Consider the following 57671-nt stretch of genomic DNA (forward strand, 5'->3'; position numbering starts at 1 on the left):
TCAGTGAAGCACAATCTGGGGTAGTGATTACAGTTTCAGAAGCTGACCTGGCAAAAGCGAAAGCACATTTCACTGAAGCCGGTGTACCGGTTTATGAACTTGGTAAAGTAGGAGGTACTACTCTTGATATCTCCGGAGTAGGTTCTCTATCCGTTTCCGTAATGAGCGAGATGTATGAGGGCGTTATTCCTTCGGCGATGGAGGTTTAAGAACAAACCCCTCTAAATGTCATCCCGGACTTGATCCGGGATCTGTAGTGAATGATTCGTTGATGAAAAGTAAGCTTTAGATCAAAGCCTACCCTTATAGATGCTGAATCAAGTTCAGCATGACAGTAATATTGTCCGGGATGACAGGAATAAGAGGAAGTGATCTAATAATACGCCTGCTTTTGTACCACAGAGGATGCCATCATTTTAGGGATATGAAAGCCTTTTGTTCTGAATTCAGAGGGGCCCAAACCGGTAAAGCTGGTGAAATCCTTGATCATATGGCTCTGATCGAAAAAGCCCAGCTCATAGCTTAATTCAGTAAGAGATTTTTTTGTAAACAGAATCTGGTTCATCAGATAGTTATACCGGATAATTTTTGAATACTGCTTCGGAGTAAGTCCAGTTTGATGCTTAAAATTCTTCTCCAGGGTCGATTTATGCACTCCGCTTTCCTCACAAAACTCTTCCACTCTCACATTCCCCTTACTCCGAATGGATTGATCAATAAAGTGATGGGTGAGCTTATCATCTTTAACACTACTGGATTGAGCTTTAAGCAGGTTTGTGATTTTCCCGATTAGCTCAATTTTAGAAGTTCCTTTCTGGATTTCATTCATGCATAAATCCGTCAAATCGGGCATTAAAACTTCCAGGGGATAGGCACTTTCATTTAGTTCATCCAGGCTATAACCGGTTAATTCGGTAATTGCACCGGGCTTGAATCGAACACAAACTCCAGAAGTGCCGGGTTTCTGATACACTTTTACCGCTTTTCGAAATGGGGTTACCAGCCTGCAATCTTCCACAAGATATTCCGAATTAACCTGTTCATCCTTTCTTAGATAGGTGCCATCAATCATAATCATGGCTTCGATATTTCCGTCTGGAATGATGATATCAAAATCATCTCGAATATCTTCCTCAGTGAGATAATTCGTCCAGAAGCACTCTACAAGATGCTGGATTTCTTTGGCAGGTTTGTACTCTTTGTAATCCATAAGAATTAATGTCCTAGAAAATAAAGATAATCGTCTTTTTTACAATTCATTCAGTGCTCCTCCTCGTGATCTTTTCATCATGAAACGATTAATCTTGATTTATCTGATGCTTGGTGCGGGCGCTTCGACGCTTGCCCAAGATACCGTAAAGGTTGCACCCGGTAGTGCTATTATTGATGGTTCATTTATAGAACCTTATACCAATAAATGGGAAGTATATGTTCAAACTCCTGATGGCCAGGAAAACCACATTCGCTATTGGACCGATTATGTACAAATTATAGATCAGGACGGAACGCCATTAATGCATCGAGTGCAGGATATTTATGGGTCAGATCGGAGTTTGCAAAGTACCTGGATAAATGTGGTAGAGCACAAAAGCCTAATTCCTAAAAGATTTACTGTTCAAGGCCCCACAGGAGCAATTGTATTCATCGATTTTAATAAGGAGAGAGTTATCTCAGGGTCTAATCAGAATGAAGCAGGGACTTTTTCTTCGGATACATTAGCGGCAGGCCAGTTGTACTATGACTGGAACCTGTATGGTATGCTGTTAGTGGGATTGCCTTTTGATGAAGGTACTACTTACGAATTACCTTATTGGAGCACACAAAACAATGCATCTACTTCTGTGTTTGCAACTATTGGTAAGCAAGAGGAAACGGAGACCTTATCAGGTGAAAAGATCAGTACAAATCCGGTGTCAACGAGTGACGGTTTCACCTTCTATTTGTCCAAGAAAGCCCCCTATGTAATCAAGTTGGTATGGGATTTACCGAATGGAAATAAAATGATCTGGAGAAAAATCTAAATAATAATGGGGTCATCTTTCTCTAAATAGCCCTAATAAGCCTGGCTCATTTAACAATGGGTTGGGCTTTTAATTTTTAAGCAATGTATATGAAAAAACTAGGATTACTTTTTTTTGCAATCGCTCTCTTTGGAACCACCACAATAGCTCAGCAATCTCTTTCTGAGTTATCTTCTGAGGAATACTTTGATTTCTGGGTAGGAGAATGGGACGTAAGTTGGGATGAAGGAGAAGGTAAAACTGGTAGGGGTACTAACACTATCGAGAAAATTCTGGATGGTAAGGTGATTCAGGAAAATTTCAGGATTTTGGAAGGTCAAAGTTCAGGATTCAAGGGCATAAGTCATTCCGTATATCAACCTCAGTTTGAACGGTGGAAACAATCTTGGGCTGATAATAATGGAGGCTATTATGATTTTGTAGGCAAGTTTGATGGAGACAAGAGAATATTCCAAACCATCGTTTTTGAACTCGAGGATGGAAGGAAGCTTAGCTATCGAATGATTTTTTACAATATAGAAGAAAACTCCCTGACCTGGGATTGGGAAGTTTCTTATGATGGAGGTGAAAACTGGAATCTCATGTGGAGAATAAACTACGAGCGAAAAAAATGAAATTGAATCCTGCACGAATCACCTTTCTACTTTTGATCCCCTTTTTAGCCGGAGCTCCTAATATTCAAGCCCAATCAGTATCAGGAGAAGAACTATTACATAAGAGTAAAAACTATCACGATCCTGACGGAAACTGGGGAAATCAGGTGTTAAAGCTCCATATCCAGGAGCCGCGACCTCAAACTCCTTTTCGATTTTCAGAACTCACTCTCGATTTACAAACAGGAGCGTTCAATCTTGGAAGAGAATATGAAGTTGGTTCGGTGGTGCGGATAATTACAGAATCCGGTGAAGCAAAGGTTTTGGTAAATGGAAGTGAAGACTTCTCGGAAGAAATCAAAGAAGAGCTGCGGTTAGATGCATCCAGGAACTCAGGATATCGCTCATTCTACAGGTTGATGCAGGGAATACCCATGTCACTTGATGACTCAACAATCAAAGAGTTTGGTGAGGTTCAGGAAGAGGTTTTTGCCGATGAAGCTGTTTTTGCAATTTCTATTGAATTAAACGAGCCTATGATTTCAGGTGAGTGGCTTTTTTATATAAGCAAAGAGGATTATTCGGTGGTAGCACTTCGTTTTCTACATCGTGACACAGAAAGGGAAGATGAGATGATTGTATATGATGGAATCTATGAATTTGAAAACATCAGAATACCCAGGTTCAGACACTGGTATGAAGCGGATTCCTGGAAGTATTCTGGGAGCGATATTATCGTGAAAGAAATAGATTAAGATTAACCTAGTCCGAAAATATTGTCTCGCTATTTATCACAAGATCAACTTTATGTGTCTCTGCATTTATTTTTTCATCAATAATGATAGGACAAGTATACGAAAAGATATTTCGACCCGAATGATATATGGTAGGTTTCTAGTTGGTATTCCGCTCCAAACTTTGTGAAGCTGAGATATTAACTCTGAACTGCTCATTAAGTGTTTGAACTTCAAACTCATCTGGTTTAAAACCCAAATATGATAAGTCGATTGGGATAGATATATCCAAGCTAAGTTCATCCCTCAAATTCTTAATTAAAGCAATCGAGTGAGGTCTGAAGAATCGAGACTCTCCTTGGAGAATTCCGTTTATACGTACTCCATATGTTCCCTCTTCATCCAGATAAGGGAAATTATTTAAGTAGTTCCCTTCTTTATCTGAAAAACCTCCAAAGTAAGCCACAAACACAGTATCTATACGACCCTTGCCTATTAAGGAGATTCCAGTCGAAATCTCTATTGGTTCAATTGGTATAAAAATAAATACTTTTCCACAATTAGTATCTATTGATAAGCCATTGGGTACACCAGCAGCTGTATTGTATTCACTATCAGAAAATTGATAATCAACCCTGGTGATGTCAAAGATAAAGTCAAAGCTTCGTTTACCATTAGCTGGATTACAATCTTGTGAAAAACTCTTAGTAGATATAAATGAACATATTATAAGTAATAAGGTTGAAGCTTTCATTATTCAGCTTTCCAGCCTTTAATCCCATCTTTGATAGCATCAGCCACTTTATCTACAGAAATACGTTCCTGGCTCATATCATCCCGATGACGGATAGTAACGGTATTATCCTCTAACCCGTCAAAATCGACTGTAATACAGAATGGAGTACCTGCTTCATCTAGTCGGCGATATCGTTTGCCGATAGAGCCTGCCTCATCATATTGTACAGAGAAGTCTTCTCTTAAATCAGCATCTATTTTGTGTGCAAGCTCCTGCAATTCTGGCTTCTTAATTAGTGGGAATACACCAACCTGAACAGGTGCTAATTCCGGATGCATTTTAAGTACGGTTCTTTTATCTCCATCTACTTCTTCTTCACGGTACGCATCGCAAAGAACCATCAACGTACACCGATCTAATCCGATAGAAGTCTCAATTACATAAGGTACATATCGTTTGTTCTGCTTCTGATCAAAGTAATCCAGCTTTTTCCCTGAGTACTCCTGATGCTGGGTCAAATCAAAATCAGAGCGATTGTGAATACCTTCTACTTCCTGCCAGCCAATGGGGAATTGATATTGAACATCAACAGCGGCAAGGGCATAGTGAGCCAATTTATCTGCTGGATGATCAGCAAAACGTAAATTTTCTTCGCGAATACCAATGCTCTTATGCCAGCCGATTCTCTTTTCTTTCCAGGCGTCATAGGCGTCGCCATCAGTACCAGGTTCTACAAAGTATTGCATCTCCATTTGCTCAAACTCACGCATACGAAATACAAACTGCCGGGCAACTACTTCATTTCGGAAAGCTTTACCTGTTTGAGCAATGCCGAAAGGAACCTGAACTCTGGTAGAATCCAGCACATTCTTATAATTCACAAAAATACCCTGGGCCGTCTCAGGGCGAAGGTAAACGGCATCATCTTCACTGGCAGTTGCTCCGAAAGCCGTTTTAAACATTAGGTTGAACTGACGTACTTCGGTCCAGTCGAAAGCTCCAGAATCCGGTGCCTTAATCTCATTTTCGATGATGATATCGTACAGATCTTCGGTAAGGCTTTTTCTGGTTCCGGAAGTATCTAATAATTCCTGAAGTTCAGCAGCTTTTTCGGTTTTTCCATCTTTCTCAAGCTTGAGAATATACTGCTCGATAATCATATCAGCTCGATATCGCTTCTTAGACTGCTTGTCGTCAATCATAGGATCGTTGAATCCAGCAACGTGTCCACTGGCTTCCCATACTTTAGGATGCATAAAGATTGCAGCATCCACACCAACAATATTATCATGGCGTTGGGTCATTTCTTTCCACCATGCATTGCGAATGTTTCTTTTGAGTTCTACCCCTAATGGACCGTAATCATATACAGCGCTAAGCCCACCATAGATTTCAGAGGATTGGAATATGAAACCTCTGGCTTTGGCCAGGGAAACGATTTTATCAAGACTGTCTAAATTCGACATGTAATATTCTGCTTCGTTGCGTGAGTTTTTCAGGGCGGAAAAGATAAGGATTTACTATCTCCTTTTTACTACCAAAGCAAGAAAGTTATTAAGTGTAAATATTAACCCGCATCAATTAAGAATTAAGAATTAAGAATGGTAATTTCCAGATTCAAAAATCACTCATTTTTAATTCTTAATTGTTCATGAACGTTGGAATACTGGGCGCAACGGGCGCTGTAGGTCAAAAATTTATTCGCTTATTACAGGGACATCCCTGGTTTACGATAACCGCTCTTGGAGCATCAGAACGTTCAGCAGGTAAGAAGTATAAAGAAGCGGCAAACTGGATTGAAGATGTACCTCTTTCTGAGTACATAGCATCGAAAACAGTTTCTACTTGTGATCCTTCCTTTTTTGATGGGGTAGACTTTGTCTTTTCTGGCTTAGACTCAAGTGTAGCTTTCGAGGTAGAAGGGGCATTTGCAAGAGCGGGTATTCCGGTAATCTCTAATGCGAAGAATTACAGGATGGATCCGAATGTGCCATTATTGGTACCAGAGGTAAATCCTGATCATATCGAGCTCATCAAAACCCAATCATTTACCGAGGATGGATCTGGATGGATTGTTACGAATCCAAATTGTGTAGCTGTTCCATTATCAATTGCGTTAAAGCCTATTTATGATGCTTTTGGCATCGATTCGATGATTGTGACTACGATGCAAGCCATTTCCGGTGCAGGCTATCCGGGTGTAGCAAGCCTGGATATTCTCGGAAATGTGGTGCCTTTCATTCCGGGAGAAGAGCCAAAAATAGCTCCGGAAACTCAGAAATTATTGGCTGAATATGGAGGTGGATCTTTAGTAGAGCCATCCTTTACTGTACAGGCAACCTGTACACGAGTACCTACTCTTAACGGACATATGGCAGCTGTTACACTGAAACTTTCCAATCCTCCAGCTTCTATTGATGAGGTTAGAGAAGCGGTATTGAATTTTAAAAATCCTATTTCAGGACTCGGACTTCCTTCAGCTCCCGAAGAAGTGATTAAACTCCATGATGAAGTGAAATACCCTCAACCTCGTTTGCATGCTGATCAGGAAGGTGGAATGCAATTACATATGGGGCGTTTAAGAGAAGCAGAAGTTTTTGACATCAGTTTTGTATGTATGGCACATAACACCATTCGTGGCGCGGCAGGGGGAGCAATTCTCAATGCTGAACTGCTGGTTAAGAAAGGGTTTTTGAAGTAAGAATAAAGAACATTGAATAAGGAACACCGAATTTCGAAGTTCTACATTCATCTGGTAAGTCATTGATCAATCATCAATTTTTCAATGTTCAATGTTCAATGTTCATAATTCCTTCAGCTTCCTCTCCGAAAGTGCTATCCTCAATTTCTGAGCAAAATCATGTGCGTAATTCCTATCGCTGCGAGAAATCTTGAGTGTAATTCTGCCCTGAGAGCTTCCCGGAAGAGGGTCAAGGAAAACCATTTTGGTAGTTTCGATAGATAGTCGACCTGAGAACAAGCCTTTCTTGAAATCGATATTCTTTAGGTATTCCACATTGATGGAAAACTTATTTAGTGTGCTAAGCATGTTACCGGCCGGGTCATACACCTTGAATTCAAATAAAAGCTCTTCTCCCTCGATACTTAAAACTCCTTTCACACGCTTATAGGGAGTCTGATGATCATTTTGCTGGAGTAAGCTGTATTCGTAAGCTACGCTCATTCATCATCTCCTGATAATTCCCTGAGCTTTCTCTCTGATAATTCAAGGTTGGCATTAGAAGAAAGAGAGGCTGCTATTTCTCTATGCTTTCTCTTAATCTTGAGGACTCGCTCGGTGAGGTGATTGCCAGGAAAATCCTGGAAGGTAACGGCGCGCTTAGCATGAATTATCAGCTTATTTGAGAATACTCCTTTTTTGAATTCAAGCATCGCTATTTCAGAAAGATCAATTTCCAATTCTCTCACATCCGATTTAAAAGTCTCTAAAATGGCGTCTGTTTTTTGAAATTCTAAATAGAATTTTCCCTTCTCCATGCGCAGAATTCCATCCAATTTCATAAATCCGCCGTTTAAATCATCCATGTAAAAAGGTAAGCTACGCATGCTAAGTCTATTAAATATTAGATTTGGTTTTTCAGTTTTGAATCAGAAAAAAAGTACAAAAAATCTGTAAGGACTTCCTGTTTAATCGGTCTGACTTATCAAGCATAGAGACGACAATCATTGCCTTTGAGAGTAAAATCTCAATGTCCTTCCAGGGGTAAGAGGTGGATAACCTTTTACCCTATTTTTTTGGTTAACAGTTTATTAAGACTTTAATACAAGGTTGATTAAGTGCGCTAGTGCAATTATTCTAGTTGCATGAAAGTATTGTTTGCCTCTCTGCTTTTATTATTTGCTCATCAGTTATATGCACAAAATTTTGAGGATGATTTCTCTGATGGAGATTTTACCTCAAATCCAGTCTGGTCGGGCGCAGATAGCAACTTTGTAATTTTTGAGCTGGATGGGAATAATGCGCTTCGATTAAATGACAATGAAGCATCTACTTCTTACCTCTCTACGGCCTCATCAAATGTAATAGGAGAATGGGAGTTCTTTGTTCGTATTGATGGGGGTGCTCCTTCGAATAGTAACAGAGCTGAAGTTTACTTGATGAGCGACATTGCCGATTTAGATGGAGCAGTAAATGGATATGCTTTAAGAATTGGTCAAACCGGTGATGATGTATTTACACTTGTGCGGTTTGATGCAGGATCTCAAAGCACCATTCTTCAAGATACTACCATATTCCAGGCCGGGGGTGAATATCGGGTAAAGGTATCCAGAGATGGAAGTGGAAGTTGGTCGATCGAAGTTGGGGAAGGGTATAATGGGGATTTGAAGAATTCGGGGAATACAGCGTTGGATAACACGCATACAAGTTCTTCCTTTTTTGGAGTATGGGTGAGCTATACGAGTACCCGTACCGACGATTTCTATTTCGATTTTAAAATTGATCCTCCTCCGGTAATTATCGATCCATTGATGATTAGCAGCTTTGAAGTACAGAACCAATTTGAGATTGATATCGCTTTTACCAGAGAGGTTGATGTTAATACAGTTCAGGTATCAGACTTTATATTAAATGGATCTACGTTTCCGAACACAGTCTCAGATCTTTCAAATGATACTATTCGAGTAGCGTTCAATTTACCAATACCCGGAGGCGAAAATGAGCTGTTTATTTCCGGGATTGAAAGTTTTAATAACGATACGGTGTTAACCGATACCACTCTCAACTTCTTTATTTTTGATGAATTTCTTACTGGAGATGTAATAATTAATGAGTTTTTAAAAGATCCACCTTCAGGATCCGGATTGTCGGAATACATAGAATTAAGAAATACATCCTCAAAATATTTAAACCTCAATGGTTGGCAGATTGGAGATAATTCTTCACTTGCTGAGATAAGTAGTGAAGACCTGATTCTACTCCCGGATAGTTTTCTAGTAATTACTTCTGATCCCGACGCCCTCACCGCTGAATTCGGGGAAGGAGTGTATGTAGATGTTTCTCTTCCTGCACTAAATAATACAACTGACCAGATCAGGGTATTTGATCCTGAGGGTAATAGTGTCGATTCTCTGGAATATACTCTGGATTGGGGCGGGGTAGATGTTGCCCTAGAGCGCCGGAGCCCAGATTTAGCTTCAACATTTCAGGCGAATTGGGGAGATTCTCCTAGTGCTATTGGAACTCCCGGCAGGCAAAATGATATTGAATTGGATACGGAACCTCCCGGGTTAGAATCCTGGGAGTTTCTAAATGACAGTACACTTCTGCTGGTTTTTACTGAAGAAATAAAAAGCGAACCTGCTGAAAATCCCGACAATTATTATGTTGCAATTCCTGTTGCAGCAGCATCTGAGCTACAAAATGGTGAGAACGATTTCTTAAGAGCTACCTTCTTTTCTCCTGATACTGTGCTGATTGATTTTTTTGACCCTCCTTACTCAGGAGGGCTTCCCAATAGTTTTGTAATCGAAAATCAGGAGGATGTTTTTGGAAACATTAGTTCAGTTCTTGTCTTTGAATACCAGCTTTTACCTACAGCAGAAGCACTTCCCGGAGATATCGCAATTAATGAGTTTATGTATGATCCCGCAGATGGGTATACAGAATTCATCGAAATAAATAGCCACACTGATAAGATCATCAACCTTAAGGGATGGACCTTAAGTGATAATTCCGGAAACCATCGAGTGATTACAGAAGAAGATTTTTTCATTACCAGTTACGGTACTTCTTTTTCTTTGGGACTTGTCTGGAACCAGCATACTATTCTTGTTCCTGGCGAAGAATTCACCGAATCAGCTCAGGAAACGATCATTATGGGAAGTAATTTTCCGATTTTGAACAACACCTCCGATGCCATAGTTATCAAAAATGCAGAGGGCATTACCATAGATTCATTAACCTATTTTTCAAGCTGGGGAGGAGATGAAGTTTCATTAGAGCGCAGATCAGTAGATTTTCCCGCGACTTTTAGAGAGAATTGGGGAGACAGTCCTTCCGAGAATCTGGCTACACCAGCACGAGAAAATGCAATCGGAGTAGATACATTGGGCCCTCAGTTAATAGCCGCTTCAACGCTCTCATCAACAGAGATACAACTTGTGTTTAATGAAGCTCCTGTTGAACCAACAGTATCGGATACATCCAATTTCAAAGTGAGCGGGCTCAATGAATTTGACCGATTAGAGGTTGCTGAGGATACAGTTACCCTTATTTTTTTACTTCCATTTGAAGATGGACAAACGATTTCAATCCGTGTACTTAATCAGAGTGATGTATTCGGTAATAATACACTTAGTCAAAATATAGAAGTAACCTATGTAGAAATTCAGTCTGCTCAGCCAGCTCAGGTAGTAATTAATGAAATCTTATATCGAAGAGCAGATGCTTTCTCTCCCGAGTTTGTAGAGTTATACAATAACAGTGATAATAATTTTGATCTTTCGGGATGGAAACTAATAGATGCCGGGAATAATGATGCAGAACTTCCTGATGGGACACTCATATTTGCAGGTGAATATCTTGTGTTAACAGATCAGGAGGACTTCGCGGCATCGGTTGTTAATGGCATCTATTTAAATGATTTTCCCTCCCTTAATGATAGCGGAGATGAAGTGATTATTAAGGATGCTGAAGGCGCAACCATGGATAGCTTATTTTATGAATCCGATTGGGGAGGAGATTCTCCAGGGGTATCCTTAGAAAGAAGGGATCCGGAAGCTGCTTCTAATGACCCATCCAATTGGGGCACCAGTACCGCCGAGGGAGGTTTTAGTGCAGGCACCGAAAGCGCGTTATTTGAAATAGATGTTACAGCTCCGGAGATTATTTTTGCTGTCCAGATTGATACCTTGGTGCGAGTTGTTTTTTCTGAGTTCGTAAGAATTGACGGCGAAACATCTTTTTTTGTGAATAGCCAGGAAACACTACCAGTTGATATAGGTGAGATACCGGAAAATGAGCTCTACCTGACCTGGTATCCTGCGTTTTTTGTAGACAATAACAAGAGAGCGTCTACAGGCCGTACAAATGTTAATGTAGAGATTCGAAACATAAGAGATGTAAAAGGGAATTTAGCCCAAACCATTACTTCTGTTCTTGCTTCGCCTATCTCACAAGGGTCAATTGTAATCAATGAAATAATGTTTGATCCACTAGCAGACTCTGATGATAATCTCCCGGATCAAACCGAGTATGTAGAGCTTTATAATCCTACCAACGAAGCCATTTCATTAGAAGGAATTACCATTCATGATGCTCCGGACGAAGATGATGGAATTAGGATCATTGAGCCTGTTTCATCAGAGTTCAAATGGATTCCTTCAGGAGGATATTTTCTCATTTACTCAGAAGACGCAGCAGAAACATTCACGGATAGCCGTATTGCGCAGTATTTCAGTTTGGAAGGCGAGTCAGATCAATTTACAATGAGAGTTGACCGTTCGAGTTTAAGTCTGGCTTCATCTGGAGATGCTATTTTCATAGCCGATAGCAGTGGTGCAACTATAGATTCAGTATTCTATGACGAAAGCTGGCATAACCCTAATGTATTTGATACCGACGGTATAGCCCTGGAACGGATCAATCCTCAGGGATCAAGTAATGATGAAAGTAATTGGAGTTCCAGTACCGATATAAGCGGTGGAACGCCTACCATGCAGAATACTATTTTCCAAGAGCCCGGAAGTCTACCACCTTCGTCCGGAATTTCATTTTCGCCCAACCCTTTCTCTCCGGACGATGATGGCTTTGAAGACAACTTATTTATCAATTATACACTGGATGCTCCTGATTATTTACTTAGAGTTCGAATATTCGATAGATATGGTCGTGAGGTAAGAGAACTGGCGGACGGAGTTCAGGCAGGATTTGAAGGTTCCCTTATTTGGGATGGTCTCACTGATGACCGACGCAAGAACAGGGTAGGAATCTATATAGTGCTTTTTGAAGCGTATAACAGCGCCAGCGGAAGGGATAGAACGTTTAAAGAGACCGTGGTTTTAGCCAGGATGTTTTAGTGCTCGCTATGCTCGCCAATTATCAATTGTTCAATGTTCAATTAAGAATTATCAATTAGGAATAAAGTGCTTGCCATTTCGAGTCGAGCGAGAAATCTAGGAATTAGGCTTTGTTTACGATTTTAGATTTCTCACATTCGTTCGAAATGACAAGATTACCTAATTGAACATTGAACATTGAACATTGAACATTGAACATTGAACATTGAACATTGAACATTGAACATTGAACAATTGATAATTGCCTAATTCTTAATTGAATAATTGATTCCCAGCCCAAAAAACCAATTCCTCTCTGGTGCAGGTTGGAAATAACGGCCTCCAAAGGGATTACTGTCAAAGCCGAGACTGTATTCCTCATCCAAAAGATTATCAACCCCAAAATGAGCATTTAGCATAATATTATCGGCTAGCTTTCCGGACCAATCCAGTTTTGTTTGTAGCACATTAAAAGATTCTGAATAGATGGTATTATCGTCTCTCAATGGTTGTTCATCCACAAAGCGATGTGTAACAGCGATTGAAAAGCCCTGGTCAAACTCAAAACTAATTCGATTAAAAAGTTCATGAGCAGGAACTCCGGTAAGTTCATTTCCAGAGAAATCACCATCTGAAGTATTGTATTCATCAAAAGTGAAATCGCTGAAGGTATAAGCTATAGAGAGTTCAGCCTGATTTAAGATAGAGACAGGGTTTTTGAGCAAGAGGTAATTGGCATTAAGCTCTAGCCCTTTTTGGTCAGTAGTACCGACATTAAGAAACACAGATGTTTCGGGACGATCGGGGCTTGGCTGGTTGGTGATGGCGTCCTGGAGTTTGTAATAAAAAACTACTGCATCAAAACCTAGTCGGCCTTTTAGCGCATTTCCCCTCGCTCCTACTTCATAATTGATGCCTCGTTCCGCTTCCAGGTCAAGGTTGATGCTTGCTTCGTTAGTCCGTACTTCATCAAAGGTAGGAGGAGAAAAACCGGTGCTAATACTACCGTGAATGGTTATTGAAGGAGAAACTTTTTTCGCAATAGCAATTCGAGGTACCAGTTCAGGATCAAAGGTTTTGCTAAAAAGACCGGTAGTGCTATCCGGAGTATTATCAACCAAACGATTTATCGAATACCTAAGCATGTTGATGCTGAATCCCGCTGTTACATACCAACTATTGTCTAAATCCAATTGAACATTTCCGAAGACTAATCCGGACTGTACTTTTAGCACATCGTCGAAGTTTAATGCACCGGGAGAGCCGGCTTCATTTTCAAAATTTCGGGCAGCATAGCTGGAAGCTTGTAATTCGGTACCCAGAGAAAATTTGGTATCCAGACCTGATAGGGAAGTATCGTACTCATATACAGAGCGAAGCCCGCCGCTTTTCCTACTATCCAATTTATAGTCAAGATTGAAAGGATTTTCGAAATCACTAAAAGTCCCGAATGCAGCTACTTCATTATATAGCTTCTCAGTTATTTGGTAAGTATGGGTAGCTCCGAAAAGTAAAGATTCATGTTTGATGCTGGCATTTTTTTCAACACTACCAAAAAGACCCCCACGTGCCTGGGTTGGATCTTCATCGAATTGTTCCTGGGTAAGTCCGCCAGGGATGCCATAATTTAAATCTGAATAAAACATGGAGATTTGAATCTCTCTGCCTTCCATGTATTCTGTTTTACCGGAAACCTCAAGAATCTCACGGTCAAAGAAAGATTGATCCCTGTACCCATCACTGGTATGATCAGAGAATTTGAAGGAGAGGTGACCATTATCTACGACGTCATCGTATGCAAGATCGTATCTGAAAGCTCCAAATGAGCCGACCGAAGCTTGTGCTGAAACCCGATCATTCAAAAATGGAGCGGTGCTATTAATTAATAAAGTTCCTCCATTCCCGGCACCATACATACTTCCAGATGGTCCTTTAATAATCTCCATTTCCTGCATATTTGAAGGGGAAAGCAAATTTATAAAGGTAGTGCCGGTTGGTTCGGTAAAAGGAATTCCATTCCAGTACACCTTTACATTTCGCACTCCAAAAGGAGATCGCAAAGAACTTCCTCTTATAGATATTCGATAACTTCCGTTCGCTCTTTCCCCCATTCGTACTCCTGCAATAGTATTCAACCCGAATACCAACGAAGAATTATCAAAACCGGAAATGAGTTCAGGCTTCAGGTAGCTGATACTACCCGGGGTTTCGAGAAGACTACGATTACTCTGATAAGCAACTACCGTGATTTGGTCGAGTTCTACAGATAATGTGTCTGTAGTTGCCTGTGCAAATGCAAAATGAGGGAAGAATATTATCCCAATGAAGAACAATAATTTTTTAAGCATGGAACAAACTACGAAGGCTTGAATTAAGTTTTGAGAAATGGATACATTCCTTTACAAGAAATCATTCAAAAAAATTAGTGAATTTACAGTCAACGGCACCTATTGGCATCTTTGATTCGGGGATTGGAGGACTAACTGTAGCTAAAGCAGTAATGGAAGCTTTACCCAACGAAGACATCATCTATTTTGGCGATACCGCACGAGTACCCTATGGAATAAAGTCAGAAGAAACAGTTCGACAGTATGCGCTTCAAATCACAGATTTTTTACTTCATAAAGGAGTAAAAATGATTTTGATTGCCTGTAATACGGTTTCAGCATCTGCTAAAAAGGAGATTTTAGAATTGGCAGGTTCTATTCCTGTTTTGGATGTAATCACTTCTGGTGCAGATGCTGCCGTTGAACAGGGAGGAGCTCAAAAAGTGGGTGTGATAGGTACATTGGCAACGGTTAACTCCGGCGCCTATATAGATGCTATCTCCGCTAAAAACGCATCAACTGAAGTGATTCAGCAAGCTTGTCCTTTGTTAGTTCCGCTAGCAGAAGAGGGCTGGACTGACAATAAAATTGCTGTTCAAACTCTTAACGAATATCTGAAAGTGTTCGACGGAAAGGGTATTGATGCATTAATTCTTGGGTGTACTCATTACCCTCTTTTTAAACGTGCAATACCTGAAGTGCTTGAAGATGAATCGATTTCAATCATTGATTCTGCAGATTCGATAGCAAAATCTGTGGAGTACTATTTGAAAAAGAATGACCTTTTAAACGAGTCAGGAGGGAAATTCGAGTGCTTTGTAAGTGACCGTCCTCAGCGATTTAGGGAACTGGCGGAGCGCTTTTTGGGGAGATACGTTTCGGAAACCACCATCGTTTCTCTCTAGATTTACTACTTTTGATTTCGATGTTAAAATCAGCACAGCTATCTTAATTCAAACCAAATCGACAAAACTCGTCTCTATGAAACGAATAAACAATACAGTGTGTGTAGTTGCACTGGCTCTTTTTATCACTGCCCAGGGATTTGCCCAAAGTGTAGGCATAGATCTTTATACAGAAATGGGACAGCGAGGATTTATCAACTACGAAGGGCAATTTGGAGTTAGATGGCTGCCCGGAGATATGGGATATATGGAAACTGAAAACACCGGCGATGGAATGGTTTTCTATAAAATAGACCCTAAGAACCAGGAAAAAACCCCCATCTTTGATGAGCGAACGGAGCAGGCTATTATTGAGCAGTTCAATGAAGCAACAGGTGGCAATACATCGGGTCTTCCATTTCAATCTTTTAGCTTCGTAATGGATAATGAAGCCATTTTCTTTACAAATGATGGCACTGATTTCCTTTTCCACCTGGATGACAAGAATCTTAAAAAGCTATTCAAGCCGGAGATAGAGCGTTTTAAATACGATGATGAGTTGATGAGAAGAATGGAAACCAGCCAGCTCTGGAATGGAACCTATTCTCACGATTACACCAAGTTCGCTTATGTGAAGGGTTATGATATTTATGTCGTAGATACCGAAACGAAAGAAGAGAAAAGACTTACGTACGGAAGCGAAGAGCAGATGAACGGCAAGCCTAGCTGGGTTTATCCCGAAGAATTTGGAGAAAGAGATGCTTATTGGTTCTCCCCAGATGATTCAAAAATTGCCTATCTGCAATACAACGAAACAGATGTTTTTCTTTACCCAATTATTCACGAATTAGATTTTGAAGCCGGCCTAGAGCAAATGCGCTACCCAAAAGCTGGAGAGGAAAACCCAACGGTTAAATTGTTCATCGTTGATATTGAAAACGGAGATATCGAAGAAATTCCTACCAATAGCGGCCCCGATACCTATATTGTACGTCCAATCTGGAGAAATGACGGTTCGGAACTTACGTTCAGAAGACTTAACAGAAAGCAAGATCATCTGGAATTACTGGCATATAGCCTGGATTCAAAAGACGTTCGAACCATCCTTGAAGAAACAGAAGAAACCTACATCAATCTGCACGATAATTTTATCCAGCTTGATGACAACAAAACCTTTTTATGGACTTCTGAACAAAGTGGCTATAATCATATTTATCACTATGACTTCAGTGGAGAACTGAAAACTCAACTTACTAAAGGTGACTGGCCGGTAGGTAGTATTGCAAATGTAGATCAGAAAAATAAGAAGGTGTACTTTTCGGCGTACCATAACATGGGATTGGATCGCTACTTCCATGTAGTCAATTTCAATGGAAAGGGGCTGAAGAACCTGAATGATACTCCTGGTCGCCATACTATTTCTATGAACGAAGCTGGCACCTATTACACCAATAGCTTCTCATCTTTCGACCAGGCTCCTACAGTTACCCTTCACGAAGCGAATGGAAAGGAAGTTCGCACCTTGATGGAATCAGATATTTCAAAGGTAGACGATAACAATCTTTCCAAGCCTGAACTTCTGACTATAAAATCTGCTGATGGAAACTATGACCTACCAGTACTTGTGTACAAGCCGGTAGATTTCGATCCGAATAAAAAATACCCGGTTGTACTTCCATTATATGGTGGACCTACCTATCAGGATGTTACCAATACTTATAAAAATGCTGATGGTTATCAGAGACTGGCGCAGCTCGGTTTTATTGTTGTAAGGGCAAATTACAGAGGCTCCGGAAATCGAGGCAAAGAGTTTGGCACGCTACATTATGGAGGTTTAGGTAGTATCGAGATTGATGACTATGCACACATAGTTCAAGAAATCACAAAAAGAGATTATGCTGATGGGAACAGGGTAGGAGTATATGGGCACTCTTATGGAGGTTATGCTACTTCATTACTCATGCTTCGCTTCCCTGAAATATTCCATGTAGGGATAGCTGGGGCACCTGTTACCGATTGGAGAAGTTATGATACCATTTATACTGAGCGCTATATGAATACCCCTCAAGCTAATCCAGAAGGCTATGATTACGGCTCGGCAATGAAATACGCCGACAACCTCAAAGGGAAGCTTTTATTAGTTCATGGTAACATCGACAATAATGTACACCCTGGGAACACGGTACAGCTTCAAAATGCGCTGATACTAGCGAATAAGAAATTTGATCTTATGATGTATCCCGGAAACAGACATGGCATCAGGGGAGCACATGGACAGCATTATGTGAAATTGAGACTCAATTATTTGATTGAAAACCTTCAGCCAGATATCACAGGTTCTGACGAAGTGAATGCGAACTTAAGTTGGTCTAACTAATCAACAATAAAAAAGCCCCTGAATTTGGGGCTTTTTTATTTTATCAAAGTCATCTTACGGGTTAAAACCCGATCACCTAACTGGAGTTGGTAATAATACACTCCACTTGAAAAGCCTGCTGCATTCCAGCTAATAGAATGGGTGCCTGCCGATTTAACTTCATTAACCAGCGTAGCCACCATTTGTCCCATTAAAGAATAGACGGATAACACAGCTTTTCCTGGTTTATCCAATTCAAAGCTAATGCTTGTTGTGGGGTTAAAAGGATTGGGGAAATTTTGAGCTAAACTGAATTCGGCGATTCTAGAAGGATCTTCAGTATTCACAAGGGCAACAATGGGGATAGGATCTGTTTCTGCAAAAACAGTATCCGTTTCAGCATCTTCAAGTCTTAAAACAAAGGAATCTCCCGGGGCTTCAGGAACCCAAAAACGATTATAAAAACCATCAGCGGCAGCGATGTCTTCTCCTACCAGTTCGAATTCCACTTCTGTTCCTAACCGGGCATACAGGTTAAGAGTTTCAACGGAAACACTAATCCAATAAATCGAAACTCTTTTCCCGGGATTAAACTCACCGCTTACCCAAATTTCATCAATGACAAGGCTTCGGTTTGGGCTGATTTTTAAGGAAGGCGATTGAACCCAAACCTCTTCATCATCTAAGTCTTGTAATCGAAAAACGATGGATTCTCCTCTAAGATCAGGTACAATAAAAGCGGAGTATACAGAGTCATCAGCTGTTAAATTACTTTCTAATACAGTGAACTCTTCCTCAGAAAGCAATCGGTAGGATAGCGAGAAATTATCAATGTTAAACAACTTCCAGGACAAGGAAACGGTATCGCCAGGTTCAAAATAGGGGCTAAAATTAGGGCTTCTAAAAAACCCGGTCTTAGTATCCTCAAGCGAAAAAGCCTCAGTAAGATGCTCCAGTCCGGCCAGCAAATACACGAAAGGAGAGTTCCAGTAAGTTGTCATCTCATTGGTAGAGTAACTGCAATAATGATCTAAATAAGAAAGAGCAGGATTTGTATAAGTGTAAGCAGAAGTTCCGCAATCCTGACTTTGGTTATTAGGGTTTGCACCTCCAGCTACCCATCCAGGTACAGGATCAACCACATTGTCGGCCTCAGATTGGCGATGATGAATATTCATTGGAGGATTTTCCCCGAACCCTGTTACAAAGCTTTGATCCAGAGGATTTCTTCCCATGATATAATCGAGCACATGTATAGTAGCATCATAATATTCTTCCTCTCCGGTTACTCTGTAAGCGAGCATTGTTACCAGGCCGATATTTCCTGCAAATCCATTACTTCCCCAGAAAAAATGACCAGATGCTGTTCCAAATGGAGAACGGTACGCGGAGGTATTACCCGAGTTAATATATGAGTCAGCGATGCTGGCTACTTTCTGTTTCATTGAAGTAGTATCGCTCAGTCCTACAGCAGTTAATTCCGTTCGATTAGCTACCAAAGAGAATAAGCCCATACCACGAACGCTATTCCAACCTACAACACCAGAGCTACTCCAGCCATTATCCATATAATAGCTATCATCTTTGGTTGTGATATATAATTCAGAGGCAGCCCAAAACTTCTCATCACCAAAACTCCCATCACCATAGGTGCCCGTACTGATCGCCGGGTTTGTCAAAGCCCCCTGATTATAGGATACGTTTGGATTATCCAATGCCCAATCCCAGGCATCTTCAGCAGCAGCCAGTGCAGAATCAGCAAAATCTGGCAAGAAAGGTTCATAAACTCGTGCTGCATGAGCCATAACAGCTGCAAAGTCGTAGGTAGCAGCCGTTCCTTTCATAACCACATATCGGTCGGCGGTTGGTACATTAGGCATAACTGTACCTTGAAAGGTTGGTGAAGTAAGTTTATGATAAACACCACCGTCTTCAGGGTCTTGCATAGTAAAAAGCCACCGTAACGCCCAAAGGTTTTCATCCAGGATATCGGGAATGTCATTTGTGCTTTCCGGAATATTTAATGATCGATCGTCGAAGAATTCAGGGAATTCCTCATAGGCAAACAGCATCTGGCTGATACTGGATGAAATAGGAACCACATACTTATTGAAGTCTCCGGCATCGTACCAACCTTTTGAGGACGAAATAATCGAGTTTGCCGGCCTTCCGGTGGAAGCTGCAGAATTATGAACAAGAACTTCGTCATCAGGGTGTCCTAAAGCCCGGGCCCATTCACCGGCATAAGCTTCTTCCAGTTCCATAGATGCCCGATTAAAATACATTGCTTTAATAATCCCATCGGTTAGCTCAGAAAAAACATTATTGCCAATAGTGAACGGATAGGATTCTTCTCCATCCACAATACCAAGTATATAGGTGCCCGGAACAAAGTATTCGCTAAAATCAGCGACTTTTACTGATTCATCACCGGGGCTGTAATAGTCATCATCCGAAAGTTCCCCCTCGTAAACAACCGCTCCAGATTCGGCATCCTTTAAATAGAAAGAGGATAAGTCTGTTTGTGGGGTAATCCCAAGTTTAGGAGCCTGAGGATAATAACCAAGCTGGTTTACTTTGGGTTTGGAGTTCTTTGTTTGAGCGAGAACTGCTGCGGTTGAGATTAAAGAGAAAAAAAGAATGAAAAGAGTTCTGGAAAACGTGGTAGTCATAGAGATTGATCAATTAATTTTAGTAAATATGAAACTAAAAAATGAAAGTTAAAAAAGATATGAATTCTCACGAGCCAACATCAGTGGGAGGAGGTCGGAGCCTGAACCAGAATTGGAGAATTCATAGTGTCAAAGAAGTCTTTAAGAATCAATTCTTTATTAAAGTTTTCCCAGATCAATACTTCTCTTGTATTGTCTGGTTGCTCAACCCATGTTTCATCAATCATTGTTGGGGCAGGGATCAGTTTTTGCTCTCCCCAGGCCTCATTTTTCAGAATAGCAACAGCCACCATATCGAATAATGCTCTGCCAGGTGGATCTCCGTACAGGTCAATATTCTCAAACAGGCTAATGGAATAGTCTCCGAAGTTAGTAAAAGTGTTTCCATGTCTGCCTTCTACAGGAGCAACAGTAGGCCCAAGTCCGGGCATTTTCTCAGCAATAATCTCTGGAGTAACTTTTACGGCGTCAGAGCCGCTTGGCTCGCCATATCTAACCATCACCATTTCAAAAGGTACATCCTGTTCCAGAACGTAATTCATAGAAGGAATATCATTTTCCAGGTTGTATTCTCCGGGATCAGGATAATTGGCTCCTAACCATACTATTCGAATATTCTTTTTTATGTCCGGAGCTTTCTCAAGAGCAAGTGCAATATTAGTAAGCTTGCCAACAGGAAGTAAAACGAGTGGTTCATCGGTAGCAGCTCTGGCTTCCTTTATAATAAACTCAACCGCTTCAGCTCCATCGTATTCTTCAGAGGATATGTAATCCTTGATGTCATTAAAATCTCCATTTGCTCCAGCAAGTAAAGGAATGTCTCCATCCAAGCTACTGAGTTTGAGAATTCGCTCTGCTTCTGCGTAATGCCCATCAATTTCTCCACCGTTATAGGTAGCATTTACGGTTACACCGCGAACATTAAAAACATCCCCGTTGAATAACAGGTAAGCGAGAGCATGTTGATCATCAAGCTCATTGTTAGCATCGGTATCGAAGATGACTGATATTTTTTTTGATGCCTCTTTATTAGTGTCAGGTGGTGTTTTTTGAGTACAACTCAAGGTTAATACCACAAAAAAAGTGATACAGATAGTTTTGGAGAATTGGTTTATGGAGTACATGAGTTCCAATGAGGTTAGATTAATCGTGAGTAAACAATGAGTGCCAATCCGGCTATAAAAAAGAAAAACATCATGCCTATAAGGCGGTTAACTCCCTGAGGGGCATCTTTAAATTCTTTCCAAACAAATACTCCCCATGCAGCAGCTACCATAGTAGCTCCTTGTCCCAGACCATAGGAAATTGCAAATCCAGCTTTATCGGCAGCAATGAGACTAAGCGACATTCCAATACACCATATCACCCCACCAAGTATTCCTATGAGATGAAGCTTCGTATCTCCCTTTTTGAAATAATCAGCATAAGATACTTTTTCACCTTTTACTGGCTTGAACATGAAAATAGAGTTCCAAAGGAAGTTGGAAACAAAAATTCCAATAGAGAAGATGAATACCGCTGAGTACGGAGTTAATAAACCTGCTTCGGGAGAAACGAAATCAGTAGACATCGATGCCGCTACGAATCGGTAAAAGAAGCCCATCAAAATCCCACCAACTATCGACAATATGATGCCTTTAGCTGGTGTTGAAGATCCCTGAGAGACCTTTTTTTTATAGGCTAATGCGTCTATACCAATTGCTGCTGCTACGAGGCCTACCCCTGAGAAAAGCAGTAAGGGATCACCTACTGGATCAGCGATATAATTAACCACCACTCCCAAAATAAGGGCAATTCCAATGCCGACCGGGAAGGCAACGGCCATACCCGCGATATCAATAGCCGCAACAATCAGTAGGTTCGCAATATTGAAAACGACTCCTCCGATAAATGCAGAAACAAGAGCATCAGGAGATCCTTGAGAAAGATCTGCGACAAAACTCCTTCCGGCATCCCCCATACTTCCCAGGGTGAATCCAAAGATCAGAGTTAATAGCACGATGCCGATAGCGTAGTCCCAGTAAAAAAGTTGGAAGGCCCAGGATTTAGAAGAAAGCTTTTGAGTATTGGCCCAGGATCCCCAGCAAAGCATGGTAATCACACATAAAAAAACAGAAAGGGCATAACTATCAGGAATAAACATAATCGATTTATTTGGTGGTTAGGAGGTCTGTCAATTCTTTTCTAAAAGGCACTGAAGCTTGTGCCCCTTTTCTTGTTACTGAAATTGCTGCTGCACGATTAGCGAATGCTACTGCCTCTTTAAGCTCCATGTTTTCGGATAAGGCTACTGCAAGAGCACCATTGAAAGTATCCCCGGCAGCAGTGGTATCAACGGCCGTAACTTTTTGTGTGGGAATGATCTGATCCATAGTACTGGTGAGTACATATGCTCCCTGGCTGCCCAGTGTGATAATCACATATTCTATTCCTTTATCTCTTAGTGCAGTAGCTGCTTTTCGAGCACTTTCAAGATCAGTAACGGTTATTCCAGTAAGAATTTCGGCTTCTGTTTCATTAGGAGTGATAATGGATATTCGTTGCAGGTCTTTATCATCAAGAGCCTGGGCAGGAGCAGGATTGAGAATGACTTTACAGTTTTCCTGCTCAGCAATTTCCAGGCAATAGGAAACGATGGGAAGCGGAATTTCGAGTTGAATGAGCATGAATTGTGCAGCCTGTATTGCAGGAGTAGCCTTGTCTATATCCGCAGTAGTTATTGAGGAGTTTGCACCTGAAGCCACTGCTATAGAGTTTTCTCCTTGGGCATCTACCAGGATAAGCGCTACCCCGGAAGGCGTTCCTGCTTGAATACTTACGTATTGGCTATCAATACCAGCTTCATTGAAATTGCTTAGAGATTCTTTCCCAAAAATGTCGCTGCCAATACTGGATACGAAACTAACATTACCTCCTAAACGAGCAGCAGCTACGGCCTGGTTTGCTCCTTTCCCTCCGGGGTTCATCTTAAATGTACCCCCAAGAATAGTTTCTCCAGGACGTGGAATACGATCTGAATAGATCACCATATCCGTATTACTACTTCCGACAACAACAATTTTATTAGGACTCATTTTCAGGCAGTAAAAATTAGAACAAACGTGTGAGCAATAAATTAAAAGGAGTTTTTAAGATAAATACAAATTAAAATTTTAGGTTTTGATTGATGAATATGTTGTTAACTTCTGCCATGAAATCAGACGGGATTACAATTAAGGAAATAGCCGCATTGCTCAATATTTCCAGCAGTACAGTATCAAGAGTGTTAGGAGGGAAGGCTAAAGAATTCAGGATAAGTAGCGAAACAGAAAAGCTGATCAAGAAAACGGCAGAGGCTCATAACTATCGTCCAAACCAGGTAGCCAGAAATTTGAGGCTCCAAAAATCGAATACGATCGGATTGGTGATCCCGGATATTTCCAATCCTTTTTTTTGCAACCTTGCGCTCAAGATCGAAACAGAGTTAAGGAGTAGGGGCAAACTTATTCTGCTTTGCGATACACATGATGACTCAGAAATTGAAAAGGATAGCCTGCAGCTTTTGGTTGACAGGCAGGTCGATGGCTTGTTGGTTGCTCCCGTAGGGTTAAAAGGCGAGCATTTTGAGAATCTCTCTAAACCACTGGTTATGATTGATCGATATTTCGAAACCTTGTCAATCCCTTATGTGTCGACGAATAACTATTCCAGTTCCTATGATGCGGTGAAACTTCTTCAGGGGAGAGGGCACAAAAAAATAAGTTGTATTCAAGGACTTGAGAACACCATATCAAACCGGCAGCGTGTGGAAGGATATTTGAAAGCTATGGCTGAGCATGATGCTACAAGATTCGAAGTTGAAGTAATAGGATCTGACTTTACCATTCAAAATGGATATGAATCTGCATTAGAAGTACTTGGCAGAAAAAAACGCCCTACGGCAATATTCTCACTGAGCAATCAGATTACTTTAGGGGTATTAAAGGCGACTAAGGAGTTAAAGTTAGAAGTACCAACAGATGTCTCAATCATATCCTTTGATGATCAACCCTACTTCGAGCTTACCCAACCTTCTATTAGCTCTATCCGTCAACCTGTTGAAGAAATAGGTAAAGAAGCCGTAAAGCTTCTGTTCGATCTCATTGAAGGCAAAGAAAGTACCAGCAAGCTTATTGAAGCTACTTATATAGAAAGAGAATCTATCTCAGCTCCTTCGTTGTAGAAGAATTAAAGCAGCTTACTTGCGATGTTTGCCAATTCTGAGCGCTCGCCTTTTTCCAGGTTTACATGTGCATAAATGGGATTATTATGCATTCTATCTACCAGGTATGAAAGTCCATTACTTTGAGAGTCCAGGTATGGAGTATCAATCTGGAAGATATCTCCTGTAAAGATGATTTTCGTCTTTTCTCCAGCCCTTGTAATGATGGTTTTTATCTCATGAGGAGTCAGGTTTTGAGCCTCATCAACAATAAAAATCACGTTCGATAAACTACGTCCTCTGATATAAGCCAGAGGAACGATGCGAAGCTTATCGGTTTGCACCATTTCATCAATCTTCTTGTACTGCTTACTGGTTTCCTTGAATTGGTTTTTAATAAAGCTCAGGTTATCCCAAAGCGGCTGCATATAAGGATCAATCTTTTGGCTGGCATCTCCTGGGAGATATCCAATATCCTTATTGCTAAGTGGTACAATTGGGCGTGCTAAATAAATTTGTTTGAAATGGCTTCGCTGCTCCAGGGCACTAGCTAATGCAAGCAATGTTTTTCCAGTTCCAGCTGAGCCTGTTACACTAGCCAACATAATACTTGGGTTCATAAGTGCATGAAGTGCAAAAGTCTGCTCCGCATTTTTTGGAGTTATACCATAGGCATTCATTACTTCGATGTTCTCAATATAACCGGACTTCTTATTGTATTTGCCCAAAGCAGAAGAGCCATGACTTTTCATGATATAGAAGTGGTTGCTTACTGGTGAAGCTTCCATTAATCCCTTGGGACGGATTTTGCCCTTTTCATAGAACTTGCTGATTACAGAAGGATCTTCCAGTTCAAGCTCAGTTTTACCTTTGTATAACTGGTCAATATTCTTGACTTGCACCGTCTCATAATCCTCTGCCTCGAGGTTAAGGGCTCGTGCTTTCAGTCTCAGGTTTATATCCTTTGAAACGAGGATTACTTTTTCCTTGGGATTTTCGGATTTCAGCCTGAGTGCGGCATTGATGATATCATGATCGTTTTTCTTAGAACCAAACATTTCGTTGGCATCTACATGATCTCCACCATTAGTAATTACTTTCAGATTGCCGTGGGAGCGCCCATTAAGTGGAATCCAATCAAGGAGCATGTTGTCATCAGAAATACTATCCAGATAACGGATAAATTCCCTTGCATGTAAGTTAGTTACTGAGTTCCCCTTTTTAAAAGTGTCTATCTCCTCAAGAACAGTGATAGGGATTGCTACGTCATTTTTTTCAAAATTTTTAACTGCTTCATTGTCATATAAAAGAACGGAAGTGTCGAGTACGAAAATCTTTTTCGTTTTCTTCTTCGGCATGGGCAAATGGTATTTAAATTCAACGTAAAACCGTAAGCCTTTGTAGATGATGTTAAAGAACGGCTATCAGAATTAATGAACATCTATATCTAGATGCAACGAATGTGGAAAAGTATTTAGATTTTTTTTTGAGAGACGAAAAAGGCAGTTTTTTGGGTGAGTTATCAACTTAATTATTCACATGCCATAAGCCGATGCTAAGTGCAACTGCCGCATTAAGGCTCTCAACAGCGTTTTGATCACCTGAAGCTGGGATTAGTGCTCGAGTTCTTTTAGGTGATATGAGGGACTTACTAATACCATTTGCTTCGTTGCCAACCACTAAAATTATTTTATCACTTGATGGGATTTCAATGATTGGAATAGAGCCGGGATTTCCATCTAGTAAAACTACCTTCCATCCCGATTCTTCCAGTTGCTGAAAGGATTCATCAAGTTCGAGAGAAAGGTAGGGGATAGCCCCGGTAGCACCTACGGTACTTCGTACAACTTTAGGATTGAACATATCCACCGTGCCTTTCCCACTTAGGAATGCGACAGCATTAAACCAGGAGGCGGTTCGGATTATAGTTCCAAGGTTACCTGGGTCTTGAATAGCATCCACAGCGACAACTACTCCTTTCTGCTTCTTTAGTTCTTCAATTGTTATAGGGTTAGGAATATGGAAGATGCCTAATACTCCTTGAGGGTTTTCAGTATTGGAAACTTCATCAAATAAAGCACTGTCCAGGAAAAAAGCTTCAGAGAAATCTGTAGTAACATGTTCCTCCAAGAAAATAGAATGGAGTTTTACTTTTTTTGATTCAAGTACTTGCTTTAAGGCACGTTCACCCTCAACAATAAATAGTTTTTCCTGCTCCCGGTATTTACGGGAACGCAGTTTTCTCAATAGGGTAAGTTGTTTGTTAGAAGCTTTTTTCAAAAGTGTACTTTTCTGACGGATCAAAGGTAATTCAAATTTCAATCTTCGGCATTTACTAATTCTGAATTGTCTATCTTTGCCCCACAAATTTACCCAAAAAATAAAGAATGGATTTTCTAAAGAAATTAGGAATAGAAGGAGTAAACGCGGGAACCAGTACGGGCCAGAAATATCTGGAAAGTAAAGAAATGATAAGCAGCTATACCCCTGTGGATGGAAAGAAAATTGCTAATGTTTCGGTTACAACTAAAGAACAATATGATGAGGTAGTAGCTACTGCAGAAGAAGCGTTCAAAGTTTGGAGAGAAGTGCCTGCTCCTCAGCGTGGTGAGATTGTCCGACAAATTGGAGAAAAACTCCGTGAGTTTAAAGAACCCCTGGGAAAACTTGTTACTTATGAGATGGGTAAAATAAACCAGGAGGGACTTGGTGAAGTACAGGAAATGATTGATATCTGCGATTTTGCAGTAGGTTTGAGCAGGCAGCTTTATGGCCTTACTATGCATAGTGAGCGCCCTAATCATAGAATGTATGAGCAATGGCATCCGCTTGGTGTTGTAGGGATTATTTCCGCTTTCAACTTTCCGGTAGCGGTTTGGAGCTGGAATGCAATGATAGCAGCAGTATGCGGAGATGTGATGATCTGGAAGGGCTCAGAAAAAACCCCGTTATGTGGAGTTGCCATTCAAAATATTGTATCTAAAGTTTTGAAAGAGAATAATCTGCCTGAAGGGATTTTTAATCTCGTTACCGGCGATCGTGAAGTAGGAGAATGGATGACAAAAGATGAACGTGTTCCTCTTGTCTCAGCTACTGGTTCTATTAGGATGGGTAAAGAAGTTGCAAAAACAGTAGGAGGAAGGCTTGGGAGATCTATTCTTGAGCTCGGTGGTAACAATGCCATTATTATTTCGGAGCATGCAGATATTGAAATGGCAATCAGAGCTACGGTATTTGGAGCTGTGGGAACCTGTGGGCAACGTTGTACAAGTACCAGGCGGTTGATTATTCATGAGAATGTGTATGACCAGGTAAAAGAACGTTTACTCGCAATCTATGATAACATCACAATTGGAAACCCTCTTGACCCTGAAACACTGGTTGGCCCACTTATTGACGAAATTGCTATCGAGAATATGCAAAAGGCGCTCAAGCAGATTAAAAAGCAAGGTGGCGAGGTTATTTATGGTGGTGAAGTTCTGGAAAGGGAAGGATATTTCGTTCGCCCGGCCATTGCTGAAGTAAAAAATGAATACAAGATTGTGCAGGAAGAAACTTTTGCTCCAATCCTATATCTAATTAAGTATAGCACCATGGAGGAAGCAATTAGTTATCACAATGGAGTAAAACAAGGACTAAGCTCGGCGATGTTTACACTCAATATGAGAGAAGCTGAAGGGTTTTTAAGTGCCAGAGGGTCTGATTGCGGTATTGCTAATGTTAATATTGGAACAAGTGGGGCAGAAATTGGTGGCGCTTTTGGTGGAGAAAAGGAAACCGGAGGAGGAAGAGAATCTGGTTCTGATGCCTGGAAGGCTTATATGCGCCGACAAACGAATACTATAAACTGGAGCGAAGAGCTTCCGTTAGCTCAGGGCATCTCTTTTGATGTGTAGTCATCATAAAAGAACCCAATGTCCTTCATAACCATAAACAATGTGCATCATTGGTTGGAACCTTCCGATCTTGGCATCGAAATTTTTTAAAAGTATTATTTAATAAAAACAGGTGATAGAAATGGCTAACACAGTTGAATTTAATGACAGCAATTTCGAACAAGAAGTATTGAACTCAGACCAACCTGTATTGGTTGATTTTTGGGCTGAATGGTGTGGTCCATGTAGAATGATTGGACCAGTTGTTGAAGAAATGGCTGGCGAATACGCTGGTAAAGCAAAAATTGGAAAAGTAAATGTTGATCATAACCCTGAAGTTTCTGTGAAGTACGGAATCAGAAGTATTCCTGCTCTACTAATTTTTAAGGATGGACAGGTTGTAGATCAGATTATTGGTGCAGTTCCTAAAACTCACCTTACCAAGCAATTAGATGCTCAATTGAACTAAGAGCATTACGACCTCATATGCTTTAAAGGCCGGTTAGTAAACTGATCGGCCTTTTTTATTTAAGCCAGATTGAATTTGAGTACCAGCTTAGTCCCGTTATCCTGGTACGCCACCTCTTCTGCATACTCATTCATAAGAAATACTCCCCGGCCACTGGTATTCAGCAAATTCTCTTCTGCAAGTGGGTCAGCAATATCATCGGGATTGAAGCCAGGTCCCTCGTCTTTTGAAGTAATGGTCAAACTTTTACCATCGCTTTGTGCGGTAAGGATAACTTTTTTGGTGGGGTCGAGTTGGTTACCGTGTACCACTCCGTTAGTAGCTGCTTCTGATACCGTGAGCATCAGTTTAGCATAAAGCTCGTCATCAAAACCCAGCTTTTCCTGTAACTCATTAAGAAATCCTTCCAGTTTATCTAGCTCCTCATATTCTGATTTGAGGATTAACTCTATCTTTACTTGCATAAGAGATAACGTCATAATTTTAACCGCGGCATACTAAAATATTTGTATTCTAGATACAAGTACTATCGACTTAGAAATGGCTAACAAAGATAATACTATCTTAACATGTAATGGGTACACTTACTTGAATAAAATTTCAGCACAAAATAGTTAATGACTAATTCATCAGATTCACGCAACGGAAGCTTCATAGAAAGCCTGATACCTACCAGCTTTTTTCACATCATCAAACAAGAAAGAATCTTTATCGGGCTTATTGGTCTCTTCTTTTTTGCTGCAGGTGTCACCTTCCCCTATGCCGAAATTGCAATGTGGGTGGGATTTATTTTTGCTGGCTATTCTGCCATTGCTAACGACAGTATCCAAACTATCGGCACCTTTCTGGCTTCGAACCAGGATAAGAAGTGGTGGGTGTTATGGATTTACATCGGCGGGATTTTTCTTGCTACGGTAACAGTGAGCTGGGTTATTTTCGATGGTGATGTAAGCTACCAGCGTCTTACTTCAAAAGGATTTAGCGAAAGTCCAACCAGCTTTACCTTCTTACAGGTAGCTGCTCCTGTATTCCTTCTCATATTGACCAGAATGAGAATGCCGGTTTCTACCACATTCTTATTGTTGAGTTGTTTTGCTGCTTCTGCCGAAGACATCACTTCTGTACTGGGAAAGAGCTTAAGCGGATATTTTCTCGCTTTTGCCGCAGGTTTGATTGTTTGGTTATTGGTTACCAAAACCTTTGAAAAGAAATTTGCAACAACTGAAGCAGCAAAGATATGGCTTCCTATTCAGTGGATTACCTCGGGTAGTTTATGGGCAGTTTGGGTTATGCAAGATGCCGCGAATGTGGCTGTATATTTACCTAGGTCATTAAGCTTTGGACAATTTCTTGGCTTTGCTCTGTTTATTTTCTTTGGCCTTGGTTTGTTATTCTATTTGAGAGGGGACAAGATTCAGCAGATTGTAACCGAAAAGTCCAGGGTTACCGATATTCGTTCAGCGACCATTATTGATTTTATTTATGCAATCCTGCTTACTTATAAACTTACAGTAAGTACGGTTCCTATGAGTACAACCTGGGTATTTCTGGGGCTTCTGGCAGGTCGTGAAATCGGGATGAGTATAACGGGTGATAAAAAGATAACTGGTCAGCCAATAGGAAAGGTGCTAAAAATGATATTCAAAGATTTATCCTATGCCTTATTTGGACTGTTGGTATCCATCTTGTTGGCCGTATCGATAAACGCTGATGTTAGGGAAGAGTTATTAAACTACCTCGGCTATTGAAATTGAGATCAAAAAGCTTCATACTAAGGCGTGCTCGTTTATTACGAGCACGCCTTTTTTATTATTCCTGTCCTGCATTCTCTTCGAAAGAAAGTCATCTACATATAACCCAACTATTCGAAAACCAGATGCACTATGAATGCTAACGTATTAGTTTTAAATCAGGACTACCAGCCATTGAGTATTTGCTCGGTGCAACGGTCCATGAAACTCCTTTTTCTGGAAAAGGCTGAGCTACTTCATGACGATCCGGAAAAAGAATTGAGAACTCCGAGAGACGCGTACCAATATCCTTCTGTAATTCGCTTGAGAAGCTACATTCGTATTCCATATACCAAAGTAGTTTTATCGAGAAGGAATGTGATGAGAAGGGATAACTTTGAGTGCCAATATTGCGGAAGTAGATCGAATCTGACCATCGATCATGTAATTCCTAAAAGCCGAGGTGGAGGAGACACCTGGGAAAATCTTGCTACAGCTTGTGAAAGGTGTAATGTAAAGAAAGGAAACAAAACTCCCAGAGAAGCAGAAATGCCTCTCCGATCAAAACCCTATCGTCCGATTCCAATTACTTTTTTCAGGGATTATAATGGCTTTGTTCAAGAGCCCTGGAAGCCGTATTTGTATATGACCTAATTGAATACTAGCGGTAGGTACCCCTCGTGCATATAGGTTGTAAATACCGTAAGCATTGAAAGACCTGTGGTTATATCTGGGTTCACACTTTGCTGAGCATACTTTCGGGCGAGTAAGGATTGCCCACATACATAAATACTTACCCCGGCTTCTTTTAATGTGCTAATCAAGTCGATGTTCGGGTTATTCAGCTCATAGCGCTGTTGATAGGTTTCATTATCCAGAACAACATCAGTTGCACCACCATGGATCACCACTGCCACACTCAGGTTTTCTGGTGTTACCCCGCCCAATCCATGTAGGTTCATCATTCTGGCAACATTATTCAATCCAGGATTAATACTCTCTTTATCTCTCTGGAGTGTTTTTAAATCGACCACGATGTCGTATGAAACATCCAACTTTGGGTGTACTGCTCCTTCGATTTCATAAATGCCGCCGAATCCTTTGATGATAGGAAAGCGTGCTTCTTGTGCAAATAAGGTGCTGGTAAAAATGAGAACGAAGAGTAATGGACTGAGTAATTTCATAAAAAGGGTTTTTTGAGTATTGTATTTCAAAGTCGATTCAACATATACAATGAAAAAGTATCTATCTCTAATTCTTATTGGAATACTATCAGTCCCAAATGTAGCAGCTCAATCAAAAATCATTTTTGACACCGATTTCGGTGGCGATGCTGACGATCTGGGAGCATTAGCAATGATCCATAATCTACAAAGCCATGGGGAGACAGAGTTACTGGCTGTGATGTGCTGGAGTACCGAAGAATATGCGGTTTCAGGAATTGATGCCGTTAATACTTTTTATGGCAGACCACATATTCCAATCGGAGTTAGAAAGGATGGAAAATTTCACGAACCCTGGAATCATTCAAAACCAATCACAGAGGTACTGCCATTCAATGAAAGTTATGATTCCGCTACTGAAGCAGTCGCCCTTTATAGAAAGCTACTTTCTGACGCGGATGAAAATAGTATCACTATAATCACAGTGGGTCCACTGGCTAATATCAAAAACCTGTTGGAATCAGAGCCAGATTCAAATTCTCCGTTAAGCGGAAAAGAATTGATAAATCAAAAGGTGTCTGAGTTTGTGATTATGGGAGGACAGTATCCCGAAGGAGAGTGGGAATGGAATTTCAATGGCAATATGGAAGGGGTAACCAGATTTGTAATAGAAAATTTGAAAGAAGTACCCGTTACATTTTTGGGGTACGAAGTCGGTTTAGTAATAAAAACCGGAGAAGTTTTTAATGAACTTGAGACATCTCATCCCCTGTACATCGGATATAAACACTTTAGTGAGTTTGCTCCCTGGATAAAAGAGAATTATAAGGGCAGAATTCTGGACAACTCAAGCTATGACCAAACAGCAATACTATATGCTGTTAGAAACGGACTCGGCGACTATTGGGATCGAGTTGACAATGGATTCAACAAAGCAGACGATGAAGGAGGAAATATTTGGGTAGAAGGAGAGAAAACCAATCACTCCTACTTAACCCTTCTCAAAGACCCGGAGGAAATGGCCACTATTATTGAAAGTTTGATGCTCGGTAATTTAGAATAAGTTTTGTAAGAACTGCCTTTTTTGAACATCTTCCACGCTTTAATCAAAAGGCCAATATGTTCAAGTATCTCACTCCATCTCTCTTCCTATTTTTATTCACCATCTTTATCTCGGGTTGCTCTGCAAATCAACCTGTTGAGTATCAATTATGGGACAAAGTAACACTGGATTTTGAAGGCCCTGAACTATCCGAAAGCGAGGAGACATTCACAGAATATCGTCTTGATGTGCATTTCATCAATCACAGAACGGGATCTTCCTATTACGTGCCAGGCTATTTTGCAGCTGACGGAGATGCAGCAGAAACAAGCGCTACTTCAGGTAACATATGGAGAGTAAATTTCAGCCCTGATGAAACCGGGGAGTGGTTATATGTAGCGAGTTTCAGGAAAGGGGAAGGCGCTGCTATTTCCTTAGACCCCGGAGTTGGAGAAAGTGCAGGCTTTTTTGATGGGGAATCAGGTTCATTCATGGTAACTGAGCGAACATCATCTGAGATTACAAGGGATTTCAAAACCAAAGGAAGGCTGGAATATGTAGGAGAGCATTATTTACAGTTCGCGGGTTCGAAGCAGTTTTTTATAAAAGGAGGAGCTGGAAGCCCGGAAAACTTTTTAGCCTATGAGGATTTCGATGGTACCAAAGACAAAGGAGGTACGCATTTTCCGGCGCTTGGAGAGAATCAATTACATGCATTTAAGCCTCATGCAATTAACTGGGAAGAAGGAGATCCAAGCTGGCAGGATGGAAAGGGAACAGAAATTATTGGAGCCTTAAACTATATCGCAGATCAGGGGTTAAATGCTGCCTACCTTCTTCTAATGAATGTTCATGGTGATGGGGATGATATATGGCCATGGGTAGAGCCCGAAGAAGTGTATGTGTACGATGTTAGCAAACTGGCTCAGTGGGAAATCGTTTTTGACCACATGGATGAACTGGGGATTGTTCGGGACTTCATGTTATCCGAAACAGAGAACGAAAGCTTTTTGGAAGTATTTGAAGGAGTGGGAAGTAATTTTGCTGATTCCAGGAAGCTCTTTTATAGAGAGATGATTGCCCGATTTGGTCATAATCTTGGTGTAAGCTGGAATATTGGAGAAGAGAATGGCTGGAGTGATGGAGAGCCGACTGAGTTATATAAGATTGGAAATACCGATGAACAGCGAATACTGTTTGCAAACTACATCAAAGAAGTAGATCCCTACGATCATCACCTGGTCGTACACACTTTTCCAGAGCACCATTTAAATCTGATATTTACTCCGTTACTTGGAACTGATGGATACGATGGGATGTCGATTCAAACACACCATACCTATGCCGATACAACATTGAGATACAGGCAAAGATCAATTGATGCCGGTAAGAAATGGGTGTTAGCCATCGATGAACCTATGGGCTGGGAATATGGGCTTCGTCCGGATATTGATGATCCTGAACACGATGAAGCGAGGATAGAAGTCTTATGGGAACCTCTGTTAGCAGGTGGAGCAGGAGTAGACTGGTATTTCGGATGGCAAAATAACGCACCAACCAGCGATCTTTCTAACGAAGACTGGCGATCGCGTGAGAATATGTGGATACAGACTAAAATCGCTCTGGATTTCTTCAATGAACATGTACCCTTCCAACAAATGGAACCAGCCAATGAACTGGTTACCGGAGAAGGTGTTTCCGCATTTGCGAAAGAAGGAGAAGTGTACCTGGTATATATGAGAAGTCCGACTACAACTTCTCTTGACCTTGAAGGCATTGATGGCGATTTCTCCGTTTTATGGTTTAATCCACAAGAAGGAGGAGGTTTGCAGCAAGGTTCTGTAAATGAAGTGAGCGGAGGAAGCAAGGTCTCTCTAGGTAACTCTCCGCAAGGCAGAGAAAAAGATTGGGCGGTGTTGGTTAAGGTCAAATAGCTTTAATTAAGAACTAACATTATACTTGTCCCTGATATTATAGAGAAGTTTAGTTCGAAATTTCTGTATCGGTAAAACACTTGGTTAACTCTGGTAATTCTTCAAACTCGAACCTCCCATAGGCAAAGCAGATATGAGGACAACCTCCTCCTACATTTTTCCCTTTACCATTCAAAATACAATCTACCATACATTTATCGCCTTCTAGCCCACGTTCATAATAAGCCCTAATAGCACAAACTTCTATGTCTGATAATTCTACTGTAGCCGAGTCTAATAAACTATTGAATTCCTGCTGCTTTGATTGATCATTGCAAAAAGTGAAAGAATAAAATAGAAGAGGCACTAATACTAAGTATTTGAATACTTCCATTTACAGAAGGTTTACGGTTTACCAGATAAATAAGGTGAATTAATAAGCTAGAAACAAGATTTGAGACGAAGGAATAAGAAACTATCCGGGAGATTACAATTAACAATCAGCCAAGCTCTCCCTTCTTAAAAAAAAGCTGTATCTTTGTCTGTTTCTTTACAGGGAGATTTTAAGACCAAATGAGTACTAAAGGACGTGTATTAGTAGCAATGAGCGGCGGAGTAGATTCTTCGGTTGCCGCTGTTATGCTTAGAGAACAAGGTTACGAGGTAATTGGTATTACCATGAAGACATGGGACTACCATCGAAGCGGTGGAAGCACAGGCAAAGAAACCGGTTGTTGTACGGTAGAGAGTATGAACGACGCCCGTCATATTGCAGTCAATCATGGCTTCAAGCATTTTATTGTGGATATCCGGGAAGAATTTGGCGATTGGGTGATTGATCGTTTTGTGGATGATTACCTGGGTGGGAGAACCCCAAATCCATGTGTGCTATGTAACACTCACATTAAATGGGCGGCTCTGCTTAAACGTGCTGATAACTTAGGTTGCGATTTTATCTCTACCGGGCATTATGCAAAGGTAAGAGAAGAAAATGGACGCCATGTGATTTCCCGTGGACTGGATCCTAAGAAAGATCAGTCCTATGCATTATGGGGAGTAGCTCAAGAACACCTGGCACGGACTATTTTTCCTCTAGGAGGATACTCTAAAACTGAAATCAGGCAAATTGCTGAAGATCATGGACTACTAAATGTAGCTAACAAGCCTGATTCTTATGAAATATGCTTTGTTCCTGATGATGACTATCGCCGTTTTCTTAAAGATCGAGTTGATGGTCTGGAGGAAAAGATGAAAGGCGGAAAGTTTGTAGATAAGGACGGAAATATATTAGGCGAACATGAAGGCTATCCGTTCTACACCATAGGGCAACGACGCGGTTTGAATTTACCTATGGGCAAACCTGTATATGTGACCGATATCAATCCTTTAACTAACACCATCACCATCGGTGAAAAAGAGGATTTGGTAAGTACCACCTTACTAGCCAAAGAGATTAATTTGATTAAATATAATCGAATTCCGGAAGACGAGATGGAAATCACCGGCGCTATCAGGTATAATGATGATGGTGCAATTGGAACCATTACTCAAACCGGAGAAGATGAAATTAAGGTACACTTCCCAGCTGGACGAGAAGCAATAACTCCGGGCCAGGCCGTTGTATGCTACGAAGGAGATGATGTGGTTGCTGGTGGGTGGATTAAAAAAGTGAATGTAGGATTAGATGATCTTATAACTGCCTGATTCACGTAACAACCGTATCATTCTAACGTTTACAATGTGCGTTTTTAACTAAATCAATGTCAATGAATATCAGAAAGCTACAAACAGGGATATCTATCATCATGCTAAGTTTGATTTCAACTGCCGCATTTGCACAGTTTCAAGGTCAAATTACTATGAAAACTTATGGAGAAAATAATGGAGTACCAGAAGTAAATGAGCTCAACTTATATGCTACCTCTGATAGAATTATTGTTCAGGGACAAGAATCGGTAAGTATGATGGATGGGCTAAATGCAAGTGGCCTCCTTATCCGAAATGATGAGAAAGATTTTATAGTGCTTATGGGAGAGAACAAAGCACTTCAATTCACAAAAGAAGAACTGGAAGGTTTTTTCCAAATGGCTGGAATGATTTCTAGGGGAGAGAGTAGTGATGCGGATATTGATTCCAATACCAATTTCCGATATACAAATCGAGAAAAGAAAATCCTTGGATATGACTGTAGTGAACTTCTAATTGAAAGTGAAGACAGCGATGGCTCTGTATCAATTTGGCTTACCAAGGGAATTGACATAAACTGGGGAATGCTAACTCAGCCCTGGAATAATGCCCCTGAAAACATGAGAAATACTTTAACAAGGCTTACCCAGGAGTTTAAGTCACAAAATTTCCCGCTTCTTATTGAAGTAACCGACAAGGGAGAAAAGAGCACAGTTTTTGAAGTAACGAATGTAAATCGTTCAAGCATCGCAAAAGCCATGGTTGAAGTACCTGCAGGAGTGAACCTAATTGGCTTACAAGAATTGATTTTCAGTATGATGATGGGCAATTAAATTGCCCATCTATTTAAGATGCTAACTGCTCTTTCAGTATTTCTAATTCTAAAGTAGGGGTATCACATGAATAGTCTTTACAGACATAGACTGTAGACGCTTTTTCTATGGACTTAAGGTGAGTTAAATAAGGGGCGCTTTCGTAGACTGAGTTATCTTCATCCAATGGCCGAAAGAGTAATACTTTTGATGGCAGAAAAAGCTCACGAAGATACTGAGCAAATAATTCCTGGTCTCCGGAACCCTCAGTAATCACAATTTCTCTGGGTTCATGATATAAAAATTGAAGTGCCATCATACTGGCTGTACTACTCGATCCTGCGCGAATCAGATCTGTAGAAAAACATTTTCCTAATTCCTGGGCTTTTTCATCCAAAGAAGTATCACCGGTAAAACGTGCCAAGCGAACCAGATTCAAAAGGGAAACGGAATTAGAAGATGGAATGGCTCCGTCATAAATCTGTTTTTGCCTTCCAAGAGGTTGATCTTTGTCATCAATACTGAAGAATAAACCTCCTGCTTTTTCATCCCAAAACTCATTGAGGAAGTGAGTATTAAGTTCAATTGCTTTGTTTAAGTAATCACTATTAAAGGTGGATTCATATAATTCAAGAGAGGCCCATATCAGAAAAGCATAGTCATCAGCAAAAGCATTTATTTCTGCTTCTCTGTCTTTGTATCGATGAAGTAAATCATTTCCTTCAAATAGGTTTCGATTTATAAACTGGTAAGCTTTTTCAGCCTTCTGAATCAACTCATCATCACCAAAAGCAGCACCGGCTTTTGCAAGAGCAATAATCATGAGGGCATTCCAGTCGGTCAGTATTTTATCATCAAGTAATGGTCGAATTCTTTTCTCCCTCTCCTTATAAACCAATTCTCGAATAGACTTCCAGTCCTTTTGTTTTTCACTAGCAATGTCTGCTTTAAGGTGAGGAATATTCTTTCCGTTCTTCTGTTTGGTAGCTTCATCTTCAAAATTTCCTTCCTCCAGAATCTGAAATTCTTTACTGAAAAAAGAGAATTGGTCTTTGGATAGCAGGCCTTGCAATTCATTAGTATCCCATAAATAAAACTTGCCTTCCTCTCCTTCGCTGTCAGCGTCTTCTGCAGAAAAGAAAGCACCCTCAGTATTAGTTAGATTACTTTCTACATATTCAGCGATTTCACACACAGTTTTTTTGAACAAAGGATTTTTAGTAACCTGCCATGTCTCTGTATAGGCAATCATAAGAAGTGCCTGATCATAGAGCATTTTTTCGAAATGAGGGAGCAACCATTCCCTGTCGGTAGAATAGCGATGAAAGCCATGGCCTATATGATCCCATATCCCTCCAAAACGCATTGCAGTAAGTGTTTTTGATACCGCATTCAAAAAACGTTCTTCTTTCGTATGGTGCCATTGCCGCAATAGGAACATCAGGTTGTGGGGGGTAAGAAATTTTGGAGCAGATCCAAATCCAGCGAATTCCTCATCGAAATTTGTAATCAATTGTTCGGCAGCGAAGTCAATGGCTTCAGTACCGGGAAACTCACCAGCTTGAAATTCTTGCGCATTTTTAAACCCGTGTTTGATGCTTTCCACAGCTTGGCTAATTTTATCAGGTTCATGGATCCACATGCCCTGGATTCCCCGAATTAGCTGTCTCAATCCTATTCGTCCATACCTTGCTTCTTTTGGTATATAGGTTGCTGCAAAAAAGGGCTCCTTATCTGGTGTTAGGAAAAGGGAAAGTGGCCAACCACCATGTCCGTTTAGCATTTGGCATACCGTCATATAGGTACTGTCGATATCCGGTCTTTCCTCACGATCTACTTTTACATTTATAAATGCCTGGTTAAGTTGATCAGCTATTTCCTCATCTTCGAAGCTTTCGTGCTCCATTACATGGCACCAATGGCAGGTGGCATAACCAATGGATAGAAAAACAGGTTTATTTTCTTTTTTTGCTTTTGCAAAAGCCTCATCTCCCCAGGGGTACCAATCTACCGGGTTGTTTTGATGCTGTAATAAGTATGGGCTTTTTTCTTTGGAGAGTCGGTTCAAGTTTACCCTAATTCTTTTTATTTAACCATGACCAGATTTGTCGGTCAAGTGAACAGAACTGAATTGTAAAGGTAGGGATATTAAACCACCAAACGAAGAGGTGGGCGTTCTAACCGGAGCTGTTTTACTTTAAACTCTTTCTTGTCAAAACCTTTAAGTTCAATTTGGTTTTGTTTAATAAATAACGCCTTTCCTCTCTTTTCGAGGTATAGTTTTACATCGGGATGATTGTAGAAATCTTCAGACAAAATCACTTCTTTTTCTTTGGCAGCATCTACAAGACGGGCAGCAATATTAACTGTAGTGCCAAAGTAATCGGTTCTTCCATTTAGATTTACAGCGGTACAATCTCCAAAGTGCACTCCTGCTTTCAATTTAAACGAGTCTCCAAGTGAGGTACTACCAGAGAAGATATGTTGTATACGTTCTATCGCTTTAAGTGCAGATACAGGCTCACGGAAAACAGCCATTACTGAATCCCCAATAGTCTTTACGATACCACCTCGCTCCTCAGCTACAATAGACTGTATAATTTTAAAGTGGTTCATTACCCGTCCAATTGCCATTTCATCTCCGGCTTGCTGATAAAATTCAGTCGAATTCATTATGTCTGTAAAGAGCATGGTTACGCCGGATGCTTTTACACTGGTACCCTCTTTTAATGCTTCTCTTGAAAACAGGGAGCGGAAATCGAGAGCAGAACTAACTTCGCTGGCATAGGTCGCTTCTTCTTTCCAGTCTTTCTTTTCCAGAACGCAAACTATCTTCTTTGAAGAATTATTAATTAAAGTCAGGTTAGGACTTGGGGCAATGGTAACCTCCTCATCAGTAAAATTCTTGTCAGTCATAATCAAAGAAATGGTGTCAAGCCCGTCTTCTCTAACATGAATAGTAATTGAGCCTTTATGAGTATGGCTTTTAAAAATATAGGTACCTTCCTCTAGTTCGATATTCAGATAGGCTGCTTCACCAATTTCCAAAAAATGTTGAGAAACCTTATGTGGTGTTGCTTGAGGTTCCCCAAAACTGAATCTTCGATCTGATGTTTTTCGGATTAAAGGATGAGGAGTAAATACCAGAAGTGTATTTGAGTTGAAATCCATTTCATAATCCAGATCACACTCATCACAATGAAGCTGTGCCCTGATTTCGGCTAGTTTTTGAAAAGAATTACGGGGCGCTTTACAGTTTGGGCAGCATACATCCCAGGAAAAATCCAGCAATCCCAGGTTAGCAGCATGAAGAAATACATTAAGCACAGAGTATTTCTTCTCTCCCCAGTATTCTGCAAGCATAAAGGGATTCATTCGTACCAGTGCTTCATCGTCTGCTTTTTTGATGTACTCAATCAGATGATCAATGATCCTTTTTCGTCTTGTTTCTTTAATGAGCTCAGATTTTATAGCCCGTATTTTTGATTCAGCACCTCTGATTAATGGCTTTGTATTACTTCGTTCATAAGGGAGTATTTGCTCGTATGCACAAGCATCAAATTCTTTTAGAATGAGCTGGTAGCGACGTTTTAAGATTCGTTCGATCAGGAATTTGAGGATGTTGAACAATCCTTCCTTTTGCGGTGTAGCCCAAATTCTTGTTCGAACTTCAGTGCCTTGTTCGTTAGGAATAAGATCCACCAGGTATTTGAGCGATTTTATTATTCCCAGTTTGTAGTGCCTGCTTGTACCAAAACGAAAAGGTTTTTCCCAAATATAGGGTTCCTGTTCCCATTGCAGGTAAGAACTAAGCCTGGCATTAGTTACTCCAAGAAATCCTTTTGGCGCGGTACGAGAAAGTGAAATTGTTTTTAAGGAGGGGAATCTCATCAACCTGAACACAGAATTGACATCCGATAAATAAGGCCATAGTTCTTCAGGGCTTGCTTTAAGCTGGGTACTCCACAGTAGCTGGTATGGTTGTCCTTCTTTTGTCAAATGTTCAAGAACGCACTAGGCTCGGTTTTTTTGTTTATCCAATCCCGTATCTTTCGGTGCTTTTTAAGAGTTATGCTCTAAAAGCTTGTTACAAAATTTTAATAAAACAACAAAATGGCAATAGAAAGAACATTAACTATTCTTAAACCCGATTGTGTTCGCAAAGGGCTTATAGGAGAGGTAACAAAAAGAATCCAGGATGCTGGTTTCACCATTTTAGCAATGAAGATGACCCGACTTACCATGGATACTGCGGGTGGTTTTTATGCTGTTCACAAAGAAAGACCTTTTTACGGCGAGTTGTGCGAATTTATGAGTAGCGGCGCGTGCGTACCAATGATTCTTGAGAAAGAAAATGCAGTAGCTGATTTCAGGACATTGATCGGTGCTACTAACCCGGCAGAAGCTGATCAAGGAACCATCAGAGCTGATTTCGCTGATAGCGTTGGAGAAAATATTATACACGGTTCAGACTCGGTAGAAAATGGGAAAATAGAAGGAGTCTATTTTTTTGCTGAATCTGACGTAGTTGCAAATATCAGCTGATCCATTCGGTATCAACCTTTAAAAAACCCTGACAAAAGCTGTTAGGGTTTTTTTGTTTGATTCAGGATTGAATATAATCCACTATGAAATACATCACCGTCTTAATAACTCTTCTTCTTTTTGCAGATTGTGAAGCTCAAACTCAGAGTACGGAAAAAAAGGTAAAAATTGGAGCAGAGGTGCTAATTGAAAAGCACCTTGATAAGCTTGATGGAAAAAGGGTAGGGCTGGTGATGAATCCTACAGCCAGGATTGAAGAGACTCACATGTTGGATACATTGATCTCGTTGGGGATAAATGTAACAGCTCTATTCGCTCCGGAACATGGATTTAGAGGAGAAGCTGGAGCAGGGGAGCGCATCGAAGATGGAGTTGATGCTGCTACGGGACTTCCCGTTCATTCTTTATATGGCAATACAAAAAAGCCGTCTGCAGAGATGTTACAAAATGTAGATCTCCTGATTTTTGATATGCAGGATGTTGGAGCAAGATTCTACACCTATAACAGTACTATGAAACATATACTAGAAGCTGGTGCAGAGTTTGATAAAGAAGTTTGGATCTTAGATCGGCCAAATCCAGCTGGAGGTGATTATGTTTCAGGTTGGGTATTAGAAGAAGAGCATAAGTCCTTCGTGGGATCCTATCCTATTCCCGTAGCTCATGGACTCACCTTAGGCGAGTTGGCACTAATGGCTAAAGGTGAAGGGTGGTTAGAAATAAATGGCTACTCTCCTAATGTAAAAGTCATAGAAATGGAAGGATGGAACAGGGTAATGAAATGGAGCGAAACAGGATTGAACTGGTTTCCTCCATCTCCAAATTTACCTTCTTTTGAACACGCTTATTTATATCTCGGTACTTGTTTGTTCGAAGGAACAACTCTCTCAGAGGGCAGAGGTACCCCTAATCCCTTTTTGACTATCGGATCCCCAAAGACATTCATAAATCTGTCCGAGCTAAGAGCCGTTTCAGAAAAATATTCAGTAATAATTGATACAGTTTCCATTGTACCCAGATCTATTCCTGGTAAGGCACGTTACCCTAAATATGAAGACGAGAAAATATTTGGGGTGAAGATTAATGCTACTCCCGACACTCAAGACCCAGTAAGATTTGGCGTAGAACTTGTCAATCTTCTTATGGAAAAAACAGAAGACGCTGAGTATTCTGACTTTATATACTTACTTGCCGGTACAAAAAAGATTATTGACGAAAATGGAGAAATAAATTGGGGGGAGGAGTTCGAGGAATTTCTCATAAAAAGAAAGCAATACTTAATCTATCGCTAACTTTTTTCTTTTCCATTCATAGCTGATTAAAGCAGCAGTAACGGAAGCATTAAGAGATTCAACGCTTCGTTCCATAGGTAACATGGCTAGCTGGTCGCATTTGGCGATTAGTTCTCTATCAATACCCTTTCCCTCATTGCCAATTAAAAATGCAATTGGCTTTTCGAAATCAGATTCCCATATCGTTTCTTTCGCAGACATATCCAAACCAAGAATCGAAAACCCAGCCAATTTTAGATCCTTGAATCCTTGTTTGGTGTCATGTACTCTAATGATTGAAATCTTTGTTGCTGTACCGGCAGATGTTTTAAAAACAGTTGCGTTTACAGGTGCCTGGTTTTGAGTTGGAACCAGAACAGCCGAGATGCCAGCAGCTACAGCCGATCGCAATATAGCGCCTAGGTTATGAGGGTCTTCAATTCCGTCAAGCAAAATAACAGCTGGATTTGAGGCTAAATCGAGGGTTTCAATCCATTCAAAAAAGTTTAAGTATTTAATTAAACTTACCTGTGCAACAAAGCCCTGATGATTAACTCTTCCAACTAGGCTGTGAATTTTTTGATCAGGAACTTTTACAATAGGTACCCGGTTGATTAAAGCAGCTTCGTTTAAATTTTTGTAGGAACTCGCGTTAATTGAGTTCTTTATGAAAATTTTATCGATCTCCTGTGCCTTGTCAAGCAGTGCTTCTTCTACTGGCTTTCGCCCATAGATGAAAAAGTTATCTTGATTTCGCATTAATATTTTTTAATGAAAAGGGCTTTTATTATTATAAAAGCTGTTGTGGTTAGTAAAAAGTAAGGACATGTACGAGGAACCAAAAGAAAAAAATTCTTTAGTTCAAGAGAATTCGATCAGAGTAGATAAACCTACCCGGAACCCTGGTAGTTTTTCTGTTTTTTTGGATAGAGTCCATTCGGTTAATGGTCTTCATATGTTATCTGCAGTATTACAGATTTTTTTAGGTTTGGGCGTGGTAGCGCTTTCATTTCTCGGTAGTATTCAACCTAACTGGATTGCTTCAATAATGACAGTGGTAGGAAGCATAACAACAATAGTAGGATTCTATTTTGTTTACTATGTGCTCACTAATACAGATTCATTTGATTCATTGCTGAATAAAGCAATAAAGCGGGTCATCAGTTCACAGAACTAAAGGGTTATTAGAATATTTACGGAACATTAGATAGTGCTGTAGTTTTATAGCATTACAATCAACTATGTTAATGGTGTGGTAATAGGAAAATTATTTTCTTTAAAGAAAATAATTTCGAGTATGATCAAAGTCGTTTTAATAATACTTCTAGTTGTATTCTCCAGTCAATTAATGGCACAAGACGCAAATTTGCCGATTATTCCTACTTCAAATGGAGATAATTTCGTTGTAATCGCACATCGGGGCGCAAGCTCTTATGCTCCTGAGAATACCCACTCAGCCTTTAAATTGGCTATTGAGATGGAAGCTGAGATGATTGAGCTTGATGTTTCGATAAGTAGGGATGGCATTCCTGTAGTAGTACATGACAAAACGGTTGATCGTACAACCAGTGAATCTGGAGAAGTAGGTTCCTTTACACTTGATGAGCTAAAAAAGATGGAAGTAGGCTCCTGGTTCGATAAGAAATTTGGTGGAGAACCATTTCCCACTCTTGAAGAAGTATTGGCATACACGAAAGGTAGAATTGCAGTCAACATAGAAATAAAAACAGAGGCAGTATCTGATCAGGCAGAAGGAGGCGTTGTTGATAAAAGTATTCGGTTGGTAAGAGAGGCAGGTATTGAAAACGAGGTAATATTTTCAAGTTTTGATTACAGAGTTATGGAGCATCTTGAAGCATTAGCTCCTGAAATTCCGAAAGCAATTCTCTATGAGAAGAGTCAATCCGGAGATTTGACTCCATCTGAATTAGTTGAAAAATATAACGTAGATGCATTTAATTGTAGTCACAGGCAACTAAGTGAAGAATGGGTTCAGGATCTGCAATCCAATAAAATTCCGTTTTTCATATATACAGTAAATGATGAAGAATTAATGCGTACGGTTATTAAGAAAGGTGCCGCGGGCATTTTTTCTGATAAACCTGATGTGCTCAAACAAGTTGTGGAAAACTTGTGAGTAAATAACTAGTTCTTTGATTGAACAAAGAGGGGGAGTGTGCTATATTTTCCATCCATCAACTTCACTCTCTTCTAAATGTCTACCAAATACATTTTCGTTACCGGTGGGGTAACATCTTCCTTGGGGAAAGGAATTATTTGTGCTTCTCTAGGTCGTTTGCTTGTAGCCAGAGGTCTCAAGGTTACCGTTCAAAAACTTGATCCCTATATCAATGTGGATCCCGGAACCATGAACCCCTATGAGCATGGTGAAGTTTATGTAACTGATGATGGCGCCGAAACAGATTTAGATCTGGGTCACTATGAAAGGTTTTTGGACATCAAAACCTCTCAAACTAATAATGTTACTACAGGCAGGATTTATTATGACGTAATCACCAAAGAACGTCAGGGAGCATATCTGGGGAAAACAGTCCAGGTGATTCCGCACATCACCGATGAGATACAATCACATGTACTCAAGCTTGGCCAATCGGGAGAATACGATGTAGTAATCGTTGAGATAGGCGGAACAGTGGGTGATATTGAAAGTCTTCCATACATCGAGGCAGTCCGTCAACTCAGATATAATGTAGGCAGGGCAAATACATTATCAATACACTTAACTCTTGTTCCCTATTTAGCAGCGGCAGGTGAATTAAAAACTAAGCCTACTCAGCACTCTGTCAAAACTCTTTCTGAAAGTGGATTGCAACCTGATATTCTTGTGTGTAGATGTGAACATTCGCTAGACGAATCTATCAGAGGAAAAGTGGCCAGGTTCTGTAATGTTGAGATCGAAGATGTAATCGAATCCATTGATGCCCGAAGTATTTATGAAGTTCCGCTTCTGATGCAGAATCAGAAATTGGATGAACGGGTAATTGAAAAACTTAAGTTGGATACTAAGGAACCAAATCTGGACAATTGGATTGGTTTTGTTGAAGCTGTTTGCAATCCATCAGGTGATATTGAAATAGCTCTGGTTGGAAAGTATGTAGAGCACCATGATTCTTATAAATCAATTGTTGAAGCGTTTATACATGCAGGAGCAGTTAACGATTGTAAGGTCAAAATAAGATGGGTACAATCTGATAATCTTACATCAGAAAATGTAGCTGCACAATTGGATGGAGTGGCTGGAGTATTAGTTGCTCCTGGATTTGGAGGAAGAGGAATCGAAGGGAAGCTTTCTGCCGTAAACTATGCCCGGGTAAATGAGATTCCTTTCTTTGGAATTTGCCTTGGAATGCAATGCGCAGTTATCGAATATGCCCGGAATGTATGTGGCTGGAAGGACGCTAACAGCACAGAGTTTAATGAGGATTCCGAATACCCTATCATCGATATCATGCCTGACCAAAAGGATATCGAAAACATGGGTGGAACAATGAGGTTAGGTAAATATGCGTGTAAGCTCGAAAAAGGAAGTAATGCACATAAAGCATATGGTTCTGATATGGTTTATGAGCGTCATCGTCATCGCTATGAGGTGAATAATAACCTCAGGTACAAACTTACTGAGAATGGGATGCTTCTTACAGGCATGAACCCGGAGCGTGATTTAGTAGAAATCGTTGAGATTAAGGAGCACCCATGGTTTGTAGGTGTACAGTTCCATCCTGAATTAAGAAGTACTGTGAATAATCCTCAGGCTTTATTTGTCGATTTTGTGAAAGCTAGTTTAAAACATGCAAAGGCCAATAACCTGTTCACTCCAAAAAAGGAAAATAAAGTACCAGTGGGTAAGTGAGTAGCGAGGTCTACTCAAATAAGTTAAGAATTCGTGCCTGTGGTGTACTAATAGATCAGGATAGAATTCTCCTGGTTCAATTATATTCTCCTGTTTCCGTAAAGAATATATGGACCACCCCCGGAGGTGGTGTTGATTTTGGGGAATCTTTAAAAGCAGCCGTTAAAAGAGAGTTTTTCGAAGAAACAGGCTTAAAGGTTAATGTCAAAAAACTACTATTAATAAATGAGTTGATTGATGGTTTGTACCATGCTTTGGAATTCTTTTTTGAAGTGGCCAAAGAGGAGGGTCAGCTAAAATTAGGTCAGGACCCAGAGCATCCGGACGAAGAGCAGCTACTAAAAGATCTTCGCTTTTTTACAAGAGATGAATTGGAATCGAATGAGGACATAAAACCAGAAATACTGCGGAAGGTCTTTAATGCTAAAGAAGGAGGGCAGGTAATTAGGGTGAGTTTTAAGGAAAGGAATGGGTAAAATCGTTTGAAAAAAAATTATCTATATTCTTCGACTCAAAAGCTACCCTAATACATTAACATGAAGCGACTACCCATTCTTTTCTTATCTATAGTTCTAATCTCTTGCTCTTCTCAATCTCCAAAAACAATTATTACAAATGTAAATGGATATACACTTGAAGGTGATTCACTTGTCACATTCCAAACATTGGTAATAGCTGATGGTAAAGTGGTTGCCAAAGGAGAGCGCTCACTTGCTGATCAATATCAGGGTACTATAATTGATGGGAACGGGAAGACCTTGCTTCCTGGATTAGTAGATGCACATGGTCATGTAATGGGATTAGGATTCCAGGAACTGCAAGTAAATTTATCAGGAATTACTTCTTTAGATCAGACTTTAGAGACTATCAAAGATTATGCTGATTCGAATCCTGAACTTGAATGGATACAGGGAAGGGGGTGGAATCAAACTCTTTGGCCTGAGAATAGATTTCCTACTGCTGAAGATTTAGATCAGGTAGTTTCTGATCGACCTGTTTGGCTAAGTAGAGTAGATGGGCATGCCGGATGGGGTAATACAATGGCTATGAGGTTAGCCGGAATTAGTAAAGATACTCCTGATCCGCAAGGGGGAAAGATCATAAGAGACTCTCAGGGTAATGCAACAGGTGTGTTTATTGACGCTGCTGAGGGTTACATCAACTCAATTATACCACCTACAACTGATAAAGAACGTGAACTGGCCTTAGAAAAAGCGTTAGATCAAATGGCTAGCGTAGGTATTACCTCAGTGCATGAGGCGGGAACCAATGTAACTTCATGGAATCTGTATAAGCAGTTTGCTGATGATGGACGGTTAAAGACCAGAATCTATGGGATGATCTCGGGAGCAGGGCCAATATTTGATACCCTTTCAGTGAATGGTCCAATTAACTCATATGCTGATGATATGTTAGCACTAAGAAGTGTGAAACTATATTCCGATGGGGCGCTGGGTAGTAGAGGGGCTGCTTTAATCGAACCCTATTCTGATGACCCTGGTAACAAAGGACTGCTATTTGTAAGTCAGGACGAAATGAATCAAATGGTATCCAAAGTAATAGGAAAGGGTTTTCAGGCAGGAATTCATGCTATTGGTGATATGGGGAACAGGCAGGTTCTTGATGCTATAGAGTACGCACTGGGTGAACATGGCGATCAGGGTTTAAGAAATAGGATAGAACATGCGCAAATTGTAGCCATTGATGATATTCCCAGATTCAAAGAGCTGAATGTTATTGCTTCTATGCAACCTACTCACGCTACCAGTGATAAAAATATGGCAGAAGATCGTGTTGGTCCTGATCGCATCAAAGGGGGATATGCATGGCAATCTTTTCTTCAACAGGGAACCATAGTAGCAGCTGGTTCAGATTTTCCTGTTGAGCATTCCAATCCGTTTTATGGATTATACTCAGCGGTAACCAGGATGGATCATGAAGGAACCCCCGATGGAGGATGGTATCCCGGAGAATCTCTATCAAGGGAGGAAGCACTTCGCGCGTTTACAATCGATGCAGCTTATGCAGGGCACCAAGAAAATGAGTTAGGTACTCTTGAAAATGGGAAATGGGCTGATTTCATTATTATTGATCAGGATTACTTTACCGTTCCGGAAAGTGAAATTTGGAAAATAGAAGTACTTGAAACCTGGGTGGCCGGTAAAAAAGTATTTTAGAGCACAGATTTTTCTGCAACACATTAAGCCTTGGATAAAAAAATTATTCAAGACTTTTTAGTTTGAAGTTGGGGAACACATTAGGTACATTTTATATGTATAATATATGTGTAAATTAATTCATGAGTAAACTCCAAAAACCAAAGAGAGGGAGAGGTGCTTCAGATAATCCTATAAACAGATTTGAAGGGCATTACGTCGATTATGAACTGGATGAAGAAACAGGAGAGAAGCCTTCTCAAAAAACACAACTCTTTAAAGATGATACTAAAAACATAATCTCATTTAATAAAAGTCCGGATATCCCATTCGATGCAGGACTGAATCCCTACAGGGGGTGCGAACATGGGTGCATTTATTGCTATGCTCGCCCTTATCATGAATATCTGGGATTTTCGGTAGGCTTGGATTTCGAGACAAAGATTATTGTGAAGTATGATGCGCCTGAATTGCTGGAGAAAACACTTAGATCTCCGAAGTGGGATCCACAAGTTATTGCAATGAGTGGAATCACAGATGTTTACCAGCCCATTGAGCGCAAGCTGGAAATCACCAGGGGGTGTCTGAAAGTGTTAGCAAAGTATCGAAACCCAGTTGGTATCATTACTAAAAATTTTTTAGTCACAAGAGATATTGATCACCTGAAAGAACTGGCAGAGTACAACTGTGTTCGAGTTACAATTTCCGTCACCTCTCTTAATAAAAAACTGACCGAAATTATGGAACCCAGAACATCCCGCCCTACCAGAAGGTTGAAAGCTATTGAGATATTGGCAGAAGCAGGTATTCCTGTAGGAGTGAACGTAGCGCCGATTATTCCGGGTCTTACTGATCATGAGTGTGCAGATATACTCAAAGCCGCTTCAGATGCCGGTGCAAAACACGCAGGTTATACCATCGTACGGTTGCCTTATAAGGTAAAGGATATCTTTGTAGATTGGTTGGAACAACATTTTCCTGATCGAAAAGAAAAAATCAAAAATCGATTATATGATATGAGAGGAGGGAAGTTATACAAAGCCGAATGGGGCAAACGTATGAGAGGAGATGGTAACTATTCGACTCAAATCAAAAAGCTATTTGCCATACAAACCAGGAAATTGGGTTTGAATAATGAGAGATTACCAATGACAACAGAGCATTTTGTCAAAAGTCATGGTGATCAACTTGGTTTATTTTAGTTTTCTGTATTTACAAATATTTAACAAACCCGAAGAAACAAATTGAGATTAGCGTCGTCTTATGGGTGTAGCTTCCCGATACCCCTGTTTGAGAGTAGCTTTTTTAACATAGATGACCACTATATTTATTTTCTTTCAGGGTATCGGGTTTTTTTATGCCCATCATTAAAGCTCTAAAAGCTAAGCAATATTTAATTACTACTTTATTTTTACACTTTCGGAATGACGTAATTTTAATTGTTCAATATCATAAATAATAAAAGACCAAAGTTATGCCAGATAAAAAAGCCTCAGCCGTTTGGAACGGCGATCTCAAAGCAGGATCCGGAACCATCTCATCAGAAAGTGGAGTACTTAATAATGATGCCTATTCATTTGTTTCCAGATTTGAAAGTGGAGAAGGAACCAATCCTGAAGAGCTAATCGGAGCAGCTCACGCAGGATGTTATTCTATGGCCCTTTCAAACGAATTACACAAAGCTGGTCATGAATCAAATAGTGTTGATACCAAAGCAACAGTTACTCTGGAGTTTGTTGATGGTGCCCCAACAATAACTACTGTAAAGTTAGTATGCGTAGCGGATGTACCAAGATTAACAGAAGAGGAATTTCAGCCAATTGCAGCAGCAACTAAAGACGCTTGCCCTGTTTCAAGAGTATTGAATGCAACCATTGAGTTGGAAGCCAGTTTGGCTTAAGCGAAATTGTAACTTCTGAAAAAGCTCCTTTTGGAGCTTTTTTTATGCATTTTGAAGCTTAAGATCTTTAGCCAATTCTTTATCCTTACTGGTACGCCAAATAAACTGGTCAAGAAAGTAATGATGGAAAGCTAATCCCATAAATATCCCTTGAAGCAGCTTGTCTGTTCCAAAGTCTGCAAAAAGCATAACATTACTGGTAACAGCGATAGGAATACAGCCAGGATGAACTTCAAAAGTACAGCCTAGTATTCGGAATATTACTCCAACCAAAATGGCAAACAACGCATAGCGTGGGAGTGATTTGGATAACCAGGCTGACACCCCAAACTTACTTTTGTCAACGGCGTTCTTATACCTGTTTTTGTGGTGAAACCAAACTATTGCATGATATTGCAGGTCATGAAAAATGGTAACGAAAGCCCCGAATGCGAAAATTCCAGCCTCAACAACAGCATCAGAAAAACAGATGAAAAGATGAAGGGGTACAACGGCTAGCAAGAATAAGGCTTTAGGCAAGTTTACCTGAAATCCATTTCGAGCCAAATAGAATTGACGAGCAATATAGGTGAGAGCTAATACACTAATTATTCCCAGGGTAAGCCAGGAAATAAATTGCTCTCCGGAAATTCCAATAGCTGATTCGACTATCGATACTATAGGAGCTACCAGACCACTTGCTTCGGGGTAGCGTACTACGAATACAAAGAATGGTAGCATAAGCCCGCCGTAAAGGAGACTTGAATCGATGTAGTAATCTAATTTTTGAGTTTCCTGGTGCTTCTTCTTGTATAAAGCCAAGAATCCATAATGTTGCCTTACCACATGCCAATAAGCCCATAATCCAAAAAAGGAAGTTAGTAACAGCCAGGGAACTGAATAGCTTTCGGAACCGCTTGAGTACATCAAAAAGCAAAAGAGGAGAATAACCGGACCTACAATAAACCAGGTCAGGCTTCCAAGCAGTAGTTTCTTCCGCTGCTTAAATTCTTGTTTATCGAGGTAGGTGCGGCTGTAGGTTCCAAAAAAGTGAGGGGTATCAATAAAGGCTACCCAGAAGAACCATATAGTGATCATGTCCCATCCAAGCCCGGAGTACATGAACATGAGTAAGTAACCCCCTAGTGCTCCACCTATAAACCAAATAAGGTCTGTTCTCTTGTTGATAATCCAATTTGCCTGAAAAACGGATTGATTGGGGTTTAATGCTATGCTAGACATCCTCAATGATAGTTTTATTATTCCCTAAGGTATCACAAAAACGAAAGTTGCCCAACACCAATAATTGATCATGTTTCAAATACTTCTAATTCTCGTTTCCATATGCTTTTTGTATCTTTAAATTTCTGTTAACATCACAAAACGTAGACAGACTCAATGAGCGACAAACCACGCGAGTATTGTGGAATATTTGGGGTATTCGATCACCCCGACGCAGCCTTGCTAACCTATTACGGTCTGCACTCTCTTCAGCACAGAGGCCAGGAATCAGCAGGTATAGTAACCTCCCACTACGACAAAGATAAACAACGTCCTATCATGCCTATGTACAAGGATTTTGGCCTTGTGCTTAGCGTTTTTGATAAGCCAAAGATTATTAACAAGATTTTGAAAGGGCGCTCGGCGATTGGACATAACAGGTATTCCACCTCGGGTTCTTCAAAGAACCCTGCAAACATTCAGCCGTTTAGAGTGCATTACCGGAGTGGCAACATTGCCATAGGGCACAATGGAAATCTCTCCAATGCAAAACAGATTCGTAGCCGCTTCAGAGATGAGGGAATCATTTTTCAGAGTACTTCTGATACAGAATTGATACTACACTTGATTGCTCAAAGTGAGTATGAGGATCAAATGGATCAAATAATGGACGCTCTTCAGCAAATTGAAGGCGCATACTGTTTAGTAATGCTTACCGACGATAAGTTGATTGCCGTTCGCGACCCTAATGGATTCAGGCCGCTCGCGCTTGGAAAAATTGACGGTAAATTCTGTGTAGCAAGTGAGACCTGTGCATTTGATATTAATAAAGCAGAATACATTCGAGATGTACAGCCTGGAGAGGTTATAGTAATAGACCGGGAAGCTACAGAAACAGGAGAGCCAAAATCCTATTTCATCGAGCCGGAGATAGGTACAACTACAAGTCAATGTATTTTCGAGTACGTGTATTTTTCAAGACCAGACAGTATGGTTTTTGGGGAAATGGTAGATAAAATCAGAAGAAACCTTGGTAAGGTATTAGCGCAGGAACACCCCATTAACGAAGTGGTAAAGAACAGCCCTTCGGGAAAGAAGCCGATTGTCATCTCCGTTCCTGATTCCAGTAATACTGCGGCACTTGGCTATGCCAGTGAAAATCAAAAGCTAGGGTTTGATTGTAAATATGATATTGGCTTAATCCGGAATCATTATGTGGGTAGAACTTTTATTTCTCCTGGGCAGAAATCCAGAGAGCAAAAAGTGCGCACAAAGTTTAACCCTGTTCGAGGTGTAATTGAAGGCAGAAGCGTTATTATCGTAGATGATTCTATTGTAAGGGGTACTACTTCGCAATTACTCGTAGATATGATAAGGTCTTGTAATCCGGCAGAGATACATTTTATTGTGAGTTCTCCGCCCATAATAAGCCCATGTTATTACGGAATGGATTTTCCTAATCCCGAAGAGCTTATCGCCAACCGTTTTGATCGTGATATTGAGAAAATGGCTAAGGAAATAGGGGTAGATAGTTTAAGATACTTATCAGCAAAAGGGCTGGTTAATGCTGTGAAGTCGGCAAATCCTCTGAGCCATGATTACTGTACGGCTTGCTTCACATCAAAATACCCTGTGCCTGTTAACTTTGGAGTTGAAAAGGAAGAGAACGAGCTGGTTTAATGTTTAATGGCCCCGCCACTTTTGTTACCAGTGCCCCCAGGCTGAAAGATTGTCCTCCTGAATCTCTTCCAGAGATATGCTTTGCAGGCAGATCTAATGTGGGAAAATCTTCGCTCATTAATGCACTTGTTAATCGAAAGAACCTGGCAAGAACCTCTAATGTGCCCGGGAAGACCCAGCAAATGAATTATTATAATCTTTCCGGGACTTGCTTCTTTGTAGATTTGCCTGGTTATGGGTATGCGAAAGTACCTAAAAAAGAACGTGAACGCTGGGGAAGCAATATCAGAGAATACCTGCTTAACCGGAAAACCCTTGATCTTATACTGCATGTAATTGATAGCAGACACTCTCCAAGTAAACTCGACGAAGATTTTTTTTATTGGATGGGATCTAATGAAATGCCCTTTTGTGTATTACTTTCCAAATCGGATAAGATTTCGAATAACAAAGTTGGAAAGTCAAAAGCAGAGGTTAGAAAGATTTTGTCTGAAATGAATATTGAAGTTCCAATTATCGCCTACTCTTCTGATAGCAAAAAAGGAATTGAAGAGATACAGGAGTTAATTATGGAATTTGTAGAACCGAATTGAACACATCACTCACACTCATCATCAAAAACACTCATGTCATTTAAAGTTTTATTACTCGATAATGTTGACCCGATTTGTAAGGAAGTATTCAGTCAACGAGGAATCCAGGCCGATCAACCAGGTAAGCTTAGCCAGGAAGAACTTTTCTCTACCATTACAAATTATGACGGGCTGGTAGTACGAAGTGCTACAACAGTTACCCCTGATTTATTAGAGAAAGCTCCAAATCTGAAAGTGATTGGCCGAGCAGGAGTAGGTGTAGACAACATCGATATACCAGCTTCAACTTCAAAAGGGGTATTGGTAATGAATACTCCTGATGGAAATACAATTTCTACAGCAGAGCATACTTGTGGAATGTTGATTGCTCTATCCAGAAACATCCCCAAAGCCGTTGCAACAGTAAAAGGCGGCGGATGGGATCGAAAAGCTTATATGGGAACAGAAGTTCATGGTAAGATTCTGGGAATAGTAGGGCTGGGAAAAATTGGATCTGAGGTAGCAAAGCGGATGAAGGCTTTTGGTATGGATGTTCAGGCTTTTGATCCCTTTTCCACGGAAGAACATGCGCAGTCGATAGGTGTTAGTCTGGTAGAATTAGATCAATTACTAGCTACTTCAGACTATTTGTCAGTTCATACTCCACTTACTGAGAAAACAAAAGGAATGATTTCTCTAAAGAATGCGGATAAGCTCAAAAAAGGGATTCGTCTTGTCAATTGTGCTCGCGGAGGTATTTATGAAGAAGCTGACCTACCTCAATTACTTGATGAAGGAGTTGTTGGTGGTGCTGCACTGGATGTATACAGTAGTGAACCTCCAATAGAAGATTTATACAGAGTCCTTGAACATCCAAACATTATTTGTACTCCACATCTCGGAGCTTCGACAGAAGAGGCACAGGAAAAAGTAGCAGAGCAAATTGCGTCTCAAATGGCAGATGCTCTTGAGAATAAAAACTATAAAGGTAGCCTTAACGGAAAGTCAATTTCTCTGCTTACAAACAAAGAAGTTCAACCATATCTCAAACTTGCAGAAAAGCTAGGAAGGATGATTGTTCAGCTTTCTCCGGATCATGCCAATAACTTTGAATTTGAGTACGCTGGCGAATCTTCTAAATATGCAGAAGTACTTACCGATGGTATTCTAACAGGCATGCTATCCGAGTACGTAAGTGAAGCGGTTAATCTAATTAACGCTCGTGTTTATGCTGATGAAAGAGGGTTTAATATAAAAGAAGTGATCAGCAACAGGGCTAAAACCTATAGCGATATAGTTACTATTCGATTGCCAGAAGGAGCGGCATATACCAGCATTTCAGCGGCGGTATTTGGCGACTCTGATTATAGAATTGTAGAGATTGATAACTATGGTATTGAGCTTAGGCTGGAAGGTGATATCATTTTGTACCAAAATGAAGATAAGCCAGGGATGCTTGCTTCTGTGAGCGGCACTTTAGCAGGTCAGAACATCAACATTGCAGCATTAAGTCTTGGACGATCCGGAAAAGGATCTAATGCTATTACCGCAGTATCAGTTGATAAAAAGCTTGATGATTCAGAACAGGCAGTGATTTCGCAACTGGATGGAATCAAGAACATCCGCTATATCTCATTGACCTAAGTTCAATTTCCAAAATCTCCTTTATCAAATCTGTTAATAAGCCTTTCTTCGTTTAATCGAGTAAAGCCTTTCAGATTTGATGAAGTGAGGGAAGCAATCGTCATTTCCCTTTTTCCCAAGGCTCCGGGAGCTTTAGCAATATACCATCCGGCTTTAGCCAGAGCTGCTCTGGCTTTTGAAGCAGCTCCATAAGTACTGAGGATACAATCCTTTTTACAGAATAAAGCAATTTTTTCAAAAGTGGGTATACTCCATAGTTCAGGATTTACCTCCGGAGAGAAAGCATCATGAAATACAAAATCTGCAGCCTCGGATACCTCTTCCAGTGATTCGAATAAGCCATAAAAGACATCTAACCGTACATTAGTACCCAGAACGTTTTTAAAGGTGTTAGTCCCATTTTCAAGAGAATGGAAAACGTGGGTCAAAAAGGGAAGTAATTGATCATTATTCAGAAACTCCTGAAAGTTTAACTTTTTAGCGAATTCACCTGAAATTGGAAAAGCTTCTACTGTAGAAAAATGAATGGTTCGAGTACTATTTGCTGACAGGTATTTATCTAGTAAAAGAAGAAAATTTAGCCCCGTTCCAAATCCAATCTCAAGAATTGAAAGAGGAGTGTCGTTTTTTGCTAATATCCTATCAGTTAAACCGGGTATATCAAAAAAGATATGCTGGCTTTCCGAGACAGCACCATTGGGATTATGGTAATACTGTTGAAAGTTTTCTGAATAAAGTGTGGAAGAACCGTCTTTAGAAAAGTGGTGCTTTATTGCATTAGTTGTCATTACCAGCTAAGGTAACTTTACCATACTTAGAAAAGCCAATAATTTCAGCTCCACCATCATTTATGGTGCCTTTTGCTTTGGTCTTAGAAACTTCTCCATTAACAATGAAGCCTTTTAATTCTACTGCGCTACTTGCTTCGAGCATTACAGAAGCCTGCGAACTTTTGGGCATCCAAACTAGGACATTACCTGCTGAGGTTTCCAAAGTGGCATCATTAGTGATAGGCCGATTATAGATAAGCTGGACATTACCTCCATTAGTTGAAGCCATTATTTCTCCGGCTACTTCTTTTACATCTATATTACCACCGTCCGTTTTCAGTGTAGCATCTCCTGAGCAGTTCTTTAATACAAGGTGTCCACCTGAAGTTTTTAAAGTCACATCGCCATCTGCTTCAATTACTGAAATATGTCCTCCACCTGAAACAGCAATCACCTCGCCTTTAAGCTTATTCAGCTTGATGTGACCTCCGCCTGTTTCATACGTTTGGTCTGCATGAATATTAGTAGCTTCAATATGACCACCACCCGAGTTTACTACCAGAGGGATTGTTTCGGGAATATAAAGAGTAGCCTGAATCTGGATATTTTCAATAGGTTCTCCATCAAGATATTCCATCGAAAAAATGGCTTCTCTGTCATTTACTTTGGCAATACCCTGAATATGTGAATTTAGCTCTTCAATGGATTTAATTTTTCCTGATGCCTGAATAGTAAATTTTGCAGTCTCTTCACTTGATCCAACAATTTTAACAGAACCTTGTGGTAGAGAAATAGCTGTGGAAGTGATATTAGAAACGTCAAGTTCATTTACATAGGTATAAATGCCTGG

General features: G+C 40.4%; 50 protein-coding genes (2 of these 50 only partly in view). 29 read left to right on the plus strand and 21 right to left on the minus strand.

All coding sequences use genetic code 11. The annotated features are described in order from the left end of the window. Nucleotides 1-209: the 3' end of a phosphoribosylformylglycinamidine synthase subunit PurL gene (gene purL, locus ED557_06695; protein ID RNC84661.1), read on the plus strand. It extends 2029 nt beyond the left edge of the window; only the last 209 of its 2238 coding nucleotides appear in the window; the start codon falls outside the window, past its left edge; it ends in the stop codon at nt 207-209. Between the two features lie 164 nt (nt 210-373). Here purL and ED557_06700 read toward each other — a convergent pair whose 3' ends face one another. Beyond that, nucleotides 374-1210 carry an AraC family transcriptional regulator gene (locus tag ED557_06700; protein ID RNC84662.1) on the minus strand — a complete coding sequence of 279 codons (837 nt, stop codon included), beginning with the start codon at nt 1208-1210 and terminating at the stop codon, nt 374-376. Nucleotides 1211-1316: 106 nt separating this feature from the next. On the opposite strand from ED557_06700, the gene ED557_06705 reads away from it, so the two are divergent. The 3 genes from ED557_06705 to ED557_06715 all read left to right on the plus strand — a co-directional run bounded on the left by ED557_06705 (nt 1317) and on the right by ED557_06715 (nt 3369). Next, a complete protein-coding gene (locus ED557_06705) occupies nt 1317-2021 on the plus strand; it encodes a hypothetical protein (protein ID RNC84663.1) in 705 nt (234 codons plus the stop codon). An 89-nt stretch (nt 2022-2110) separates the two neighbouring features. Beyond that, entirely contained in the window at nt 2111-2635 is a 525-nt protein-coding gene (locus ED557_06710) for a DUF1579 domain-containing protein (protein RNC84664.1), read from the plus strand. Continuing rightward, nucleotides 2632-3369: a hypothetical protein gene (locus tag ED557_06715; protein RNC84665.1), complete on the plus strand. Its 738-nt coding sequence runs from the start codon at nt 2632-2634 to the stop codon at nt 3367-3369. Before ED557_06710 ends, ED557_06715 begins: the two co-directional genes overlap by 4 nt. Nucleotides 3370-3508: 139 nt before the next feature. Here the strand turns inward: ED557_06715 and ED557_06720 are convergent, their stop codons facing one another. Then, nucleotides 3509-4102, minus strand: coding sequence for a hypothetical protein (locus ED557_06720; protein RNC84666.1), 594 nt, complete (start codon nt 4100-4102; stop codon nt 3509-3511). Further along, a complete protein-coding gene (locus ED557_06725) occupies nt 4102-5550 on the minus strand; it encodes a glycine--tRNA ligase (GenBank protein RNC84667.1) in 1449 nt (482 codons plus the stop codon). The genes ED557_06720 and ED557_06725 overlap by 1 nt, the downstream gene beginning before the upstream one ends. A 185-nt stretch (nt 5551-5735) precedes the next feature. On the opposite strand from ED557_06725, the gene asd reads away from it, so the two are divergent. Continuing rightward, on the plus strand, nt 5736-6785 hold the full coding sequence (gene asd, locus ED557_06730) for an aspartate-semialdehyde dehydrogenase (protein RNC84668.1): 1050 nt from the start codon (nt 5736-5738) through the stop codon (nt 6783-6785). A 102-nt stretch (nt 6786-6887) separates the two neighbouring features. Here the strand turns inward: asd and ED557_06735 are convergent, their stop codons facing one another. Both ED557_06735 and ED557_06740 read right to left on the minus strand, forming a co-directional pair. Then, entirely contained in the window at nt 6888-7268 is a 381-nt protein-coding gene (locus ED557_06735; GenBank protein RNC84669.1) for a hypothetical protein, read from the minus strand. After that, nucleotides 7265-7651 (minus strand): hypothetical protein, encoded by a 387-nt coding sequence (locus ED557_06740; GenBank protein RNC84670.1) that lies wholly within the window; start codon nt 7649-7651, stop codon nt 7265-7267. The genes ED557_06735 and ED557_06740 overlap by 4 nt, the downstream gene beginning before the upstream one ends. A gap of 258 nt (nt 7652-7909) precedes the next feature. Here ED557_06740 and ED557_06745 point away from each other — a divergent pair, with 258 nt between their 5' ends. Further along, nucleotides 7910-12124 (plus strand): hypothetical protein, encoded by a 4215-nt coding sequence (locus tag ED557_06745; protein ID RNC84671.1) that lies wholly within the window; start codon nt 7910-7912, stop codon nt 12122-12124. Nucleotides 12125-12369: 245 nt separating this feature from the next. Here ED557_06745 and ED557_06750 read toward each other — a convergent pair whose 3' ends face one another. Then, nucleotides 12370-14451, minus strand: coding sequence for a TonB-dependent receptor (locus ED557_06750; protein ID RNC84672.1), 2082 nt, complete (start codon nt 14449-14451; stop codon nt 12370-12372). A 77-nt stretch (nt 14452-14528) separates the two neighbouring features. Here ED557_06750 and ED557_06755 point away from each other — a divergent pair, with 77 nt between their 5' ends. Next, nucleotides 14529-15335, plus strand: coding sequence for a glutamate racemase (locus ED557_06755; protein RNC84673.1), 807 nt, complete (start codon nt 14529-14531; stop codon nt 15333-15335). A gap of 76 nt (nt 15336-15411) precedes the next feature. After that, a complete protein-coding gene (locus ED557_06760; GenBank protein RNC84674.1) occupies nt 15412-17691 on the plus strand; it encodes a S9 family peptidase in 2280 nt (759 codons plus the stop codon). 35 nt (nt 17692-17726) lie between these two features. Here the strand turns inward: ED557_06760 and ED557_06765 are convergent, their stop codons facing one another. From ED557_06765 to rbsK, 4 genes are all read right to left on the minus strand, one after another. Next, complete coding sequence (locus ED557_06765) at nt 17727-20342, minus strand: T9SS C-terminal target domain-containing protein (GenBank protein ID RNC84675.1); 2616 nt, start codon at nt 20340-20342, stop codon at nt 17727-17729. Nucleotides 20343-20422: 80 nt separating this feature from the next. Further along, nucleotides 20423-21466: a nucleoside hydrolase gene (locus ED557_06770; GenBank protein RNC84676.1), complete on the minus strand. Its 1044-nt coding sequence runs from the start codon at nt 21464-21466 to the stop codon at nt 20423-20425. Nucleotides 21467-21480: 14 nt separating this feature from the next. Further along, nucleotides 21481-22485: a multidrug DMT transporter permease gene (locus ED557_06775; protein ID RNC84677.1), complete on the minus strand. Its 1005-nt coding sequence runs from the start codon at nt 22483-22485 to the stop codon at nt 21481-21483. A 7-nt stretch (nt 22486-22492) separates the two neighbouring features. Continuing rightward, entirely contained in the window at nt 22493-23416 is a 924-nt protein-coding gene (rbsK, locus tag ED557_06780; protein ID RNC84678.1) for a ribokinase, read from the minus strand. Between the two features lie 92 nt (nt 23417-23508). On the opposite strand from rbsK, the gene ED557_06785 reads away from it, so the two are divergent. Beyond that, nucleotides 23509-24543 carry a LacI family transcriptional regulator gene (locus ED557_06785; GenBank protein ID RNC84679.1) on the plus strand — a complete coding sequence of 345 codons (1035 nt, stop codon included), beginning with the start codon at nt 23509-23511 and terminating at the stop codon, nt 24541-24543. Between the two features lie 5 nt (nt 24544-24548). Here the strand turns inward: ED557_06785 and ED557_06790 are convergent, their stop codons facing one another. Beyond that, nucleotides 24549-25880: a PhoH family protein gene (locus ED557_06790; protein RNC84680.1), complete on the minus strand. Its 1332-nt coding sequence runs from the start codon at nt 25878-25880 to the stop codon at nt 24549-24551. A gap of 169 nt (nt 25881-26049) precedes the next feature. After that, nucleotides 26050-26973, minus strand: coding sequence for an RNA methyltransferase (locus ED557_06795; protein RNC84681.1), 924 nt, complete (start codon nt 26971-26973; stop codon nt 26050-26052). Between ED557_06795 and ED557_06800 the strand changes: the two genes are divergently transcribed. Both ED557_06800 and trxA read left to right on the plus strand, forming a co-directional pair. Next, nucleotides 26910-28418 (plus strand): aldehyde dehydrogenase family protein, encoded by a 1509-nt coding sequence (locus tag ED557_06800; protein RNC84682.1) that lies wholly within the window; start codon nt 26910-26912, stop codon nt 28416-28418. The two genes, ED557_06795 and ED557_06800, sit on opposite strands and share 64 nt — an antisense overlap. A 121-nt stretch (nt 28419-28539) precedes the next feature. After that, nucleotides 28540-28866 (plus strand): thioredoxin, encoded by a 327-nt coding sequence (gene trxA, locus ED557_06805; GenBank protein ID RNC84683.1) that lies wholly within the window; start codon nt 28540-28542, stop codon nt 28864-28866. Nucleotides 28867-28925: 59 nt separating this feature from the next. On the opposite strand, the gene ED557_06810 is transcribed toward trxA, so the two are convergent. Further along, complete coding sequence (locus ED557_06810) at nt 28926-29330, minus strand: ATP-binding protein (GenBank protein RNC84684.1); 405 nt, start codon at nt 29328-29330, stop codon at nt 28926-28928. 153 nt (nt 29331-29483) lie between these two features. On the opposite strand from ED557_06810, the gene ED557_06815 reads away from it, so the two are divergent. Both ED557_06815 and ED557_06820 read left to right on the plus strand, forming a co-directional pair. Beyond that, complete coding sequence (locus tag ED557_06815; protein RNC84685.1) at nt 29484-30614, plus strand: hypothetical protein; 1131 nt, start codon at nt 29484-29486, stop codon at nt 30612-30614. A gap of 135 nt (nt 30615-30749) precedes the next feature. Further along, on the plus strand, nt 30750-31250 hold the full coding sequence (locus ED557_06820) for an HNH endonuclease (GenBank protein ID RNC84686.1): 501 nt from the start codon (nt 30750-30752) through the stop codon (nt 31248-31250). Here the strand turns inward: ED557_06820 and ED557_06825 are convergent. Then, complete coding sequence (locus tag ED557_06825) at nt 31247-31780, minus strand: hypothetical protein (protein ID RNC84687.1); 534 nt, start codon at nt 31778-31780, stop codon at nt 31247-31249. The two genes, ED557_06820 and ED557_06825, sit on opposite strands and share 4 nt — an antisense overlap. A 49-nt stretch (nt 31781-31829) precedes the next feature. Here ED557_06825 and ED557_06830 point away from each other — a divergent pair, with 49 nt between their 5' ends. Then, nucleotides 31830-32822 (plus strand): nucleoside hydrolase, encoded by a 993-nt coding sequence (locus ED557_06830; protein RNC84688.1) that lies wholly within the window; start codon nt 31830-31832, stop codon nt 32820-32822. A gap of 56 nt (nt 32823-32878) precedes the next feature. Further along, a complete protein-coding gene (locus ED557_06835; GenBank protein RNC84689.1) occupies nt 32879-34735 on the plus strand; it encodes a DUF5060 domain-containing protein in 1857 nt (618 codons plus the stop codon). Nucleotides 34736-34784: 49 nt separating this feature from the next. Here ED557_06835 and ED557_06840 read toward each other — a convergent pair whose 3' ends face one another. Continuing rightward, nucleotides 34785-35108, minus strand: a complete 324-nt coding sequence (locus ED557_06840; protein ID RNC84690.1) for a hypothetical protein — start codon at nt 35106-35108, stop codon at nt 34785-34787. Between the two features lie 179 nt (nt 35109-35287). Here ED557_06840 and mnmA point away from each other — a divergent pair, with 179 nt between their 5' ends. Both mnmA and ED557_06850 read left to right on the plus strand, forming a co-directional pair. Next, nucleotides 35288-36418, plus strand: a complete 1131-nt coding sequence (gene mnmA, locus ED557_06845; protein RNC84691.1) for a tRNA 2-thiouridine(34) synthase MnmA — start codon at nt 35288-35290, stop codon at nt 36416-36418. 56 nt (nt 36419-36474) lie between these two features. Next, entirely contained in the window at nt 36475-37233 is a 759-nt protein-coding gene (locus ED557_06850) for a DUF4412 domain-containing protein (GenBank protein RNC84692.1), read from the plus strand. A 13-nt stretch (nt 37234-37246) separates the two neighbouring features. On the opposite strand, the gene ED557_06855 is transcribed toward ED557_06850, so the two are convergent. Together ED557_06855 and ED557_06860 are read right to left on the minus strand one after the other, a co-directional pair. Beyond that, nucleotides 37247-39280 carry a thioredoxin domain-containing protein gene (locus ED557_06855; protein RNC84693.1) on the minus strand — a complete coding sequence of 678 codons (2034 nt, stop codon included), beginning with the start codon at nt 39278-39280 and terminating at the stop codon, nt 37247-37249. Nucleotides 39281-39360: 80 nt separating this feature from the next. Further along, nucleotides 39361-41103, minus strand: coding sequence for an adenylate/guanylate cyclase domain-containing protein (locus ED557_06860; GenBank protein ID RNC84809.1), 1743 nt, complete (start codon nt 41101-41103; stop codon nt 39361-39363). A gap of 228 nt (nt 41104-41331) precedes the next feature. Between ED557_06860 and ED557_06865 the strand changes: the two genes are divergently transcribed. Both ED557_06865 and ED557_06870 read left to right on the plus strand, forming a co-directional pair. After that, the gene (locus ED557_06865; GenBank protein ID RNC84810.1) at nt 41332-41757 is read left to right on the plus strand and encodes a nucleoside-diphosphate kinase; all 426 of its coding nucleotides are present in this window, start codon (nt 41332-41334) and stop codon (nt 41755-41757) included. 83 nt (nt 41758-41840) lie between these two features. Beyond that, nucleotides 41841-43049 carry a DUF1343 domain-containing protein gene (locus tag ED557_06870; GenBank protein RNC84694.1) on the plus strand — a complete coding sequence of 403 codons (1209 nt, stop codon included), beginning with the start codon at nt 41841-41843 and terminating at the stop codon, nt 43047-43049. Here ED557_06870 and rlmB read toward each other — a convergent pair. Beyond that, nucleotides 43035-43787, minus strand: coding sequence for a 23S rRNA (guanosine(2251)-2'-O)-methyltransferase RlmB (rlmB, locus tag ED557_06875; GenBank protein ID RNC84695.1), 753 nt, complete (start codon nt 43785-43787; stop codon nt 43035-43037). The genes ED557_06870 and rlmB overlap by 15 nt on opposite strands. Before the next feature lie 67 nt (nt 43788-43854). On the opposite strand from rlmB, the gene ED557_06880 reads away from it, so the two are divergent. The 7 genes from ED557_06880 (at nt 43855) to ED557_06910 (ending at nt 50955) form a co-directional block, all read left to right on the plus strand. Next, nucleotides 43855-44205 carry a hypothetical protein gene (locus ED557_06880; GenBank protein ID RNC84696.1) on the plus strand — a complete coding sequence of 117 codons (351 nt, stop codon included), beginning with the start codon at nt 43855-43857 and terminating at the stop codon, nt 44203-44205. A 120-nt stretch (nt 44206-44325) separates the two neighbouring features. Beyond that, entirely contained in the window at nt 44326-45165 is an 840-nt protein-coding gene (locus ED557_06885) for a hypothetical protein (protein RNC84697.1), read from the plus strand. 78 nt (nt 45166-45243) lie between these two features. After that, complete coding sequence (locus ED557_06890) at nt 45244-46899, plus strand: CTP synthase (protein ID RNC84698.1); 1656 nt, start codon at nt 45244-45246, stop codon at nt 46897-46899. Beyond that, nucleotides 46896-47375 (plus strand): NUDIX hydrolase, encoded by a 480-nt coding sequence (locus tag ED557_06895; protein RNC84699.1) that lies wholly within the window; start codon nt 46896-46898, stop codon nt 47373-47375. Before ED557_06890 ends, ED557_06895 begins: the two co-directional genes overlap by 4 nt. 60 nt (nt 47376-47435) lie before the next feature. Then, nucleotides 47436-49076, plus strand: a complete 1641-nt coding sequence (locus tag ED557_06900; GenBank protein RNC84700.1) for an amidohydrolase — start codon at nt 47436-47438, stop codon at nt 49074-49076. A 122-nt stretch (nt 49077-49198) separates the two neighbouring features. Further along, nucleotides 49199-50257 (plus strand): PA0069 family radical SAM protein, encoded by a 1059-nt coding sequence (locus ED557_06905; protein ID RNC84701.1) that lies wholly within the window; start codon nt 49199-49201, stop codon nt 50255-50257. Nucleotides 50258-50529: 272 nt separating this feature from the next. Next, nucleotides 50530-50955 (plus strand): OsmC family peroxiredoxin, encoded by a 426-nt coding sequence (locus ED557_06910; protein ID RNC84702.1) that lies wholly within the window; start codon nt 50530-50532, stop codon nt 50953-50955. A 42-nt stretch (nt 50956-50997) separates the two neighbouring features. Here the strand turns inward: ED557_06910 and ED557_06915 are convergent, their stop codons facing one another. Continuing rightward, the gene (locus ED557_06915) at nt 50998-52176 is read right to left on the minus strand and encodes a hypothetical protein (GenBank protein RNC84703.1); all 1179 of its coding nucleotides are present in this window, start codon (nt 52174-52176) and stop codon (nt 50998-51000) included. A gap of 156 nt (nt 52177-52332) precedes the next feature. Between ED557_06915 and ED557_06920 the strand changes: the two genes are divergently transcribed. Genes ED557_06920 through ED557_06930 form a run of 3 tightly spaced genes read left to right on the plus strand, consistent with a single transcriptional unit; the run spans nt 52333 to nt 56051 of the window. Next, on the plus strand, nt 52333-53835 hold the full coding sequence (locus ED557_06920) for an amidophosphoribosyltransferase (protein RNC84704.1): 1503 nt from the start codon (nt 52333-52335) through the stop codon (nt 53833-53835). After that, the gene (ysxC, locus tag ED557_06925; GenBank protein RNC84705.1) at nt 53835-54428 is read left to right on the plus strand and encodes a ribosome biogenesis GTP-binding protein YsxC; all 594 of its coding nucleotides are present in this window, start codon (nt 53835-53837) and stop codon (nt 54426-54428) included. The genes ED557_06920 and ysxC overlap by 1 nt, the downstream gene beginning before the upstream one ends. 33 nt (nt 54429-54461) lie before the next feature. After that, complete coding sequence (locus ED557_06930; GenBank protein ID RNC84706.1) at nt 54462-56051, plus strand: phosphoglycerate dehydrogenase; 1590 nt, start codon at nt 54462-54464, stop codon at nt 56049-56051. A 2-nt stretch (nt 56052-56053) separates the two neighbouring features. Here the strand turns inward: ED557_06930 and ED557_06935 are convergent, their stop codons facing one another. Next, the gene (locus ED557_06935; protein RNC84707.1) at nt 56054-56839 is read right to left on the minus strand and encodes a hypothetical protein; all 786 of its coding nucleotides are present in this window, start codon (nt 56837-56839) and stop codon (nt 56054-56056) included. Further along, nucleotides 56829-57671, minus strand: the 3' portion of a protein-coding gene (locus ED557_06940) for a hypothetical protein (protein ID RNC84708.1). The gene runs 426 nt beyond the window's last position; the window shows 843 of its 1269 coding nt (coding positions 427-1269); its start codon lies off the right edge, out of view — the gene reads right to left on this strand; the stop codon is at nt 56829-56831. Before ED557_06940 ends, ED557_06935 begins: the two co-directional genes overlap by 11 nt.

Source organism: Balneola sp. (assembly GCA_003712055.1).
In the GTDB taxonomy this organism is placed as follows: domain Bacteria; phylum Bacteroidota; class Rhodothermia; order Balneolales; family Balneolaceae; genus RHLJ01.

Coding starts and splice junctions, on each gene's coding strand:
- ED557_06700 (RNC84662.1), bottom strand. CDS start 1,210: ATGGATTACAAAGAGTACAAACCTGCCAAAGAAATCCAGCATCTTGTA.
- ED557_06705 (RNC84663.1), top strand. CDS start 1,317: ATGCTTGGTGCGGGCGCTTCGACGCTTGCCCAAGATACCGTAAAGGTT.
- ED557_06710 (RNC84664.1), top strand. CDS start 2,111: ATGAAAAAACTAGGATTACTTTTTTTTGCAATCGCTCTCTTTGGAACC.
- ED557_06715 (RNC84665.1), top strand. CDS start 2,632: ATGAAATTGAATCCTGCACGAATCACCTTTCTACTTTTGATCCCCTTT.
- ED557_06720 (RNC84666.1), bottom strand. CDS start 4,102: ATGAAAGCTTCAACCTTATTACTTATAATATGTTCATTTATATCTACT.
- ED557_06725 (RNC84667.1), bottom strand. CDS start 5,550: ATGTCGAATTTAGACAGTCTTGATAAAATCGTTTCCCTGGCCAAAGCC.
- asd (RNC84668.1), top strand. CDS start 5,736: ATGAACGTTGGAATACTGGGCGCAACGGGCGCTGTAGGTCAAAAATTT.
- ED557_06735 (RNC84669.1), bottom strand. CDS start 7,268: ATGAGCGTAGCTTACGAATACAGCTTACTCCAGCAAAATGATCATCAG.
- ED557_06740 (RNC84670.1), bottom strand. CDS start 7,651: ATGCGTAGCTTACCTTTTTACATGGATGATTTAAACGGCGGATTTATG.
- ED557_06745 (RNC84671.1), top strand. CDS start 7,910: ATGAAAGTATTGTTTGCCTCTCTGCTTTTATTATTTGCTCATCAGTTA.
- ED557_06750 (RNC84672.1), bottom strand. CDS start 14,451: ATGCTTAAAAAATTATTGTTCTTCATTGGGATAATATTCTTCCCTCAT.
- ED557_06760 (RNC84674.1), top strand. CDS start 15,412: ATGAAACGAATAAACAATACAGTGTGTGTAGTTGCACTGGCTCTTTTT.
- ED557_06765 (RNC84675.1), bottom strand. CDS start 20,342: ATGACTACCACGTTTTCCAGAACTCTTTTCATTCTTTTTTTCTCTTTA.
- ED557_06770 (RNC84676.1), bottom strand. CDS start 21,466: ATGTACTCCATAAACCAATTCTCCAAAACTATCTGTATCACTTTTTTT.
- ED557_06775 (RNC84677.1), bottom strand. CDS start 22,485: ATGTTTATTCCTGATAGTTATGCCCTTTCTGTTTTTTTATGTGTGATT.
- rbsK (RNC84678.1), bottom strand. CDS start 23,416: ATGAGTCCTAATAAAATTGTTGTTGTCGGAAGTAGTAATACGGATATG.
- ED557_06785 (RNC84679.1), top strand. CDS start 23,509: ATGAATATGTTGTTAACTTCTGCCATGAAATCAGACGGGATTACAATT.
- ED557_06790 (RNC84680.1), bottom strand. CDS start 25,880: ATGCCGAAGAAGAAAACGAAAAAGATTTTCGTACTCGACACTTCCGTT.
- ED557_06800 (RNC84682.1), top strand. CDS start 26,910: ATGGATTTTCTAAAGAAATTAGGAATAGAAGGAGTAAACGCGGGAACC.
- trxA (RNC84683.1), top strand. CDS start 28,540: ATGGCTAACACAGTTGAATTTAATGACAGCAATTTCGAACAAGAAGTA.
- ED557_06810 (RNC84684.1), bottom strand. CDS start 29,330: ATGCAAGTAAAGATAGAGTTAATCCTCAAATCAGAATATGAGGAGCTA.
- ED557_06815 (RNC84685.1), top strand. CDS start 29,484: ATGACTAATTCATCAGATTCACGCAACGGAAGCTTCATAGAAAGCCTG.
- ED557_06820 (RNC84686.1), top strand. CDS start 30,750: ATGAATGCTAACGTATTAGTTTTAAATCAGGACTACCAGCCATTGAGT.
- ED557_06825 (RNC84687.1), bottom strand. CDS start 31,780: ATGAAATTACTCAGTCCATTACTCTTCGTTCTCATTTTTACCAGCACC.
- ED557_06830 (RNC84688.1), top strand. CDS start 31,830: ATGAAAAAGTATCTATCTCTAATTCTTATTGGAATACTATCAGTCCCA.
- ED557_06835 (RNC84689.1), top strand. CDS start 32,879: ATGTTCAAGTATCTCACTCCATCTCTCTTCCTATTTTTATTCACCATC.
- ED557_06840 (RNC84690.1), bottom strand. CDS start 35,108: ATGGAAGTATTCAAATACTTAGTATTAGTGCCTCTTCTATTTTATTCT.
- mnmA (RNC84691.1), top strand. CDS start 35,288: ATGAGTACTAAAGGACGTGTATTAGTAGCAATGAGCGGCGGAGTAGAT.
- ED557_06850 (RNC84692.1), top strand. CDS start 36,475: ATGTCAATGAATATCAGAAAGCTACAAACAGGGATATCTATCATCATG.
- ED557_06860 (RNC84809.1), bottom strand. CDS start 41,103: ATGAGATTCCCCTCCTTAAAAACAATTTCACTTTCTCGTACCGCGCCA.
- ED557_06870 (RNC84694.1), top strand. CDS start 41,841: ATGAAATACATCACCGTCTTAATAACTCTTCTTCTTTTTGCAGATTGT.
- rlmB (RNC84695.1), bottom strand. CDS start 43,787: ATGCGAAATCAAGATAACTTTTTCATCTATGGGCGAAAGCCAGTAGAA.
- ED557_06880 (RNC84696.1), top strand. CDS start 43,855: ATGTACGAGGAACCAAAAGAAAAAAATTCTTTAGTTCAAGAGAATTCG.
- ED557_06885 (RNC84697.1), top strand. CDS start 44,326: ATGATCAAAGTCGTTTTAATAATACTTCTAGTTGTATTCTCCAGTCAA.
- ED557_06890 (RNC84698.1), top strand. CDS start 45,244: ATGTCTACCAAATACATTTTCGTTACCGGTGGGGTAACATCTTCCTTG.
- ED557_06900 (RNC84700.1), top strand. CDS start 47,436: ATGAAGCGACTACCCATTCTTTTCTTATCTATAGTTCTAATCTCTTGC.
- ED557_06905 (RNC84701.1), top strand. CDS start 49,199: ATGAGTAAACTCCAAAAACCAAAGAGAGGGAGAGGTGCTTCAGATAAT.
- ED557_06910 (RNC84702.1), top strand. CDS start 50,530: ATGCCAGATAAAAAAGCCTCAGCCGTTTGGAACGGCGATCTCAAAGCA.
- ED557_06915 (RNC84703.1), bottom strand. CDS start 52,176: ATGTCTAGCATAGCATTAAACCCCAATCAATCCGTTTTTCAGGCAAAT.
- ED557_06920 (RNC84704.1), top strand. CDS start 52,333: ATGAGCGACAAACCACGCGAGTATTGTGGAATATTTGGGGTATTCGAT.
- ysxC (RNC84705.1), top strand. CDS start 53,835: ATGTTTAATGGCCCCGCCACTTTTGTTACCAGTGCCCCCAGGCTGAAA.
- ED557_06930 (RNC84706.1), top strand. CDS start 54,462: ATGTCATTTAAAGTTTTATTACTCGATAATGTTGACCCGATTTGTAAG.
- ED557_06935 (RNC84707.1), bottom strand. CDS start 56,839: ATGACAACTAATGCAATAAAGCACCACTTTTCTAAAGACGGTTCTTCC.